The sequence below is a fragment of the Bifidobacterium saguini DSM 23967 genome, assembly GCF_000741715.1.
GTDB classification, from domain to species: Bacteria; Actinomycetota; Actinomycetes; order Actinomycetales; family Bifidobacteriaceae; genus Bifidobacterium; species Bifidobacterium saguini.
On record NZ_JGZN01000013.1, the window covers coordinates 230,686 to 288,356 of the forward strand.

Sequence of the window (57,671 nt, forward strand, 5' to 3'; positions counted from 1 at the left end):
ATGGAGATATCGCCAACAAGTCCACGAGTATGGCGGAATTCAAAGAAACCGTATGCGCCACTGTATGAGGTGTCGCCTTCGTTGTCGAAAGTATTACCTTCCGCAATGGTCGAAATAGTAATCCAGTTGGTTTCTCCAGGCTTTACATAATCGGTGATATCCGCATCATAGGAATTGTATGCGCCACGGTGATCGCGAACAAAGTGCCCATTCACCCATACGCGTGAGTAATTGAACGCTTTGTCTATGCGAAGGAACACTTTTTTGCCCTTGTAATCCGCGGGTACATCAATCTGCCTCTTGTATGGTGTCTCAATATTGTTGCCCGGCCACCACGGCACATGACCATTGCCCCATGCAGTATCATGCTTGTTGGGATCATCCGGGTAATACACCGGGAACCCTTGGGAGTCAAGATCACCTGGCACCTGCGCATCTTTCCATGCGCTAGTGTCCGTAGAATCGCGCCAGAAAGCGTTCTGAGGCGTCAACGTCGCTTTCCAAGTTCCGTTCAACGATAGTACCGGAGTTTTCACACCGGCAACCTGCTCCGGAATCTTGTTGACTACAACGCGATCATATTTTGCCGAATTGCCCTTCATGGTGAGTTCGTTCACACCATCAGTGCTTTTCGCTCCAAAAATCTGCCATTCGTTCAATCCGCGAATAGCACCCGAAGCGGCGCCGAGCACACGTATGCGCATATAGCGAATATGACTTTCAGCTAAAGGAACGCTATCCGTAGCACCAGTGGAAGTCCCCTCGTAATACGTGCGGTAGGCTACATCATTATCGGATACCTCAATTTTGTATAAATACCCACCATTGGCTTGCGGCCATGTCAATGAGATGCCATCGAAATCAAATGGAGCTCCCATGTCCACTTTGATCCACTGGTTATCCTGGTTCTGTTCAACCGGCACCCAACCCGTAGTAGCGTCATCATCGGCTACTTTATCCGCTGCCTGGCCATTCTGGGCACTGGAAGCAGAGAATGTAAGCTTCATATCCGCAGGAAGATTGGTAGTAGAGAATAGCAGCGTATACGCATGTGAGGCTTGATCTCCGACCTTGGCATACGCCTTGATGCTCAGGAATCCATCCACTTTAAACTCGGTACCATCGTAAAGCTTGCCTTGTGTCTTTGGGTCGGAACCGTCGGTGGTGTAATAGATTTTCGCATCGCTCCAGGCAGAACGCAGGCCAATCTTCGTACCTTGCTTGACTCTGCCGGGCGCTACAGACGAATACACTTTTTGCACTGCATACTCGAATTCAGCAATGTTGGAAGACTCTCGCCCATCCTGCACCGCTATAGCGCGTATCTTGACATCACGGTCAATAGTAATGCCATCGCGATATTCGGCAGATTTTTCCGTAGGCTGCGAACCATCCGTAGTGTAATGAATCGCGGCATCTGAATCAGGAGACGCAAGCCGCACCTGTGAACCAGGGCGCAGCTCTGTTCCAGAGGCTACATCAGCCTGAATATCTCGCAGCTTGTCAGTGTTATAAGCTCCAATCTCTGTAATCGCGAACCACGTAGCCGCATCAGTGATTGCAACCTTGAAGGCCTTCACCTTCACCGGTTTGTCGCCTAATGAAGCAATAGCAGTCAAATTCTGCTTCTCATCATCACTTACGGACTGTTCCTCTAAATCTGTCCAATTCTGCCCATCTGACGAATAACTAATTGTGTATTTGTTAATAGGTAACTTGGACTCTTTATTTTTGATGGTGATGGTATTGAGCTCAACTACTTCGTTGAGCGTAATAGTCAGCGCAAACTTTTGACCAGCAGAAGCTTGGGCAATGGTAGTGCTATCACCGTCTACCGCATGGTCAGCCGAATGGTTGTTCGAGGAATCCTGATACTGCGGCTGATCCATGCTGACAGATTGCTTATATGCGTAATTGATGTATCCAGCGAAATCTCCATTGGAAGCCATTGCTAATACACGTTTTTTCGCCGCATCAGTTGTTGCTGCCGTGCCGACATGTGATGTAGTGGCATCCACTTGTTCCGGATTCCACTCGTTGGCATACGCCGGCAATGAAAATGATGTAAGCAGCGCCGCTACTGACACCATTCCGGCAACCCAACGCCGTTGTTGGTTGTTCATAGAGAATAAATCCTTTCGTATGTGTATACAAAAGCACATCTGCTCATACTCGTTGCAGAGGCTTAATCAGAACCCTTACTGTTGCCGTCACAGTCACCGCCGCGTTTTTGGCGCAACCGTACGGCTTCCATATCACCCCCTCTCTTCCCTCTTTTTCAAAATCAGCCTTCCCCCATTGCAATGTTGCCGACAGCCTGTGTGCCGCTGACAACGTATGTATCGTCAAAAAAGGGCACGCCACCGCTGCAATGACGTGCCCCGAATAATCAGTCCGAAGGGAAATCTTCTTCGGCAATCATGCGCATCCAAATATTCAGATGCCAGTCCTGATCGTTGGCCAGCGGATCGGCCTGATGCATAGCGCGACCATCCACATTGGAGGGGAATACATAAGCGCAGGTGGCGGAACCGTCTGTACCATAATTCGCCATATTCGCCTCGAAAATGGCTTTGGCCAGTACGTCGGTTTCCTTGGTGCGATGTGATTGCGGCAACCTGGCCAGTACTTCCGCCGTCAGCGTGGACCAGTAATGCGGGAACACATCACCGAATTGGCGGTTGATGCCGAACCAGTAGCCATCCCAATGCCTGATGGCCACACCATAAAGGCGAGAATCTGGCTGTGGACCGCTGAACGAGAGCAGCCATTGCAGGCGCTCCAACGCTCCATCCAGATATTTTGCGCGGTCAGTGATGCGGTGAGCCTCCAACAGCAAACTCACCAATGGAGCGGTAATGGACTGCTCATAGGAGACTTCATGGTAAGGCAGATCACTACCAAGCTTGAGGAAGTAGTCGGCACTGGCCACCACGCGGGCTCGTAGCCTCTTGGCATCTTCCAATCGACCGGCAACTTCCAGCACATGAGCCAATGTGGCACTGCTCTCTGCAAATTCGATGCTGAGGAAGTGCTCGCCCCCGATTTCAGCCGCGCGGTCGAAGATTTTCAGCGCCATATCGATGTCATGCTCATCATGGGTGGCGTAGTAATGCTCGGTATAGAAGCTCACTATCCACGGGCAGTCATAAAGACGGCCGCCGAATTCGGATTCCGGCAGACCTGAGCCACGGCGGATCGCTCCGGTTTCATCGATGAGCGCAGCTTCCGCGAAATCACGCCAACGATCGGCAGCTTGCTGTGCTGGCCCGCGTAAGGGTTCCTCCAAAAAGCCGAGGTTCAGCGAGCGCTGCAGCAACACTGGCATAGCAATGCGTTCGGAGCCGTCCGACCAATCGTTCCAGCTGGCATCAATGAAATGCACTCCACTGCGCACATCGGTGGCAACTATCGCGCCAGCAAGCACGCCTTCACGTTCATGAGCTACCTGATGCTTCAGAATGTAACGCGCACGATCATTGACCGTGTCTTTGAGCGACTTGTGGAACAGCACTTCCGTGTGAGCGCGTGCATCACCATCCACTAATGCCAGCTGATAGGTCCCAGCATGGTCCGCAGTAAGCACATCGCCGGTATCGGTACGTTGAACTGTGAGCCCGCCGCCAATGGCCTTGACCTCACGCTCGGTGGTCACGATGATGCTTTGTCCAACGGTGGCACTCATCGATGAGAATGTAGCCGGAGCGTCGGTGGCACTCAGGAATGACTGCTCGTCCGCATACCATCCCAGTTCCCAAGACAGTACATAGGATTCGCCGGGTTCAAGAACAATGCTGGGCTGCCCGCCAAAGGAATCCGGATTGATGGCTTGATCGGTGACTTGCAGCACGATATGTCCGCGAACATCCGAATAGGTGACTTGGTTACGCGATTGGATGGAGTACGCGTTAATTGCGCCTTCGCGCACAATCAATCCGAGGCGATTGCCTTGCCCGTTCATTGGCTTGGCCAGCACCCAGCTCCAGTCGCCTCCTGCGAATATGTGCGTGTTCACACATTCACGGAGAGATTTTGAGGCGCCCGGATAGCGATCGTTGAATGGAGCTTGAACGCCGAGGCCAGTGATGGTAACCGTCTGATTGGTAACATTGCGCCACTCATATCGTTCGGTTAACCGTTCTCCGCCAGTGCGAGTCACATCTAGAGCTAATCCGGTACCGGTAATGGCGAAAATCTGATGTTCTTCTCCACCGGAAACTTCATACTGGTGTGGTTTATTCCATTGGGCGCCGCCCAGGGATGTGATAGCGTATCCGCTCCCCCAATATTGATCTGAAGTGTGCCATGAGACGCTGTCGTCAAGAAGGTAGTGACGTTCAGGATTGTCATCATTGATGAACGCCACTGGGGCTCCTGTTTGTTGATCGAGCAGGGCACGTCCGTTACCGAATTTCAGTGCGGAACCAGCATATTCGGTCAAATTGGAGGTAGCCTGAGCTTCTCGCTTTGAACGCTCGATGGCAGCTTGCTGTGCTGCAGTAAGTGTTACAGACATAACAGGCACTTCCCTTTCAGCCCTTAACGGAGCCTGCAACCAGTCCGGATACAATCCACTTCTGGCAGAAGCAGAAGAAGATGAATACCGGGACCAAGGCAAGAACCGTGATGGTCATAAACAGCGGCCAGTTGGTGGAGAATTGCTGCACGGCGTTGTAGACCTGTAGCACCACAGTCTGGTTTTCCGTGGAGCTCAGGAACACACTCGGCAGGAGGAAGTCATTCCACGTACCCATCACCTGGAATACGACCACCGTGGTCAAAATCGGAGTAATGAGCGGCAGCACAATCCGGTAATAAATACGCCACGGGCCAGCCCCATCGATTTTCGCGGCTTCAAACAACTCCTGCGGCAGCGACTTCATGTATCCGACAATGAGGAAGTAGCAGAACACACTGGAGCCCATGTACAGCACAATCAAGCCGAGTAGTGAATCCACGAGTCCGAAGTCGGATTCCATGCGGTACAGCGGCAGCATGGTTGCCTGCGCAGGAATAGCGAAAGTGACCATCAGCACACCGCCGACGATGGCAGTAAACTTCGATTTTTTATAAATCACACCGAAAGCAGCCATAGAACCGATGAGTACCTGCAGAGCCACGGCAACCACCGTGACAATCAGCGTATTGATGAATGCGCGAACAATCGTGCCGTCCGCAAATGCTTCTTTGTAATTGTCGAATGTCCATCGCGCAGGTAATCCAAGCGGATTCTTAATCATATCGATTGAGGTTTTGAACGAGCTAATCAGCACGTAGTACAACGGCACTGCACAAATCAAGGCCAGCGCCAGAACCACAATGGTACGGATGATTTTCTTAACGAGTTCACGCTGAGACGGTGTCATTGGAACCTCTTTTCCACGGCGTTAGCGATGCCGGTCTGCGCGGCGATGACAATAATGCAGGCGAGAGTGAAAAGCACAGAGAGTGCAGAACCCAAGCCATACTGGCTTTGGCCGATGCCCTTAAGGATGATGGCTTGAGACAAGGTGTTCGTGGAGTATCCAGGACCACCGCCAGTCAAGGTGTATGGCAGATCGTAAATCTTCAGGCCACCGGTCATCAGCAGGAACATGGAGACTACGATGCCGGGAATAAGCTGCGGCAGCGTGATGTGGAAGAACTGCTGACGGCTATTGGCACCATCCACGCGAGCTTGCTCATACAAATCAGCTGGAATGGTTTGTAAATAGGCGAGATACAGTGTGGCATGCCAGCCCACTTGCATCCATACGGCTACGAAAATCACACAGAAGCGGGCCCAATTGTCGTCGGCCAGCCAAGGCACATTGGGGATGCCGAATACGGCAAGCACCTTGTTCATTACGCCAGAGCCGAGCGGGGAGAAAATGTACTGCCAAATCAGACCGATGATGGCCTGCGCGGGAACACCCAGAAAGAAGAACAGGGAGCGGGCGAAACTGCGGCCCCACATAGCTTTGTTCAGTGTTACCGCCAGCGGGATGGCGAAGCATGTGACCAGAAGCGTGGTTGCGAAGGCGTATAGCAGGGTGAATCCAAGAGCGGAGAGCAGCGATGGGTCTTTAAAAATCGCCACATAGTTGCTTACGCCAACAAAGTTGAATGTTGTGGAGTAGCCGTCATAATCGGTGAGTGAATAGAAGAACGACTGCACCAGCGGAATAAGCGTCAGGATGGAGAAAACAATGATGATTGGCAGAAGGAACCACAGCGACGAAAGGTTCTCTGCCCAAAGGGATGATGATGCATGCTTGTGTTTCGTGGTTGCAGAAGCATGCCCTATGGTTGCAGCGGTCATGGGGAATCCTTTGAAAGCGAGTCGAATGAATTGAGAAGGCCGTGCCTATCGCCGAATGGGCGATCGGCACGGCCCCGCGGAGGAGAGAGGAAATACAAGAAGAGAATGAGATCTATGAATAATCAGTGATGTATTACTTCAACGTCGCCCACTTTGCGTCCAGAGCCTCGGCTGCATCCTTGGCGGAAATCTGCCCCTGAACCAGCTTCTGCTGTTGAGCGATGTCTTCGGTGGACATCACAGTCGGGGACTTCGGCCAGTTGACCCAGTAGAACTTGTTCGTCTTGAAGTAGTTGTCGACAACATCCTTCAGGGCGTCCGGAGTCTCAGCAGTGTACTTGCTGGAGAGGGAAAGCGTGCCAGCGGCGGTAGTAAAGGCCTTCAAGCCCTCCTCACTGTTGAGGTAAGCGAGGAATTTCTTAGCGGCTGCCTTCTCCTGATCGGAAGCCTTGGCAGCAATGGCGAAGCCTTGATCAGGGCCACCATTAATCCACTGGCCGTCTTCCTTGCTGTAGGCCGGGAAGGGAGCGACACCAAAATCGATGCCGGACTTCTCAAGATCAGGCAGATCCCACGGACCGGAACGCATCACACCAAGGTTGCCGCTGACGAATTCCTGCTTGACCTGGTCAGCGGAAAGACCAACGGACTTCTGCGGAATCACGCCAGCTTTGGCTGCATCCTCCCACTTTTGGAAGACCGGAGTCCAATCCTTGGCGAACGTGGACTTGCCACTCCAGATATCTTCATCTAGGTCGCCGCTCTTGCCCTGCTCGCCGTAGTAGCTGGCCAGCAGACCGGTGAAGGAACCTGCAATCTGGGTATTGAAATCTTCCAGGAATGCGGTGCTGCCGGAATCGTTGATCTTCTTACCCATTTCGATGAATTCGTCCCACGTCTTCGGGAATTCATCGTATCCAGCCTTCTTCAAAATGTCCTTGTTGTAGAAGAAGGCACCAACCCAAGCGGAAACAGGCATGCCGTAGGTCTTGCCGTCCTGCTGGAACAGAGCGAAGTTGGTGTCATCGATGCCGTCAAGGAAATCCTCACCAGTCAGATCCATCGCGGCACCGGACTTCATGACATCAGTACGATTATCCATCGTCAGATTGAAGATGGTCGGCGGCTTGCCACCGGCAAGGCGGGTCTGCAGTGTGGAGACGTACTGGGCGGGGTCTTGACCATATTGGATATCAAGTTTGATATCCGGATTCTTCTTCTCAAAGCCCTTGACAACATCGCCAATCTGAGAATCCTTGAAGTATGAGTAGAACGTAATCTTGGTTTTGCCGGAACCGCCTGCGGTACCGGAACCACATGCTGCCATCGGTACCACCATAGCTGCAGCAGCCGCCAGCGCCACTGCTGTTTTCAGGGCAACCTTCTTTGTGAAACCCTTCATAACCTTTTCCTTTCAATTGGTTATACGCTTCAACATTGATGCGTATAAATAAAGATATCACTGTATTCCACAGCGGCAAGCTCGGCGTGTTGAAGCGCATAAACTCAAAGAAGCATGCCCATTTTGGTTTAATGGAACCAACAAAAAAGCGACGCCAAAGCGCCGCTTCATATAGGGGAGGAATCAAACCATCATCTACGAACGCACCGTAATTCGCGGGGCGATGAATCGAGAACCGGTTACCACATGACCATTGATTTGATCGAATAGCATAGCCACCGCCTGCCGAGATACCAGCTCAGGCACCGGATCAATGTTATCCACCGGTACGCGCAGCGCATCCTCAAAACCATCCACATATACTGCGACCAAATAGAAATCACTGCCGGGCCGAATACCCAATTCAACGCACAACTCAAGCAACGATTCCAGCGCATGAGGAGTACGCACCGCCACGCCACCGTGGCATTTCGCAATATCAAGCAGCATATCCTTCATCGCCCATATGCCACGCCATCCTCGCTCAGGAGGCGTGAACAGTTCATAATCCACACCCAGAACCTGAGCGACCACACGCGCTTCACTGCCGAACAGTTTCGAGAAGGCGAAGCGATCGGAGCTTCTACCCCAATCACCAATCACCGCAATTTTTCGAGCGCCTTCTTCCACCAGACGATTGACCGCCAGCTGGGCCACGCGCCGATAATCCACATCAATGCACGGCAGCCCATAGGAATTCTCCGTGGTGCCAATCAGTACCACCGGTATCTTCAAATCAGCGATGCCCTCCAGACGGCTGTCATGCCATTCGATATCAAATACGAGCACGCCATCAACCAAGCCCTGACGAGCCATGCGCCGAAGCCCTTCGATGCCCTCATCGGCCGGTACCAGCATCACGCTGGAACCGCGCTTACGCGCCTCTTCCATAATCACCACAAGGAATGGTCGAAGTTCGGCAAGATCGGTGTTCTCGTCCATGCGCACCAGCACGCCGATGACTCCAACCTTGCCACCCGCAAGAGAACGAGCGTTGATGTTGGGCACATAGCCCAATTCATCCATTGCTTTACGCACGCGCTTTTTGGTCGCTTCGGAAATAGGGCGGCTACCGCTCATCACATACGAGACCGTGGCTTGAGAAACCCCTGCCTTCTTGGCACATCTTTCGCGGTAACCATGTTCACCTCATTGTTTGCATGTCGACATGTATTGAACAACTCAATAACCAGTGTATTGAAGCGTATAAACAAATAGCTTGAGCAACACGCTTCGTATTCGAACAACATCAGCGCAGAAAACGTACGGCCGAGCCCCAATCAGCGTTGCCCATTCCCGAAGAAAGCCCATTTCTCATGGAAAAAGGCACACCGATTACTCTCGGTGTGCCTTTTCATGAAACGCAGAATCAGCCGAGCTTGGCGAGCTCTTCGGGGCTGAGCTCGAGCTGATCGGCCTTCAGGGAGTCGAGGATGGTTTCGGGGCGGTGGGCACCTGGAATCACAAACATATGATTGCCCTTGGCGAGCTCCCAAGCCAGCACCACCTGCTGGTAGCTCACACCGTGGGCGGCGGCCACTTCGCGGAACGAATCGAACTTGGACTCGTCATACGGATGGCGGTAGCCACCGAGCGGGCTCCAGCACACGAATGCAAGGCCAAGCTTGGCGCAGTAGTCGAGCGTGTCCTGAGTTTCCAGATGGACCGGGGAATACTGGTTCTGCACGGCCACCAGCTTGTCTCCCAGAATGGAACGGGCAATGTCAATCTGCTCGATGGAGGCATTGGAAACACCGGCCACGCGAGCCACGCCCTCATCCACCAGCTGCTTCAACGCTTCAATGGATTCGTTGTACGGCACTTCCGGATCATGGCGGTGCAGGTACAGCAAATCGATGGTGTCCACGCCGAGCGCCATAGCAGACTGCTTGCCGTATTCAATCAGATGCTCCGGCTTGCCATCACGCGGCCATAGCGGCTCTCCATTCTCACCCCACACGCGGCGCAGACCAATCTTGGTGGCCACAGTGACTTCATTGCGCGGGCCCTTCCACGTAGCCAAAGCCTCACGCACCAGCTTTTCGCCGGTTTGCTCCTCTTGGCCGGGCGTGTAGTAAGCCCAAGCGGTATCAATGTGGCGGCATCCGGCATCCAATGAAGCATGCAGGGTTTCCAAACCGACTTCATGACCACGATTGTTTTCAATAGTCAACGGCATTTCGCCGTGACCGATGGCCGTAGTGGAAAACGGACCAAGATTGCGGAACAGTGCCATAGTGGCTCCTTTGCTATATAGGTGCAATGAAGTGCAAAACACTCTACTGGCCACTATAGGCCTTGAATATGAAACTGCCTTGCCATCCCAATGTCATATTGGGATGGCAAGGCAGTTTCATGCGAGGCAGTGCATCGCTCGTACTAGCGAATCATCGCTACTTACGATGCTTACCTCGGGCCGAGGCCACGGTGACCGCCACGGCAGCGACACTTTCGCGCTTGCGGCGAATGGCAACCACCATCAGTCCGCCACCAAGCAGCATCAGGGCAAGTGCTGCAATGGTTGCCGTGTTGGAGCCGGTGTCAGACAGCGGCGGCGTGTACGTGTTCTCGAATGCCGGAGCCTTGTGGTTAAGGCCGAGCAAACCGGAGGAACACGGGGCCGTTTAACTCAGTTAACAAGCGCCCCCGTTTCCTTTATCGCAGTACGAAATTCCTCCATTATGCGAACAGGTTGGGCGTTGTGATGAACTTGACAAAAATTACGTAGTCAGCTACGACACGCAGGCAAACGCACTGTTTGCATATATTTGAAAACTCACTCATAAGAGTGCATTGAACGCATTAACGGCCGCCGAAGGAACCACCACCGGCTCCACCGCCGCCACCGTCGAAACCACCGCCGGAGAAGCCGCCTGAGCCGGAACCGCTGGCATCCACAGGCGCAGCCGCGTGAATCGTGGAACTGATTTCACTGAAGCCGGAGCTCAACTGCGAACCCAAATCGGTAATGCCGCCATAATTACTGGCAATACCTGAGGCGAAGCCGCTTGAATCAAGCCCGCTTGAAACATTCGAGGCACCAAACAGCGAAATGGAGCGATAATCCCAGTACATCAACGAATCAGAGGCATTGCTGTCCAACCACTCAGGATCTTTGACCTGCGGATAGGCTTTGGCAAGTTCATTCAATGCCTGCCGGGAAATGCCCATTGCGGTGGCATAAATCAGATACTCATCCCAGAGCGCCAAATCGAGTGCGCCTCGATCGGTGAAATCACTGAAATCGGTGAGGTACCGGTAGAAGCCAGCCACTTCTTCGCCATATTTTGCGCCGTTCTTGGTGAACATTTCCTTGGGAGCAATCAGGAAGGCAAAGGAGCCCAGCAGCATGCCGGGTGCACCCATAATCAGTGAAAGCGCAAGATTGCCGAGTCCCATGTAAATAACCGCGGCAGTCACGCCATAAAGTACTGTGCCGAGACCGAAGAAAGCGGTCATACCTCCAATAGGCCGTACAATCCTATGCTTGCCCAATTCCTCATTGCAGGCATCGGTGAAACGTTCCAATGCTTTATAGCCGCCTCGCCACCCTTGGCAGCTCTTCTGCATCTGATTCAAATCAAACGTATCCGCGCCACGATCTTTGCCAACGAACTCCAGAATGCGCAGTAGCGCATGCTCCGGCTTAGTCAACGGTTTTGGTTTCCGTTGACTGCGGCGAACCGGATGCAGCACGATGGTGCTGGTACTGTTCATTTCCTTCTCAGTGACCGAGCGTACGCCGCCGCTACTGCCACCTGTCTCCAATGCCTGCAACGCCACATGCGGGGTGAGCGTCATGGATCCGGGAATACTCGCCTCGTCAGTGCCGTACAATCTGGCCGGGCCGGGATACAGTGCAATAACTCCCTTGGATACCAGCGACAGCATCATGGCGGCAAGCCGGCGATGTTCCACGTTGTCTGATTTCGCAATGCCGAGAATATCAGCGATTTTCGCCACAGTGGCCGGTTTGAGGCTCGGTACCTCACGCCGATAGGCCACACGCTTGCTGTGTAGCGGACCATGCGCACGCCATCTGCCAAATATCGCCGTACCAAGCGATATCGCACATAGCAGCAGTTCCAAGCCGAGCACAATAGCCCAGGTTCGCACAGTTTTGCGCTGCTTGGCTTGAGCTTTGGCCAACTTTTCGGATTCAAGCTTTTTCAGCGATTGCAATCCCGGATAGTCGCGCGTGCGAATCCACTCCCCCGCCGGCTGGTACTTGGCGCCGACCATTCCATTCGATGTATCGTGCACCACTGAGGAGTCAAAGGCCGCCAGCAGGTTCAAATAGCGCCCGGCAGCCACATTGGTTGCTTGGAAATGCAACGTACCATCAGCATCGCGGGAGGTAGAGGACGAGCCGGCATAATGCAGCCATGCCCAAGAATTCTTTGCGGTAATACCTTTCGGGAAATGCACGGTGCCGGTCACACGCCCTATCGGCGTCGTATTGCTTTCGGCAATCGGCTCCCATTGGAACCATGCGATATCCGGGTGAAGGCGAGCGGCACCGACGAGCGTCATTGTCACATCGAATTTCATGCTGCGCGCATGCTTGGTGGCAGGAATATTCCAACCGATTTCCACAGTGCGTTGGCGCTTCAGCGCATTGCCTTGAATGAAATCATCGTATTGCGTTTCATCGGAATAGATGGGCATACCGTTGATGCCAGGCTTGTATTCCTTGGGGTTCGCACCTAGCAGGTCTGATATCTGCGCATACCAGTGGCCGGCATACTTATTGTTCCATTCGGCATCACTCGCCACGTCGCTCGGTAGCACGGTTGTGGTGCGCGTGTAGGTTTCGCCAGTGGTCACGTTTTTGACGGAAATGTCGGTGATATCCGCCAAATCAGACTGGTTCAACGTGTACTGCTGGTACAGCTGCTTCCACGGCTTGCCTTTACTTCGCCTTCCCAGTTTCATATCGATGTGCTGGGTGACGGTGATATCCCCGTTGGTTTGCACAGTTACGTCGTAATCAACGCTGCGATACTGCAAATCCGAACGGCTTCCGGTGAACCAGAAGCCAATGAATATCACGGCAAACACCACAGCGGTGAATATCACCGACGAAATAATGGCGCGTGGAATCCTGCAGTTCATACGCCTTAGCGACCTCCGAAGCTACCACCGCCAGACCCACCGGAGGAGCCGCCGAAACCACCACCGGACGAGAAGCTACCGCTGGAGCTGAAGCCGCTATCGCTTGATGAACTAGGTGCTGCGGCATCGATGGTGGAGGTGATGTCCGCGAATCCAGAGGAGAGCTGCGAGCCAAGATCACTGAAGCTCAAGCTCGGCGTATATGAGGAGCCTCCGAACATCGAGTTAGCGCCGAATTGGCCGGCGAGACCACCGCCGACACTCTGCGTGCTGACCCGTGCGCCATAACCATCGTCATCCCAGCTGTGCGAACGGTAGGACCAGTAGAGTGTGGAGTCGGAAGCGTTGTCGTCGAGCCAACGCGGGTCGGTGACTTGCGGATATGCCTTGGCCAGCTCCGCGGCCACCCGCTCACTGATGCCAAATGCGGCGGCGTATACCATGTACCAATCCCACATGGCAAGGTCGGCGGCACCGCGGTCGGTGAAGTTGGAAAAGTCCTGCATGTAATGCTTCAGCCCCAAGCACTTGCCGGCGATTTCCTGGCCCTGTGCAGTGAGTTCCTTTGCCGCACCGCCAAAAGTACAGAACATGCCGATGAAGAACATCGGCATCCCGATAATGATACCGACTACAGCGTAACCAAGAATCGCATTGGCCATCATGGCAGCGAAACCGATGATTCCAGCGAATATGCCGGCTACAATCGCCTGCCAGCCACGCGAACGCGAAGCATTCAAGCGCGCGTATTCGATATCGCAAGCGCCGGTGAACTTGTCGAGTTCCAGATAACCGTCTTCCCAATCCTTGCAGGCTTGCTTCATCTGGCCGAAGTCGAATACCGGGGAGCCAACGCGCTTGGAAATCACAATCAAGAGATTCAACAGTGCGTTTTCGGATTCGCTTAAGCCCAACTGCTCGGCGTTCGGCACACCATCGATAGCAGCCGGCAAAATCACAATGGTGCTGGTGGTGCGAGCAGCAAAACGTCTTCCGGCATCAGCATCGATCATGTGACTTAAGCTCACTGGTGTGGCCTTGCTCATATCGATGCCGCGATACATGTCAGAGGGACCAGGATAGATGGCGATGGCCTTCTTAACGGAAAGCGAGAGCATTGTTGCCGTGAGCTCACGATTCATTGGCCGCGAACGCTTCGGCGGTTCCACCACTTCGATAAGTCGGGCGGCCGAAGCCGGGCTGATGCCGGGCTGGTCGCGCCAGTACTCAATAGGCCCACGATACTTTGAGTTCCTATTGCTCCTGACCACAACCACAATGCCCCACGCGCAGAAGATGAGGCCGAGCACCGTCGTTGCAATCCAAATACCCAAGCGTACACGAGCCAGCGTGCGCTGACTATCACGCCACTGCTGCTCCTGCTGGTATTCGCTCTGCTTCAGCGCATCCAAATGATCGCCGGATTGATGGCGAGCAATGCCGGTTTCGTTCGGGGTTGCCTTAAATGCGGCAACAACGTCCAGATAGTCGCCGGAATGCACATTGTAGGCCTTGAATTTGAGGCTGCCGTCCTGAGCTCGGCGGGTTTCCGACGTGCGCTCGGTATGCAACCAGCCCCACGAGGTGTCTGAGGTGATGCCGTCCGGGAAGTGCACGGTGCCGCTCACGGTGCCGATGGGTACTGGATTGGACTTGCCGAACGGTTCCCACTGCAGACTTGCAATGTCATCCCACTGGGTGGCCACATCGTGCAGGGTGAAAGAAACATCGAATTTCATCGAATCCGCAGACTCGGTGGCGGGAATATTCCAACCGATCTCCACGGTTTTCTGGGTTGTATCAGCACTTCCGGGCGTGGTAACGGCGAGCGCATCCTCACCGGGAGTGTAGGGGTGGGCGTCGCTTTCGCCGGCAGTCACGTCCGCGATATACCAGTGATCGGCGTAATCGGAATTCCATGCGTCATCGCTTGGCACTTCGTCCGGCAGTTTCAGTTCGGTTTGCTGCTGATACGTGGTGCCGTCGGTGACGTTGCGCACGTAAATGTCGCTGATGTCCGTGAGATTGTCGGAACGCAGCGTGTATTGCTGGTAGAGCTGCTTCCACGGCTTAGTGTCGCCATTATCATCTTTGCGTTTCAGCAGCTTCATGTCAATATGCTGCGTGACTTTGAGGTCACCCTCAGTGGTAAAGGTGGCGTCATAGTCAAGCGTGCGATAACTCAGATCGGCACCGCTTCCAGCGACTGCAGCAGTAAATGCGAACAATATGAACATGCCGCTGACCATCAGCGTGATAATCACGCTGAAGATAGCGGCTCGAATCAATCGCTTCTTCATCAGAACTTCACTTGCGGTGCCTGGCGTGCGGTTTCATCAACCTGGAAGTACTGAGCCTGCTCAAAGTGGAACAGTCCAGCGATGATATTGGTTGGCACCGTCTCAATAGCAGTGTTGAGCTTCAGCACCACATCGTTGTAGAACTGACGGGCGTACGCGATCTTATTCTCCAGGTCCTTAAGCTGGCCCTGCAAATCCATGAAGTTCTGATTGGCTTGCAGTTGCGGGTAAGCCTCCGCAGTCGCCTGCAGATTGACCAGTGCGCGCGACAACTGATTTTCTGCAGCGGTACGTTGCGCTATCGTCGCATTCGGATCATTCGCAGCAGCCACAGCACCAGCGCGAGCCTGAGTCACCTGCGTAAATACTTGGGATTCATGCGAAGCATAACCTTTGACCGTCTCCACCAAATTCGGAATCAAATCAGCGCGCTGTTTCAACTGCACATCAATTTGCGCCCAACCGTTCTTCACACGGTTCTTCAGCGTAACCAATCCGTTGTAGGCGCTAATGCCCCAACCGATCACGCCCACGATAATAACGACAATAACAATGCCGATGATTGCACCAGCGCTCATAACTGCCCCCTTGCTGGCCTTGATAGGCCTTGCCGAGTAGTCTTTCCCCTTCTCGGCTACCGGATAGTACCGGATTACTGTTCACGCCTATTCTTTCACGAGTCGGCATAAAAAGCGAGGAGGCACTGACAATCACTTTGAAATCGTGCAAGTCCAGCAAGCATTCAGGAACGTTTCAGTCAAGTGCAACGTAGTTTGTCTGTTGCGCTCAGCCTTGCATAAGCGCGCAATCATCATGGGCCCCGATAGTTAGGGGCAGAAGTTCCGTGCGAGGCGAGCTGCTTAGCGGGGAACTTGCGAAACAACCATAGTTCTGCGGCGCTGGATTGTTCGGTGCCGCGCTCACCCAAGGACCTGTTATGTTTGTGTTGAACAACGCCTGGAAAACCGTGATACGGAACAAAGGCCGCAATATTTTAATTGTGCTCATCGTGGCGATCATTGCCGCGGCAGCCACCATCGGACTCGCCATTCGCAACGCGGCCAGCACCGCGCGTGAAACCGGATTGGCGAATACTTCCGTAACCGCCACTATCAGTGTGGACCGCAGCAAGCTGATGGAGCAGGCGCGCGAATCGCAGTCCAGCTCATCCTCGGATTCGTCTGATTCCTCTAGTTCCGGGGATTCCACGCCCGATTTTGATTCGATGCGCAGCGCTCTGGAAGGCAGCAGCCTGACTCTGGCTGACTATCAGAAGTATGAGAAGGCCTCCAGCGTTTCGGTGAGTTCATATTATTCCGAAAGCACCGGCGTCTCTGGCACGGATTCGTTCCAGCCAGTGGAGACCAGCACGGCGAATGCGGCGAATTCCAGCTCCTCTGATTCATCTTCCGATTCCTCCAATTCTGGCGATGGTCAGCAGGGACCGGGCGGTGATGGCAAGGGTCAAGGCGGCGGCCCTGGCAACATGATGACCTCCGGCGACTTCACCCTGACCGGCTTCTCCTCGGACACCGCCATCGCCAACGCTTCCAACGGTTCGTTCACCATGTCCAGCGGCGAAGTGTTCGGCTACGACGAATCCGATAACGGCAAAGTCATCATCTCCAAAACTTTGGCCGACTTCAACAATCTCTCCGTGGGCGACACCATCACCGTGACCAACCCGAGCGACACTTCGCTCACGTATACGCTGACCATCTGCGGCATCTACGAGAACTCCACCTCCAGCAACACCAACGCAATGGGTCCGATGGGTGGCACCTCGCAGGACGCGGACAATGCGATCTATACCTCGGTTTCTACGCTGAAGTCGCTTGGGCTTGATTCCGACACCACCGCTAACGACGATAACGACGACACCACCACCCAGCTCAACTACACCTACGTGCTCGCCAATGCGGATGACTACGAAACCTTCGCCGCCGACGTGAAGGCCGCTGGCTTGGACGACACCTACACCGTACAGTCCGCGGATGTGGAACAGTATGAGTCCAGTCTTGTGCCGCTCGATAATCTCGCGAAGTTCGCACTGACCTTGCTGATTGTGGTGCTCGTTGTGGGGGCCGTGGTGCTTGTGGTTTTGAATCTGTTCAATATCCGCGAGCGCAAGTATGAGGTCGGCGTGCTGACCGCCATCGGTGTGAAGAAAGCCAAGGTCGCGGCACAGTTTGTGATTGAGCTGCTGATTGTGACGATGTGCGGCATCGCACTTGGTGTAGCCGGCGGTGCGGTGGCTTCCGTGCCGGTATCAAACCAACTGCTGGCATCGCAGGTGTCTGCACAGGAATCCGAGGCATCCAGCCAACAGCAGCAGTTCGGCCGCGCGGCGGATATGGGCGGTGGACCGGGCGGCGAGCAGCAATCCAGCTCTAGCTCTTCGGATTCGAGCAGCTCGTCTTCTTCCTCTGACTCCAGCTCTGCGAACTCGTCCTCCGACTCCGCAGGCTCTACTAAGAGCAACAACACTCAGCAAGGCGGCCCGGGCGGCATGCGTCAGGCGGTGAATTATGTCAGCGAAATCAACGCCACCGTGAATCTGGCGGTGGTCGGCCAGCTGATTCTCATCGGTCTTGGATTGACGCTTATCTCCGCACTGGTCGGCATCGTGTTCGTCATGCGCTACGAACCGCTACAGATTCTCGCCGATCGCTCGTAAATCCGAAGGGAAAAATCATGGATATTGCAACTGCAACCACCGCCGAACCGGCAGTCACCGCCAACACTGACACCCCAGCCTTGGAGCTGGAGCACGTCTCTTACTCGTATTCCAAGGGCGGCAAGCGCGTGCTCATCGACAAGAACTACGTATTCCGCACCGGTCGAGTCATTTCGATTACCGGTCCTTCCGGCGCAGGCAAGACCACACTGCTCTCGCTGCTGTCCGGTCTGACCACACCCACCAAGGGTCGTGTGCTGCATAACGGCGAGGATTTGGCGAAAGCCGACCGCTACCGCTTCCGCAGTCACGATATCGGCGTGATCTTCCAGAGCTTCAATCTTTTGCCGGCGCTAACCGTGGCGGAGAACATCATTCTCTCGATGGACGCTTCCGGCAAGACCTTCGATAAGCCCAAGAAAGAGATTGCGGCCGAGCTCATTGAAAAAGTGCGACTGCAGCCGGAGTATCTGAACGAGCGTATTCTGCATCTTTCCGGTGGCGAGCAGCAGCGCGTGGCCATTGCTCGCGCATTGAGCTACGATCCGCAAATCATTCTGGCTGATGAACCTACCGGCAATCTCGACCTTGCCACTCAGGATGACATTATGACGATTTTCAAGGATCTGGCGCACAACGAGGGCAAATGCGTGATTATTGTGACGCATAGCCCCGAAGTCGCCGCCCAATCCGACGAGGTCTTCCAGCTCGCCCCACTCCGCGAGCGGTGAGGACGTACCCCGCGTGCCACGCCAGCGCAATATCACATCTTTTGTGCTGGCGTGGCGTTGGTTTCAGCCACACAACTGTAATAAGGGCCCAATCCGCACTCGTGTGGCACGATTCATGGGGTAAATCGTGTGATTTCTCTATGAGGCTCCGCCCCACTAGCACAATACTGCTCAATTCGCGCTAGCGTGGCACAGACATATCCGCAGCACATTCATGCAGCAATGTACTTCTACCCTACTTTCGACTCTAATGCAGTCCAATCGACTTTCCTCGGCAACGGAGCCATCAATTCAAGTGGCAATGCTTTGAGACGAAATACAAAATCAGCACCTCGCAGCGTCAACGCACGACCGACATGGAATGCGAACTCCGCTCGCGCATCGTCATCCGCAAGACTTGCCGCTGTCGCAGTAAAAATCAGCCATCCACGCCCCACCAGTTTTCCCCTCTTCTCTCGGTCGCGGCGCCATTGCATTTTGTCGGTGCGATGCTGATCTCCGTCATACTCCACCGCGACTTTATATTCCGGCCATGCAAGATCGAGTGTCATCACTACGCCAGAGTCAAACATTATGTTCGGCACAACGTAATTCAATTTCGGTTGAGGAATACCGTGAGCACACAGTGAAATTCTTTTCTCGGATTCCTTCGGCGATGAAGCCCCCGGCATGATAAGCGATAATGCCCGAATGCAGGAAGGACGGCCAGCAAATCCTGTCACTGATTGCGTAAATCGCACCAATTCACAATAAATCTGCTTCATATCACATTGTCTACGGCGACTCATAACGCTGATAATGGAATCACCAAGCACAATCAATGATTGCAACGAAACATGACTTGCCATCTGCGCCCACACATGAAATATATCAAGCGCATACACTCGAGTATTGATTTTCACTGCATGCGATTGCGGTAAGAACTTCCATACATGCGGACACAACGTCGTGCTATTTGTGCGCAGTCGCTTCTCCTTTGTTTCAAATACCGTGTGCAACTGCGAAGTATCCAAATCACAATCTGCGGGAAGCGGCACACCGTACAATATCAACGCAGTGGTCATACCGAACAGTAGATTACGACCAATTCGGTTAGCTTCCTCAATGCATCGATTGAGCGTCTCCCGCCGGCGGTTATCGAGACTATCTCGCATTGAAGATTCATTGACATAGGTACTCATTCTTTCACCGTAGCTACTGGAAATCTACGGGAAAAGCTGAAATGGGGTATGTGGCACTAGCTCCAGTTATCCACACCACATGCAAAAGAACGGTGGATAACTTGCGATAGAGATAAACGCATAAAACAAAAAGTGCCTTTGTACTGCGAAAATTCAACGCAATACAAAGGCACTTGGCTAGTCAGCGGATCATCTCAGTGAGGGAATCCGCGAGAGGACGTCAGTCTTCGAACGGATCAAAGTCACGACGGACGCGGCGGCGCGGACGCTCGGAACGCTCTTCGCGATCGGCGCGGTAGTCATCGTAGTTGTCGTCGGTGGCGTAACGCGGGTTACGGTCAGAGCCACGGCCGCGGCCACGGCCAGAGGAACGACGGTCATCACGATCAAAATCGCGGTCGGAACGACGGCGACGCGGACGATCATCATCGCGATCATCACGATCAAAATCGCGGTCATCGCGGTCAGAACGGCGGCCACGGGAACCACGACGATCGTCATCGCGATCATCGAAGTCGCGGTCATCGGAACGACGGCGACGCGGACGATCATCGTAATCATCCTCAAAGTCATCGGAACGGCGGCGACGCGGACGATCATCATCGCGATCATCACGATCGAAATCGCGGTCATCGCGATCGGCGGAACGACGGCGACGCGGACGATCATCACGATCGCCACGGGAGCCACGGCCACCACGACGATCATCGCGATCGGAACGCTCGGAGCGAGAACCACCGCGGGAACCGGCATTGTTTTCCTGATCCTCAAAGCCCGGAATAGCCAGGGAAATCTTGCCGCGATCGTCAACGCCCTGCACAACGACCTCAACGTTGTCGCCTTCCTTGAGCACGTCTTCCACAGAGTCGATGCGCTCACCGTTGGCGAGGTTACGAATCTGAGAGATGTGCAGCAGGCCATCAGTGCCCGGGGTGAGGTTCACGAAAGCACCGAAGGAGGTGGTCTTCACAACCTTGCCGTTGTAGGTTTCGCCGGCCTGAGGCACATGCGGATTGGCGATGGAGTCGATAATGGCCTTGGCCTTCTCAGCAGCCTCGCCACCCTCGGAGGAGATGAAGACAGTACCGTCATCCTCGATGGCAATCTCAGCACCAGTGTCTTCCTGAATCTGGTTGATCATCTTGCCCTTCGGGCCGATGACTTCGCCAATCTTCTCAACCGGAACGGTGGTGGTGATGATGCGCGGAGCGAACTCGCTCATCTCAGCCGGGCCATCGATGCACTCGTTGATAACCTCGAGGATGGTGGTGCGGGCTTCGTGAGCCTGCTGCAGAGCAGCGGCCAGAATATCAGCCGGAATACCATCGAGCTTGGTATCAAGCTGCAGAGCGGTGATGAACTCAGAGGTGCCAGCCACCTTGAAGTCCATATCGCCGAAAGCATCCTCCGCACCCAGAATATCGGTCAGGGTCTTGTAGATGTGCTTGCCATCAACGTCGCCGGAGACCAGACCCATAGCGATGCCAGCAACCGGAGCCTTCAGCGGCACGCCAGCAGCAAGCAGGGACAGGGTGGAGGCGCACACGGAGCCCATAGAGGTGGAACCGTTGGAGCCAATGGCCTCGGAGACCTGGCGAATGGCATACGGGAACTCTTCGCGGCTCGGCAGCACCGGCACGAGAGCCTTCTCAGCCAGAGCGCCGTGGCCGATTTCGCGGCGCTTCGGGGAACCAACGCGGCCAGTCTCACCGGTGGAATACGGCGGCATCTCATAGTTGTGCATGTAGCGCTTGGACTGCGGACCGGACAGAGCGTCGATCTGCTGCTCCATCTTGAGCATGTTCAGGGTGGTGACACCCAGAATCTGGGTTTCGCCGCGCTGGAACAGTGCGGAGCCGTGCACGCGAGGCACAATGTCCACTTCGGCGGACAGGGTGCGGATGTCGCGCAGGCCACGACCGTCGATGCGGTAGTCCTCGGTCAGGATACGGCGACGCACGATCTGGCGCTGCAGTTCCTTGAAGGCGTTGCCGAGTTCCTTGTCCTTCTCGGCATCGTCCATGTCTTCGAACTCGTTGGCGAGCACTTCGCGAACGTGTTCCTTGATCTCATGAATGCGATCCTGGCGCGGCAGCTTCTCGGCAATGGAGAGAGCCTCGTCCAGATCCTTGTGAGCGATCTCGTCGATGCGAGCGTACAGTTCGTCGGTGTACTCCGGGAAGAGCTGGAATTCCTTGGTTTCCTTGGCAGCCTTCTCCTTGAGCTCGTTCTGAGCCTCGCAAATCACCTTGATGAACGGCTTGGCAGCCTCAAGGCCCTGAGCCACAACGGTCTCATCCGGCTTGGTCTGGCCCTCGTCGTAAATCAAGTGCCAAGCGTTCTTGCCGGCGCCGGCCTCAATCATAGCGATAGCAACATCGCCGTTCTCGATCACGCGGCCAGCGACCACGATCTCGAACACAGCGCGTTCACGCTCGCTCCAACGCGGGAAAGCAACCCACTGGCCATCAATCAGGGCCAGACGCACACCGGAAACCGGGCCGGAGAACGGCAGACCGGAAATCATGGTGGAAGCGGAAGCAGCGTTCAGCGCGATGACGTCGTAAGCATCATCCGGGTTTACTGCGAGCACAGTCTCGACAACCTGCACTTCGTTGCGCAGAGTGTGCGGGAACAGCGGGCGCAGCGGGCGGTCGATGATACGGCAAGCGAGAATAGCCTCAGAGCTCGGGCGGCCTTCACGGCGGAAGAAAGAGCCCGGAATCTTACCGGCTGCATACATCTTCTCTTCCACGTCCACGGTCAGCGGGAAGAAGTCGTAATTCTCCTTCGGGCTGGAGCCAGCGGTGGTGGTGGACAGAATCATCGAATCGTCGTCAAGGTAGGCGGCCACAGCACCATCAGCCTGCTGTGCAAGGCGGCCAGTCTCGAAGCGCAGCGTGCGCTTACCGAACGATCCATTATCAATTACGGCCTCAACGGCCTTGATTTCGGGACCCTCCATAGGGTTCCTCCTTTTTACTTATCTATTTATTCCTACATGCAAATGCGGTTTCATACCGCATGTCCTCTTCAGCGGACGTCACATACCGTGTTTCGGCTGGCCCCTTGGCCGCCGTTTCCTCGTGTCAACCCATTCATTCAGGTTCTCTTGTCGGCCTTACCTACTTGAACTTCCGCGCCCGTTTCAATGCCACATGGCGCTTGTTGTGCGGCCTATCCTCTAACCCTCTTGTTGTTGTTGCCGTTGGCTGGCATATGTAAAACGCCCGAGCACCATCTTAGGCACTCGGGCGGAAGTCTGTAATTATCGACGCAGACCCAGACGCTCGATGAGGGAGCGGTAACGGTTGATGTCGACGCGCTTGAGGTAATCAAGCAGACGACGACGATCACCAATCATGAGCTGCATACCACGACGGGAGTGGTGGTCGTGCTTGTGCTGCTTCAGGTGCTCGGTCAGGTCGGAGATGCGCTTGGACAGAAGAGCAACCTGAACCTCGGGGGAACCGGTGTCACCTTCGTGCGTTGCGTACTCGTTGATAATCTGGGTCTTCTCTTCAGCCGTCAGTGCCACGGCATCCTCCTTAATTGTGTCGTTGCGCGGTGTTCCGTGCGGGCTCGCTCGGAACGCTCTCTATCCGCGGGCGAAATCACGCCAAATGGATACTGTACGGCAAGGTGCGGACCGCAGCACCGTCGCACCTCACACCGCAGTCAGCAATCCGCCGAACAGAATCACAAACAATGCCAACGCTTCAATCGCAAAGTACAGAATAAAACTGGCCCAGCTTTTAGTCAGCACATTAAGCGGCGAAGTTTTCTTAATAATGACAAGCAACCCTACGAACACTACGGCATACACGGCAATGCCAATCGCCGCTGCCAAAATACCTAAGTTCGCAGCATTAAAAACATTCGCCTGATCGCCGTACACCACATATGTGGAATACCAGAAGTTCAGGTTGAGCATGCTCAGGCCCGCAATGAACTGCTCTGCGGCAAGCCCTATGACGAACACGATGAGCCACGGCCAGGAGGGCGATACGACCACGGCCATTGCAAGGCCAACGTAGGCGATCACCACTACTGCCCAGCCCACCAAGGCGATGCCGCGAGGTTCGATACCGCCCAAAGCTGCGACTACAGCATCCGTATTGTTAACCGCAAGCGTACGACCGAACCAATAAGGAGCGATGATAGCCACCAGAGCTGCAACAATAACGGCAATCCAGCGCGCAGGATGCGAACGCCGGCGTTCAATGTCCGCCAGCGATAATTCGGTGACGGGAATCGAAGCTTCGGGGTGCTTGGACACCTCAACCATTTCGACCTTACCGCCCACGATTTCCGTAGCTTCGTTCGGTTCCTTCTGCATGCACCGCCTCGCCCATTATTCGTTGCAGTTTGATTGCGGTGACTATCTTAGCGTGCCGCCAGTCCAGCTGACGACGGCATCGATCAACTCATTCTGAAGATGAAACAGCATTGTTGCTGGAGTCAGCATGATCCGCAGTATTGTTTGCAACGGATTCATCGGCTTGTCTCTTACTCTGCTCCGTATGCAGCAACGCTTCCAGCATATCTACTTGGCGCTCCAGCTCATCGATGCGACGAACTTGCTGAGAAATCAGCAGATCACGTAGATCACTGTTTGGAATATCACCATCTAGGGTACTGGTTGGCAGAATAATCGCGCGACGCTCAGGGGACACATGAAAATCAGTCTCGCCGCTAGAGCCTTGCGCGGATTGCTTACGCCATGTATTGCCTGGAAAAACTGGCGATGAGGATACCCCCCCCCCCAGGGCCATTTTTAGGGTTTGACTCGTCGGATCCTGACTGCAATATCTCATCTTGCTGTTCGCGCCAACGTGCTATACACCGTTCGATACGCTTATAGCCAATCAGCGCAGGGTCAAGCCCAGCTTCCCGGAACATGCGCACAGGCGACGCACCCTGATTGTAATGAATTATGCAGTACCGCTTGAAGTCATCGGTATAGGTTATGCGTTTCGAGGTGGCTCCCGCTACCGACGGTAAAGACTTCAGATACTTTATTTCCTCGGGGCTAAATACCCCGCCACCACTGGCCATTATCATCCCTTACTTGCACTCGGAAGGCTACGAATAAACAGCACGTGCCACAGTTCGGGATAGTAGTCAGTAGGTTACAGACCGTTGTAACCCCGTAAAGAGGCAGTTTTATCCCCGATTTTCCTTGGTAAGGAGCACTGACGCAGTGTGAATAGTACGGAATAGAGCACGATTAAGGAAATCTAGTGCCACGCAACCGCAAAAACAGTCGAAATGCAGTCGCGGGACACTTTGCACCAGTGAAAATAACCAATTTCCGCCAAAAACCGTGCCACACAAATGCAATTCAAGCGATTTTGCACTCGCGTGACACAAACGAGTGCCCCGCAACCGCAAAATCCCCAATTTTGCAGTTGCGGGGCACGAATTAAGGACTTCTTTACAGGTCAATCCGCCTATGTGCTTTATGCTTAGGCCCACTCCTACGAACCGGCTGAGCGGTAATATCAATCCTGACTTGGCCTGCACCAATAAGATTACGGAAGTCGGCTCTCACTTGAAAATCACCTGACGAATGATGAGGCGCATGAGTGGCTTTTCTTTCACGTTCTTCTATTGCTCTGACATGGTTAACGAAGCCATTTACGAGATTATAAGCGCCGTCAACCGATCCCATAAAATCAATGAAATCCTTACCGGCTTGAAGAATCTGTCCAAAGTCGGTGATGATAACAGAGCCATCTCTGATTTCAACTGCAATCGATCCTGATCTTAAAGGGTAACGAGCACGCATCGTCTTTTGAACTGCTGGTAATTGTTGCTCAACGACAGATTCAGCGAAATGTATCGCAGTATTTCTCAAAGGACGGCTCAATGTGGATGAGTTAAGACCAGGAGCAAATATTTCAATACTGACCTGATAGGCGATAACAGCACGAGGATTGTATTTTAGGCGAGGACGATAGTAATACACCGGAGGAATCCCATCGGTAGTGCTCGTCCGGTTATTAAAGCTTAATCTTCTAGATACAGCTCTGGCCATTTTAATTATTCCTCTTTCTTCTCTTTGCAAATAAGCAAAAAGCCGGCCTGATTTCTCAGGTCGGCTTCGGTATTACTCAATTACGAGCAAGTGTCAAGCTCAGGCTTCGAGAGCGTGCTTGGTGGAACGGGACTTGGCGAACACGGTCACGCCAGCGCCAGCAATCAGAGCAGCGACGACGACGAACAGTGCAGTGCCAGCAGCACCAGTGAGCGGCAGCTGAGTGATGGACTTGACGTTCTTCACCTTGATGTCGGAGGTCTCACCAGTAACCAAACCGAGGTTCAGAGCAGCGCCTTCAGACTCAGCATAAGAAACCGTGCCATCCTTGGCGATGGTGACAGTGAACTTAGCCTTGGCAGTGCTCAAGTAGCCAGTTGGAGCCTTAGTCTCTTCAACGGTGTAAGTACCGGCCTTCAGACCAGAGAGGCTGAAGACACCATTAGTACCAGTGAATACGGTAGTAGCAACCATGCCATTCTTATCAATAGACTGGCCAGCTGCGTTGGTCACCGTAAACTCAGCGCCATCAAGAGCCTTACCGTCGGCATCGGTCTTGGTGAAGCTGAAGCCATAGTTCTTCAGAAGGTTCTGGACCTTTTCAGACTCAGCGCGAGTGCCGGGAGTCACAGAAGCCCAGTTGTACACATTGCCATCCTTAGTAGCAACAACGGTTGCAGCGTAGACCATCTTGATCTTGCGGCCGGCAAAGCCCTTTACGTTTGCGACAGTAGCAGTGAAGGAAGCAGACTGGTTGTCATTGCCGGAAACGAACGTCTCAGGAGCAACGGTAGCCTCAACCGGCTTGGTCTCGTCATAGTTGCCGTTCTCATCGGCAATATAGACTTTAACGTTGGCCGGGTAGTAAGTGTACGGAGGAACGGAAGTGTCTTCTTCAGCACCAAGGTTTACATACAGGCCAGAACCCGGGTAATCAGTGAACTTGTAAGCATAGGTATCGTAAGCATTTGCATCAGCCGGGATAGTGGCTTCAACAGTGTAGGTAACCTTTTCTCCAACGTTCACGGTGCCGTCGCCAACGCCCTTGAGATCATCCTTGTCGGAGGTCTTAGTCGGTGCGGTCGTTGCATAGTTGTTGCCCTTGGAGTTGAAAGCACCAACGGCAGTGATGTCACGCTGACCGTCAGGAGTGTTCAACTTAACGTTAGCTGCGTCGCCAGCCAAGGTGGAGGAAACAACAGCGGTCTTGCCGTCAGAATCGGTCACGAAGTACCAACCTTCAGCCAAGTTTTCAAGCTTCAAATCAGCGCCGTCTTCAGTACCTGCCTGTGCGGCAGCGGAAGTCTTACCGGTAACATTCAGCTTGTCCACGAAGGAACGCAGCTGCGCCGGAGTCAAAGTGGCAACGTAGGCAGCATAATTGTTTGCATACTCAGCACCCGGCTGCAAACCAGCAGCCTCAACAGCAGCCTTCAGAGTGTCATTCCAACCCTCATCAGTGGTGACATCCAAGTACGTGGTGCCATCGACCACATCAGCCTTAGTAAACGTGGCGAACTTATATGCGGTATAGGTGTGATCCTTCTGTGCATTATGCACAGTGATGGATGCGGTAGCAGTCGCATCATCAGCCGCATTAGCGGTGGTGGTGCCGAACGCGATGCCACCGAGCAGGGTGGCCATAGCGGCAACGCCCGCGAAAAGCTTCCTCATCTTCATGAGAAATCCTCTCTTCCTTAATTACTTTTTTTGCTGGTGGAGTGCCCCATCAGCAGGTTTGTTCTTGCAATCGCGGAGGCTCGGGTCCATTCCCATGTACCTTCGCGATCCGCAAATCTTTAATTCGTTGAGGGGAATAAGAACTACCCCTCAAGTCACCTGACAAGCTGACTCCTTACCATCGGGAGCCAGCTTGCAGGATTGAGCGTGCAATCAAATCAGCTGACGCTTGCGCCAAATGGTGTAGCTTGCCGCAGCGAGCAGGGCAAGAACGCCCATGCCACCGCCGTAAACCATCCAGTCGCGAGCCGACTTGCCACCGGTGAGCGGCAGCTGAGAGACTGCAATGTATGTGTTGGTGATTTTGCCGTCATTTCCGGCACTGACCGTGAACTCAGCATCGTCGGAGGAGTCATTAGCCGGCACAACAGAAATGTCATAAGTCTTGTCGGACAACTGATAACCCTTTGGCGCAACGGTTTCCTGCAGCGAGTAGTCGCCCCACTTCAGACCGGACACCTTAATGGTGCCAGCACTATCAGTGGCGGCATCATTCTCGCCGTCATCAACCACATGCTTGGTGAAGGCGGTATCGGTCTTGCCGGTGAGAGACCATTCGGAGCCAGACAGCAGTTGATTTTGCTTCGAAGCATTTACCTTCTGCCATTGGATAGCGCCAGGCTTTGCCGTGTTGATCACCGTGCAGGTGAGATCAACACCCTGCGCCAAATTCACTGTGTTGTTCGCGGAGACGCTAACGTTATTACCGTTTGCGTCCACACATGACCACTCGCCTGCGGTATAGCCGCTAAAGTATTGGTAATTCGTGGACGTATCGGCGACTTCACTCAACGTGTAGGTACCAGGAGCCACCAATGTCTTGGCCACGGACTGCTTGGTCACGTTGCCTTCGGTAGTGGTTTCACCGGAAGGATTCGTAGCTTCAACACCGTACGTGCCACTGTTCTTCAGTGCGGAGAGCTTCCAATCAGAAGGCGTTGCGCCAAGCTTGCCGGCATACGTATTATCAACGCCCTTCGTCAGAGTGATGCTCGGCACATTCACCTGAATAACCGGTCGATCATATGCGGAACTCTGCTGCTCGCCAACAGTTTCCTGACCGTTGACATTAGTGACTACCTTGTAGTACACGTTTGCCTGTGTGGTGCCATCAGCATTATCTGCATTGGAATAGAATCCCGGCTTGCCGGAACTCGTGTTGTTGCCTTCGGCATCGGTTCCTTGATCGCCTGTATTCGGATATTGGCCACTATTTTCGATGAAGTATTGATATGCGGCATCGGAAGGCTTCAGCATGATGGACACCGTATAGGTGACGCTTGGGCTAAGCTTGGTGCCTTCATCAAAGTTCAAAGAAAGCTGCTGTGTTTGCTGATTGTAAACCGCGTGCATCTTGGTGGCCGCGGGATCCGTCTTCGATACATCGTTGCCATCGGCATCACGCGCGGAGGCGGACAGAAGATATCCGGTACCGCCGTTCTGATCGGTGGATACCGCGTAGCCGGATAGCGTGTCCTTGATCAGCACATCCTGGTACGTGGAGTCTGTCTTGATTTGTTCGATGATGGTATCGAATGCTTGGGCAAGCTTGTTGGCATCCGTACCGTCGAAGAAGGTACCGGCAGGATTAATGGTTTGCGCAAATTTCTGCATCTTAGTATTTGCTTCAGTTCCGGTGCTTACCGCATATAGTGTGGCACCATTGCGGCGGTTGGCTTCCGCGACGGCGGCGTTAAAGTTATAATTGCCATCGTCATTTGAACCGTTTCCACCGTTGACTCGGTATGTAGGTTCGCCATCCGACACGAACACAATGTATTTCTTCGCACCTGCGCGAGCAGTATTCAAAGAATTCGCATTTCGTAATGCTGCTTCCCAGTTGGTGCCACCACCATTGTCGTAGCTGGCATCCATGCTCTTAAAGGAATCGGAAACCGCTTGGGCGGATGTGGTCCACTGACCACGGCCCAGAGTCATAATGCGTGAGTCAGTATCAAAGTCAATCACCGACATCTGCACTTGCTGGTCAGCAGGCAATGCAGCATTGTCTGCAGTCAACAACTTCTGAGCCAATGTTTTGGCAGCGGATGTAGCGACCGTCCAACGGCTGTCACCGCGCTCCGCGCAACCCCACCATTCAGATTTAAGGCATTCCTGAGTTGACATACTGCCGGAGGAATCCATCACCAGCACCACGTCAGCTGGCTGATGCTTCTCCTCGGTGCTGGCTCGAGAAGCGCCAGTCACATCGAGGCTTAGCCAATAGGTACCATCATTGTTGTATTTGATGTACTTTCGGTGTGCAGGCGCGCCCAAATCCGTGGCACTATCTGCTTCAGCGCTTTCCGGCTGTAAAGTCGATGCCTCGGCAGTTGCCTGAGCTTTCGCCTTCGCCTCAGATGAAGCTTCCTCCGACTGCTGCGCCTGAGCATCCGAGGCACTAGCAGACTGATCAGCCATAGCGGTTGCGCTTACACCGGCGACGCCACCGAGCATCGCCACGGCAGCAATGATGGCCATAATACGCTTGCCACTCTTGCCCGCCGCATCCCCAACTGCGGCGAACCAGTCTCTCATTCTCTTCATAGCCTTGCCTATCTCTACGATTGCGTACGCCAAAACCCGGCTATACGCCTACAAGGCGTTAGGCTATTCAACAGAAAATGCGGATGCGTACACCCTAGTAGAGGGCAATTTTTCCCCGAAAAATCAAGGTTTCTTGGAATATTCAGGCGATTAGACCCATGCGCTCACCCCCGAATTCGGAAGGCTTTTCTTCATGGCATGGCGAGTCGCGCCCGCAATGCGAGCCACGGCAAGAACAACAAAGGCCGAAAGCCCTTACAATGCTTGGACTTTCGGCCTTTTGAAATGGAGCGGATGACGGGAATCGAACCCGCGTAATCAGTTTGGAAGACTGAGGCTCTACCATTGAGCTACATCCGCGTGTAGGGCGTCGCTTTTGGCGACTTGAGATATTATACACAAATCCCGGAAAGCGGCAAGCCCGTTATACAAAACCGGCTCTCCTCTTGTGCGAGGAGAGCCGGCAGCTCAGGGATGAAGGAAAATCACAGGTGGATGAAGCGGGCCTCGTACGGGGCAAGGTCGGCATCAAGAGGTTCCTTGATTACAGCATCGCCTTGCTCATCGGCACCAGCGTTCAAGTGGACATGCTGCTCAAGTTCGGAGAAGTTGAACAGGCCGACCAGCACAGCGTCATCAACCTTGCGGGCCACGGCGAGCACAGCATCGTTGAAGGTATCCCAAGTGGAAACCCAGGCATCCGGAGCGAAGCAGGGGTCGTGGCGTTCTTCGCGCAGGCCTTCCATGCCCTTGAACAGTCGGTTCTGGAGCGTACCAGCCTTCTTGCGCAGTGCGGCCTTGTCCCAGTCGAACTTGCTGCGATGCAAGTTGCGGCTGTCTTCCACGCGATCGGGATCTTCCTTATAATCCCAGCCGTTGAGCTGGCCGATTTCGTCACCGCAGTTGAGCATCGGGAAGCCGCGCAGGAATGCCATAGTCTGATGCATCAGCAGATCGCGCTTGATGGAGGTCTCATACAGCGGCTTATCATGCGTGATGATGGCCTTCTCGATGCCGGTGAGGGAGGCAGTGGTGCCGCAGCTGCGGGCGTCACGAGTGGCCTCATCGTAGTTGTAGAGCTCGCCCATCGACCAGCTGCCGGGAACCGCACCCTCATAGAAGTGGTACAGGAACTCCTTGTGCTTAAGCGGGTCGATGTCGAGGTAACGTTCCACATCCTCGTCAAGGCCCCAGCCGATGTCGTCGTGGCAGCGCAGGTAGTTGACGAACCAGCAGTTGTCAGGCAGAGCATCGAACTGGTCAATCTGGTTCTTGAGCAGGCGCACGTCGCGGCTGGCGAGCGCACTCCACAGGTTCACCATGATGGAAACGTTGTACAGCATGTGGCACTCGGGAGCTTCCGGGGTACCGAAGTAGGCGGCGAGCTCCTTGGGAGCCATCACCACTTCGCCCTTGAGCACTACAGCCGGGCAGACGCATTCAAGGATGATGCGCAGCATACGTACGATGGTGTGGACCTGCGGCAGATTGCGGCAGTTGGTGCCAAGCTGCTTCCAGATGTATGGCACAGCATCGATGCGGAAGACTTCCACGCCGAGGTTGGCCAGATGCATCACGGAGCCCATCATGGCCACAAGCACCTTGGGGTTGCGGTAGTTCAAGTCCCACTGGAACGGGTAGAACTGGGTCATGACCCACTTGTTCATCTGCTCGTTCCAACTGAAGTTGCCGGGAGCGGTGTTCGGGAAGACCTGCGGCACGTGGGCGTCGTACTCATCCGGGATGGTGCGGTCGTCATAGCAGAAGTAATAGTCCTGGTATTCAGGATCACCGGTCTGCGCGGCCTTGGCCCAGCGGTGGGTGGAGGCAGTGTGGTTCATCACGAAGTCGATGCACAGGCTAATGCCGGCGCGACGCAACTTCTTGGCAAGGGCAGCAAGGTCTTCATTGGTGCCGAGCTTCGGGTCAACGTTGTCGAAGTCTTCGACTGCATAACCGCCGTCGTTGTTCGGGTGCGGCATCTGCAGCAGCGGCATCAGGTGGAGGTAAGTGAGCTTCTGTTCCTTCAAGTACGGAATCTTGTCAGCGAGCTTCTTGAGATCGCCAGCGAAGAGGTCGGTGTACATGGTCATGCCGAACATATCGCCGCGCTTGTACCATTCAGGGTCTTGTTCGCGCGTCTTGTCGAGACGCTTCAAATCGGCCGGACGATCGGCGTAGGCGGTGGCCATAGAATCGAGCAGTGCGTTGAAGTCTTCGGTGGCGGTTGCGCGCTCACCATACAGGCTCATAAAGAGGCTCTCGAGCTCAGCCTTGTGGGATTCGAGGCGGGAGAGGAAAACCGGGCTTGGAGCGTGGCGCTTGGCTGCAGTCGCGCGCTTTGTTGTCGATCGCGTGGTCGTCTTGGCTGATTTTGCAGTCTTGGTCTTGGCTGCGTTGGTTGCTTCTTCTACCGATTGGTTACCCTGAGCCATCGGAAACTCCTTCGTCCCATTCTTTGTGCCCGCGTCAACCGATTGACGTTGATGCCTATAATATCGAACCGGTTCGACAGCATAAAGCGCGACACACCGAGGAATTCCGCTCGTTTCAGCACCACACTCATCAATACTCATCAATCAGAAAGCATGACCACAGCCGAGGCAATCGGGCCGTCGTGACTTAGGGAAATATGGATGACGAGAATCGAACCCGCGTAATCACTTTGGACAACCGAGCTTCCAATATTTTCCGCCGAGGAATCCCCGCTGCCCAGGGAATCACGGAACGCACGCTTCGCTCTACCAGAGAGCATTACATGCGGCACTCCGTGCGAATCATCAAGGATTTCGATTTCATGCCACGGGAAGTTATCGAGCGTGAAAGGATACGGCCTCTCCCCCAGCGCTTCGCACCACGCCTTGAGGAACGCTTCCTTGCCGGCCCATTTAGCGGCCAAATGCACAGCCTCGCCATCGTTCTTCTGCTGCGCGCAGGCATTCGCCTGACGAATCTCTCTCATGGAAAACAATTCGCGCATACGAGTGCCCGGCTCGGCCAGCTGCTCAGCAAATGCCACGACATCGACTATGTCGTGGCCTATCCCATACATACTCATACCACTATTGTCTTATTACTGATATCTTCCACAGGTCTAAGCGACCATCTCACAGCGATACATTGCGTATCTCACTTACGAAGGGTTGGGGACACAAAGTTTTGTGCCCCCAACCCTTTCATGTGCTCTTATTTACCGCTCAGCCGACTGAGTCAGGCTTCGTAGAAGCCGGACTCACCAAGGCGAGCATCAGGCTGAGCCGTCAAGCGGGATGCCCAGCGGGCATCCCGTAGGCGAAGGCTGAGTGAGGCGATAGACGAGCGAAGCAAAACCACGTCTCGCCGGCAGGCGAGTCCACAATTGCAGGGCCGGAGGAGAGCCGTCAAGCGGGATGCCCAGCGGGCATCCCGTAGGCGAAGTGAGCGGGGCACACCACAGGTGCCCCGCGAAGGAATCCTGATGTGAGCCGACTGAGTCAGGCTTCGTAGAAGCCGGATTCACTAAGGCGAGCATCAGGATTCAGCAGCATCGCCTTTTCGACCTCGTGGTGATCGTAGCCACGGTGGTCCTCGTGGAAGCGACGGTTGTCGATCGGCTCGTAGAGCGCGGCGCGACCCATCATGCCTTCCTCGAGGCGACGCTGGCCGGCGGCCAGACGCTCGTTGGCACGTTCACGCCATGCCGCCAGAGCCTCTTCACCATCGGTCTTTGCCACAGCCGCTTCGAAGGCACCGGGGTGAACCAATGCCACGAAGCCGGACACATGGCCGAAGCCGAGCGAAGTAGCAAGACCGGCCTTGACCGGGCGACCTGCGGTTTCGCGGCCGAACTGGTCTTCACCGCCACCGATGCGAAGCGGCTTGCGCAACCAGACCATGTGATCGTCACGCTTCAGCTTCGGGTCGACGCAGTCGAGCGCGGCATTTGCCGGAATCACGCCGGACTTGAACAACTGAGTCAAGCCGTTGACCTGGAAGATGCAGGCACCGCCCTTGGCATGACCGGTGAGCGTCTTCTGGGAAATCACGAACAGCGGGTTGCCGTCCGTGCGGCCGATGGCGTGAGCCAGCGTGTTGTGCAGCTCGGATTCGTTCGGATCGTTGGCGTTGGTGGACGTGTCATGCTTGGAGACCACGGCGATATCGTCTGCGGAAACACCCAGCACAGCCAGATCATGCACCAGCTTAGATTTGCGTCCGCCGAGACCCGCGGCCAAAGCGCCGAGGCCTGGGGCTGGAATCGAGGTGTGCGCACCATCGGCGTAGCTGTGGATGAAGCCAACCACAGCCGCGACCGGCAGGCCGAGCTTTTCCGCGATATCGCCTCGGGTCACCAAGATCGTGCCGCCACCTTGGGATTCCAGGAAGCCGCCGCGGCGACGGTCGTTCGCACGGGAGAAGAAACGCGCGTCAATGCCCTTGCCGTACATTTCGGCGGAGTTGGCGGTGGCGTTCATGTTGCCGAAGCCAATCACGGATTCCACACCGATGTCGTCGATTGCGCCGGTGACCACGAAGTCGGCCTTACCGAGGGCAATCTTGTCAACGCCCTCTTCGAGGGAGACCGCCGCGGTGGCGCAGGCGGAAACCGGCTGAATCATGTTGCCGTAACCGCCGATGTAAGACTGCATCACATGCGCGGCCACCACATTCGGCAGGGCTTCCTGCAGAATGTCGGTCGGAATCTCGTGGTTCAGGAAACGGTCGAGGTAGAGCTTGCGCATTGAGGCCATGCCACCGAAGCCGGTGCCCTGCGTGGATGCCACCAGCGACGGGTGAATCGACTGCAGAATCTCGGCCGGGGTGAAGCCTGCGTTCAGGTAAGCATCCACCGTGGTGACGATGTTCCACAGTGCGATCTTGTCCACGTCGCCGACCATTGAAGCCGGGATGCCCCAGCGGGTCGGGTCGAAGCCCTTCGGGAATTGGCCGCCGACCGTTCGGGTCATGGTGGCGCGGCGAGGCACGCGAATCATCGAACCGGCGTGACGGGTCACATTCCATTCGCCGGATTCGGGGTCCGGAGCGATGGTGGTGTGCTTAGCGTCCAGCTTGACGTATTCGCGCGCAACGTCTTCGGACGGCACGGAGAAGGTAACGTCGTGGTCCAGGAAGACCTCGGCTTCCTCTTCGTCGGCACCGTCCTTGTAGTCGTTGCCCATACCTTCTTCGAACGGACGGATGCCAGAACGAGCCACGACCTCGTCGTGGTAGCGCTCGGCGATATCCTCTTCGGGTATCAGGTTGCCGTCAGCGTCATACCAGCCTGGCTTCGGGCTATCGGCCCAAGTCAGCAGACCCATGTTCCACGCCAGTTCAAGCACCGCGCCGGCGCTCAGATCGACTTCACCGTCCGAGTGGATACCCAGCTCGGCTTCGGCACGCGTGCGGCCGGACCCCCACGGGCCGAGTTCGCCGATGGATACAATGACGATTTCATCTTCAGGCTTCGCAGTGACACCTTGCCAGTCGGCAAGGTTGACTACGGCTTGCTTGGTGACGATGGGCGTGGGCAGAGCCTTGAGAACGGAGCCTGCGACCAAAATATCAGCTCGACTATCGTCTCGCACCTTGCCTACGGAGAGTCCACCGGACTCTCCGCTCAACGGCAAGGTCCCATCAGAGGGGGCCAAGGTTATGGACGTCCAGTCTTTGGCTCCCTCTGACGAGGGAGCTGTCTGCGCAGCAGACTGAGGGAGAGACTCAGAAGATGCAGCGTTGGCGGTAGCCAACTCCTTTTCTGCATCGGCTTGAGCCTCGGCACGCAGGGCCTTGATGTCGATGGGCTCGGAGCCGAGGCCACCGGTCAGGTCCACATCGAGCGGGGCCTTGACGGCTTCCACGCGGGATTCCGCCGTGCACAAGTCAAGCAGCTTGGATGCAATCTGAGCAGTGGAATAGGTGTGGATGCCGTGGCGTTCGACGACTGCGACCAGTGGATCGTTGCCGCCCATCAGGCCGGTGCCGCGCACCCAGCCAATCTTCGGATGGGCGAAGGTCACACGGCCGGCCCAGGCGTCACGCTCAGCGCGCGCACGATTCACCACGGCATCGAAAGCAGACTTAACTTCGCCGTAGGCACCGTCACCGCCGAAGACGCCACGGTTCGGGGAGCCAGGCAGTACCACATGCAGCTTGTGCTGCACGTTGGTGTCAGCACCGATCTTGGAGAAGCCTGCAATTGCGCGTTCCACGCCCCATAGCATGAGTCGTGCCTGGGATTCGAACAGATCGCCGGCATCGGCCAAGGTGCCATGTACAGGCGGTGCTGCGAACGGGAAGAACAGGGTCGGTTCCCACGCAGGCTTCAGAATGGTCGTGGTGGCGCCGGAGGTCTTCTTCTGCTCGTGGCCCACCCAGTCGACCAGCGCATCCACATCGCGGTAGCTGGAGAGGTTGGCCGGAACTAGCCACAGCTTGGCGTTGCCGGTAGCGTGCTCGCGGTAGGCCTGCTTGGCCCATGCCTTGACGGATGGCTTGAAGCTGTGCGAGGTAGCCACCACGGTGGCACCGCCAGCAAGCAGTCCTTCCACCACCTGTGCAGCAATGGAGTTCGGGCTTACGCCGGTCACGATGGCGATGTCGTTCGCGAAGCGGGAGGCTGCAGCGTCGGAAGTGACTGGTTCGAGAGTCTCGGATGCGATGCAGGCGAATGCGGCCTTGAGGCCGGAGTCAGCCGAGAGCTGACCAGCAAACCAAGTAGCTTCGTCGGCGATGGTCTTGCCAAGACCGATGAAGCTGCCGGCGAGCGCGGAAGCGTCGCGGTTGTAGTAGGCACGTGCCAGATCCTCGCGGGCAGAGGCCCAACGGTCGTCGAAGAGAATTGCCTTGTTGGCATCGAAGCGAGGCGCAACCTGCTTCGGCCAATCGGAGCCGAGTTCGGCTTCGACCGCGGCCACCACTGCGGCGTTTTCGTCGTCACCCTCCTCCGGCACCGGAGCGGCCACACCAAGCTCGTTCAGCACAAAGCGGGCAGTGGCGGCGAGCACACCGTTGGAACCGGTGACCTTCTCGGCAAATGCATCGAGGGCAGCGGAATCCACCACGGCTCCGCCGGCTGCACCACCGGCGGACGGCAGCGCCACCGAAACGCCCTTGAGCTGGGCGACGGCCTGCACGGCAGCGTCGATGAGCTTATCGGCTTCGGCCTTGGACTGCACGGCTGCGGTTGGCAGCTTGGCCAGGTCACCGCCACGAGAGCTGGCGCCTTCACGGGTGTCAAGCAGCAGTGCGGCAAGCACGCTGGCCACCCAGCCTTCGCCGAGCTGCCAGACGTTGGTCACACGGTCGCGAATGTACTGCTGCTTGACGCCGGCGGCACCGAACAGCGAACGCAGACGGTCGCGCAGGGCCTCGGAGAGCACGGCACCGAACGGCTTGTAGTTCGGGGTGGCCTTGTTGACGATTTGTGCCAGCTGTACCAGCGTCGCCTCGGCGGCACCGTCCACGCTGGCCACACCCAACTCGGAGCTGATGTCCATCAAAAGCTGATTACGGCGAGAAGAGACGCCGTTGGTCAGAGTGTCGGTAGTGTCGGTACTGCCGATCTGATCGAGGCGCACCTTGGCGGAGTAAGCCATAAGCACACCGATGGCATCGGATGCCTTGAAAGGCAGGTCATCGACGGCGGCGCCACTAGGAGCGCCGACGACAGCAGGCGCAGGAGCCGCAGCGGCAGCATTCTCTTCAACAGTGGGAGCCTTGGCCGGAGCAACGCCAGAACCGAGCTTGGCAGCTGCATCACTGTGGGCGGCGACTACCGACTTAGACTGCGCACTATCGTGCGCAGCTTCGCCTACGGACAGTCCACTGGACTGTCCGCTTAACGGCTCAGTCACGGATTCGTCCTCGCTCACGAGCGAGTCCGAATCCGTCATATAGACGCGGCCTTCATCGCGGCCCACGTTGTAGACCACGGTGTTGGTACCAGCGAATTCGGGCAAGCGCAGCGTCTTGGCACCGAGGTTGGCCAGCGTCGGCGCATTGCCGAGGCCGACTTCCACGTATTCCTCAACGCCGAGACCACCAGCGGCTCGCGAACCGAACAGCAGTGCCTGGGTCTCGATCCAACGCACCGGGGATGCGAACTGCCAGGAGAGCAGTTCGGTCAGCAGCAGTCGGCCAAGCTTCTGATCATCGGCAGCATAGGAATCCCACACAGCAGGGTCATCGAGAGCGGCCTTGATACGCTCGGATGGCACGACTTCGAGAATCTTCGCCGCGAATTCCTTGGTCATTTCGAACGGAGTGGCCACCAAGTTCGGAATGTAGCGGCCGACCAAACGACCGCGGTAGTCGATATATTGCGGCAGCAGTGCATCGAGCTTGTCACGGAATTCCGGCACGCCCTTACGAAGCAGGGTGGAATGGAACGGCACATCGATGCCCGGCACCAGCATGAATGCCGGCTTGCCGCCGTATTCGGCCACGCGACGGGCGGCATCGGCCTTCAGCGCCTTGAGGCCTGCGATCGTACCGGCGATGGCGTACTGCTGGCCGGCGAGGTTGTAGTTCACGATCTGCAGGAATTCGCCGCTCTTCTTGGCCACGGATTCCACGTATTCCTTCACATGGGCATCGTCTACACCGAACTGGTTCGGGCGCAGGGCTCCCATGCGGTAGTTGGAGCGGCCCTGTGCGTCGCGATCAATCAGGTGATGCATCGTGGAGCCGCGGTGGAACACGAGCTCGAGCACGGTTTCCAGCGGGATCACGCCGGCGAATGCGGAGAGTGCGTTGTATTCGCCGAGCGAGTGGCCGGCGAAGTAGGCGGGCCAGATGTCCGCACCGGCTTCGCGCAGACGTGCGGTCTGGGCGAAGGCCACGGTGGCGAGCGCCACCTGGGTGAACTGGGTCAGGTTGAGCAGTCCTTCAGGGTGACGGTAGGTGACGCCGTTGGCGGTCAGTTCCTTCGGGTTATCGCGCACGAGGCCGATGATCGAGAAGCCAAGCTTGGAGCGGGTGAGCTTGTCGGCGCGCTCCCACACATCGCGTGCGGCGGCGGACTTGACGCGCTCGTCCAGAACCATGCCCTGCTTCTGTATACCCTGGCCGGGGTAGACGAAGGCGGCGCGAGGCGCGCGCACCAGTGCGGTACCGCGGGAAACCAACTGGCCGTCGATACGGCAGGTGACTTCGAGGGTCATGCCGCCGTGGCTTACCTTGCCGACGCGTTCCACTGAGATTTCCACTTGATCGTTCAACTGGACCATGCCGTACATGTTGTAGGTCCAGCCGGCAATCTCGTAATGTGCACCCTTCTCATCGATGGCCTGTACTGCGTGCTGGGCGGTGGCGGACAGCCACATACCGTGCACGAGCGGAGCCTTCAGGCCGGAGATGCGAGCACCTCGAGCGGAGGTGTGAATCGGGTTGAAGTCGCCGGAGGTGCGGGCGAATGCGGTCATATCGCCGGGGGCGGTGACCTTGACGCGGCGCAGCAGGCGACGAGGCGTGGGCTCGATCTCATCGTGCTGGGCGTCGCCGAATTCAGGAGCATCTGCCGGCAGTGCATCGGAGTAGACACGGCCTCGAATGGCGAAGCGTTCGGTTTCGCGGGCGAGCAGCGTGCCGTCGGCGGCAGTGTGGGTCACATGGATGGTGACCACGCGGCCGGATGCGGATTCGTAGTAATCCTCAGCCCAGGAAGTCAGGGCGACGGTTTCGCCGACGTGGCGCAGCAGCTCGTCCTCATCAACCTCAAGTTCGATGAGATGGTCGAGATGCACGGCGTTGAGCAGGCCTTCGATCACCGGGTAGCCGTTTACGGATACGGAACCGAGTGCCGCATAGATTGCCGGCCATGCTGGGCCGACCAGCGCATCCGGGGCGATGCGGCTGGGCTGCAGCGAAGTCGGCAGTGCACCACCGGTGGCTGCCTCGTGATCGAAACCAAGGTTGGCGGACAGCGTGTAGGTGGTGTGCGCTTCGCCGAATGGCGCTTCGCCGGCGGAATGCGAAGCAGCCGCCAATTGCGAAGCGTGCGAGGAGTTGGACAGTCCAGTGGACTGTCCAACGACGGAGCCAGCCGATGCTGCACTATTGTGCTTCTCTCCCTCAGTCTGCTGCACAGACAGCTCCCTCGTCAGAGGGAGCCTAGAGCCGGACGGCACAATCTCCGGCATGGCGGTGAGCTTGTCGCCGGTGATGGCGGTGTTGCCGATGCCTGCGGTGGCGGCGAGCATCGCGTAAACGTCCGGGATCAGTCGTTCGCGATCCACGACCGGCACACGGCCCGGCTCTGTACCATTCACGATCAACGGGATGACGATATCGCGCACGGCATGCTTGGAGGTGCCGCCGTCCGGATCGTTGTCCCAGAAAGTGTCGAGGTGAATGTCGAGATCGTATTTGCCTGCTGCGGCATCGAATGCGCGAATCTCATAGTTCTTGTCACCTAAAACGGTGCCGTAGGCGGGATTGTCGGTGATGTGACCGACCCAAGAAATGTTCGGGGACTTGCGGATGAAGTCTTCGGCGGAAGTCGCCTCACCGAGCGCCGCAAAATCAGCTGCCCCAGGCTCAGTCGCATCCTCGGCTTCCTTGGCTCGCTCGATAGCAGCATGCTCAAAGCGGCCGAGAATCGAAGCCACAGGCTCGTCCACAGTGGTGATGCCAGCCACGGAGATCGGACCAGGAATAGCACGCACAGAATCGGCGGAATACCGCGCGTCTTCGGACTGCCAGAGCTGATCCTGACCCCACCAACGCAGCAAATCATTGTCAATAACAGGCACGAACGGCATCGGCTTCGGATATTCGCGCACAAGCACCGGGAACCAAGCCACATCCGCAGGCACCACCTTGAGCTCGGCGGTACGCGGGTAGATTTCGGTGAGCTTGGCGATGGCGGCAGTCGGGTCGGCAGCAACATCCGCGCGAGTCAACAATCCCGCTGCTGCAGCTTCTTCAGCGGAAGCACCGGCTGCGGCGAACAGCTTGGAAACGAATTCGCCGGAATCCGTGTCGTTGACGCGGGCTTCGATGCGCTCGAGCAGGTGTTGGAAGCGATCGGCGTACGTAGGATCGACCCACGGGAAGGCAAGATCGGCGAAACGCTGCGCCCATTCGAGGTAGGTCATAGAGGCGAGATCGCCGAAGTATGGCTTAGCGGTCTTATCGAGCGCTTCAATAATTTCAGCACGGCGAGATTCCAGCTCCTCGGGGTGCTTCATCACGCGCACCAGCAGTCGGCCGCACTCGGCGGAAGCGTTCTCGAGCTCGTAGATATCGGCATGCAGATGGCTCAGGCCAGAAGAAACACCGCCCACAGACTTGCCGGACGGCACCCAGTGCGCGGCCTGTGGCGCAAACACATCAGCAACAACACCATCGGAGTCATCTCCAGCAGCCTCAGCTCCGGAGATGCCCGGGGTCTTGACCAGCAGCTGCTTGACTTCAGGGCTGGTGTGTGCCTCCTTAGCAGTCATCACAGCAGTGCCCACAAGCACACCATCCACCGGCATATCCGGCAGACCATAAGCACGAGCCCACTGGCCGGAAATGTAGTCGGCGGCACGTTCCGGAGTACCGATGCCACCGCCGGCCACGAGCACCAGATTCTCACAAGCGCGCACGTCGGCGTAGGTGGCGGCCAGCAGGTCATCCAACGCCTCCCAGCTGTGGTGGCCGCCGGCTTCGCCACCTTCCACCTGAATCATGATGGTGGCAGGTGCCACAGCCTTGGCAATGGCCACCACTTGGCGAATCTGGTCCACGGTGCCGGGCTTGAAGCTCACGTAGGGCAGCCCATCGGCATGCAGCTGCTTAATCAAGGCAACGGCCTCATCCAACTCAGGAATGCCGGCGGACACCACCACACCATCAATCGGAGCACCAGATGCGCGCTTCTTCGGCACGATGCGGGAGGAGCCGAACTGCAGGTTCCACAGGTAGCGGTCCATGAACATCGCGTTGAATTCCACCGTGCGGCCTTCTTCAAGCTGCTCTTCGAGAGCGACCACATGGCGATCGAATACCTCAGCGGTCACCTGGCCGCCGCCGGCGAGCTCAGCCCAGTAGCCGGCGTTGGCAGCCGCAGCCACAATCTCCGGATCCACGGTGGTTGGCGTCATGCCCGGCAGCAGCACCGGCGGCTTGCCGGTAAGACGGGAGAACTTGGTGACGAGCTTGTCGCCGGCCGGCGTGCTGATCACACGCGGTGCGAACGTTTTCCAGTTCTGCGTGCGCTCCGGCTCGCTCTCCAACGTGGAAAGCGCAGCACGCTCGGCCAGTGTGGTAGCTTCCACCACACCAACGCCAGTGCCCTCAACCACATTGCCGATGAGCTTGCCAAGCGTGTTGCCCGGGCCCAAGTCCACAATCCACAGCTTGGCCGGGTCTTCGGCAGTCTCCAGCAGATGCCTGACGCGGGCGTTCCAGTCCACATGATTGATGAGCACTTCCTCGGCGAGCGAACGGGTGCGGCTCTGATCGAATCCGCAAGCCGCCGCCCATGCCACAGTCTGCTCCACGGCTTCAGCCATCAGCGGCGAGTGGAATGGCAGGGTGACCTCGAGATATTCCAAGGTGGGGTTGAACACCGTGCCACCATGCAGCTTCTGTTCGCGCAGCTTGGCCTGATGCTTATGTTCGCGCTCGGTTTCCACGGCGAATGCGGCCAGATCTTCCGGATATCCGGAGAGCACATAATGATTCGTGGAGTTAGTGACGGCGATGGAAATCGGCCCACGAGCATGGCCAGCAGCATCCACGCGGGCGATCAGCGCCTCAACCTGCGCTTTGTTGGCTCCCTTGACGGAGAGCATTGGGCTGGCGTCACCGTATTTGGCAGCCAAGCCCAGCGCACGCACACGGCGGGTACCGGCAGCGCCAATCAACGCCGCAGCAGCCAAGATTTCGTTCAGCGCATCAGCTGCCGACTCAACGGAACCGGCTTCCTCGATGGCGCGAGCCATGTGCACGGCAAGTACGCCCTGCGAGTGGCCGAGTACAGCAACCGGCTTGGCTGTGGACAGTTCGTAGCCGAGATGCTCGAGGTCGAGCAGCGCGCCCAGCTGGGTCAGTGCGATGCCTTCCACGGATGCGGTGGCATCGGCGGCAGCGCCCAGTCGAGCTGGGTTCGGCGTGAAGCCGAACAAATCAACCGGTCGGCCGGTGGTAGCCAATAGGTCAGCAGCGACTGGGGCGAGCAGTCGGCTGGCGGCTTCGGCATGCGCATGCAGTGCGTCGGCGAGGCTGGGGTCGGTGGTCTGGTCAGCGAGTGCGACCGGCCACGGAGTGGACTGTCCGGCGAAAGCGAGCGCGTGCGGTTCGGCGGCCAGACGATTGAGGAAGAAGGTGGTCATTACTTTCCTTACTTGTGTTGAGTTGGCGTCTAAAAAAGTTGGGGTATATGGATGGCTCTGTCAGTCGGCGACCCACCGGACCGCGACCGGCATGTGGGTCACAACGGTTGGTTGCCGTGGTGTTTGGTGGTGAGCTTGACTCTTCGCTTGGTGGCCAGTGTGGCGAGTGATTCCACAATGACTTCGCGTGTCTGTTCCGGATCAATCATCGCGTCAATCTGACCGATTTCGAGCGAAAGATTCGCGTTGACCGTACTGGTTTCATAATCCTTGATGTACTTGGCTCTCAGCGCTTCCACATCGAGGCCTGCGGCCTTGGCTTTGGCCAGATCATGACGGTGGATGATGTTCACCGCACCGGCTGCACCAAGCACTGCGATCTGCGAGCTCGGCCATGCGAAGTTCAGGTCAGCACCGATGGCTTTGGAGCCCATTACGATGTATGCGCCGCCGAAGGCCTTGCGCAGCACCACGGTGACCAGTGGCACTTGGGCGTTGGCGTAGGCGTAAATCACTTTGGCGCCTCTGCGGATAATGCCGGCGTGCTCCTGATCGGAGCCAGGTTTGTATCCGGGCACGTCCACGAGCGTGATTACCGGCAGATTGAAGGCGTCGCATAAGCGTACGAATCGCGCGACTTTTTCCGAGGAATCCACATCGAGGATGCCGGCTCGCACGTTCGGTTGATTTGCCACGATGCCCACCGGCTTGCCTTCGATGCAGGCGAATCCGACAAGTGCCGAGGCACCAAAGAGTTCCTGTACCTGCACGAATTCGCCATAATCGGTGATGCAGCGAACCACGTCGAGCATGTCGTAAGGCTGGCGTTCGTTGGCGGGCACGATGGTGGCGAGTCGTTTGGCGGTGTCGCGTTCGGCTCGAGTGGCAGCGTACGCGTAGGTCGGCGGCTGGCTTTCCGCATTGGATGGCAGGTAGGCGAGCACCGTGCGCGCATAGTCGATGGCATCGGACTCGTCTTCGCCGAGGTAGTGGGCCACACCGGAGACCTTGTTGTGTACTTCGCCACCGCCGAGGTCGGCCATCGAAATGGTTTCGCCAGTAGCCGCTTTGACCACGTCCGGGCCGGTGACGAACATGTTCGAGTTCTCACGAGTCATGATGATGAGGTCGGTTAATGCCGGGCAGTAGACGGCACCGCCAGCGCAAGGGCCCAGAATCAGGCTCAGCTGCGGTACAAATCCGCTGGCTTCGCAGGTTTTGCGGAAGATGCGGCCGTACTGGGTGAGCGCGGCGACGCCTTCTTGGATGCGAGCGCCACCGGAATCCACAATGGCCACGATGGGCACTTTAAGATCGATGGCCATGTCCATCAGTCGGCAGATTTTCTCACCTTCCGCAGCGCCCAGGGTGCCGCCTTTGACGGAGAAGTCCTGCGCGTAGACGGCGACTTTGCGGCCATAGACGAGACCGAATCCGGTGATGACTGCGGCTCCGGCGTTGCCACCGGCGATGTTGCCGCCTTGGAATCGGCCAATTTCCTCGAAGGAGCCGGTGTCGAAGAGCAAATCGAGTCGTTCGCGCGCGGTTTTCTTGCCTTTGGCGTGCTGCTTGTCGCGGGCGCGATCTTCGGCGGCACGGGCCAGTTCGGCGGCACGCACCACGGCGGCGCGCAGCGGTTGGTGAGTGGACGGCCGAGCAGCTGATGCGCTGGATGCCGCATTAGCTGCAGATACAGCTTCGGCGGCAGAGGCTTGTACGGCTTTGACCGCCGGCGAATCCATGATGTCAGTCATTCTTGCCGCCTTCCTTCACAGAATCGGCTCCCTCTGATGAGGGAGCTGGACGCGTAGCGGACTGAGGGAGAGACTGCGGCGCAGCCGCAGCAACATCGGCGTTAGCTCCGGTCACGTCGAGCGTGACCAAGGTGTCGCCAGCTTCCACACCATCGGCCGGGCTGACGAAGATCTTCTTGACTTCGCCGGCCGCTGGCGCGTACACGTAGTTCTCCATCTTCATGGATTCGAGCACCACCAGAAGGTCGCCTTTGGCTACCTGCTGGCCTTCGGACACGTTGATGCGCGTCACTACGGCTTGCATCGGGGAGGCAATAATGCCGGATTTGGCGCCATCGTTGATGTCGGAAGCACCGGATGCCACGTTGTGCAGTCCAGCGCCACGCAACGGCTGGGTCGGGCGCTTGGCATTGCGGGCGCGAGCGGAACCAGTCAGGTTTTCCACAATGTCGAGCGGCACGGTGAGCTTGACGCGGCGATCGTTCATTTCGATGACGAACGTCTCGGACTTGGCCTTGTCCGCGGCATCAGCGGCCGCCCCTGGAGCGCCGGTACCCAGCGAAGCCGGCTGGCCAGCGCGTGCGGAGTTCGGTTCACGGTTGAGATACGTGCGCTCCAGCCACTTGGTGGTCACGGAGAACGGGTGGCTATGTTCGGCGGTGAAATCGTCATTGCGGAAGATTTCCTTATATAGCGAAATCGGCGTCGGCACACCTTCGATCACCAATTCGTCCAGCACGCGGCGCACGCGGGCCACGGCATCGAGACGGTTCTGCGCGGTGACAATCACTTTGCCCATCATCGAATCGAACTTCGGGGAGATGGTGTCGCCTTGTTCCACACCGGTGTCAATACGCACGCCTGGGCCTGCCGGCCATTGAATCTTCTCTAGTGTGCCGGAGCCTGGAGTCAGGTTGGTGGCTGGATCCTCGCTGGTGATGCGCAGTTCAAAACTGTGACCGCGTGGCTCGGGAGCACGAGTCAGTTCACTACCCGAAGCAATCACCAGTTGTTCGCGGACCAAATCAAGTCCACTGACTTCTTCGGAAACAGTATGTTCCACCTGAAGTCGAGGGTTGACTTCCAGAAAGTAGACCTTGCCGTTCGGCGTCACCATGAATTCGCAAGTGCCGAGGCCTACATAGTCAACAGTGGCGAACAGCCTGCGGGAGTATTCCTCCAGCGTGGAGACCACTGCCTCGGTCAGGAATGGCGCCGGCGCTTCCTCCACAAGTTTTTGGTTACGGCGCTGCAGTGAGCAGTCACGCGTGGAATACACGGTGAAATTGCCGTGCGCATCGCGGCCGGACTGGGTTTCCACATGGCGTGCCTTGTCTACGAATTTCTCAATGAAGTATTCGTTGAGGTCGCCACCCTGCAGTGCATCGTGATTGAGATAGAAACGGCGCAACTCCTCGTCATCATGTACCACAGTGATGCCGTGCCCGCCACCGCCATCTGTACGCTTCATCATGATCGGGTAGCCGTGGGTGTGCGCGAAGTCGAGCAACGTACGCACGTCGGTCACCGGCTCGGAGATGCCGGGCACCGGCGGCACTTTGGCGCGCAATGCCACACGGCGGGCAGTGATCTTATCGCCAAGGTCTACGAGCGCGGTGTGATGTGGCCCTACCCATATCGCACCGGCATCCTCGACTTTCTGCGCAAAACTCGGTACTTCGGAAAGGAAACCGTAGCCTGGGTGTACGGCGTTTGCCCCTGAGCGATGAAGAATATCGATGAGCAAGTCTTCGTTGAGGTACGTGTCCTTGTAGGTGTCGCCGGAAAGCAGGTAGGCTTCATCCGCCATGTCCACATAACGACTGTTTCGATCCTGTTCGGCATACACGGCAACCGTGGAGATCCCCATCTCCTTGGCCGTGCGTACCACGCGAAGGGCTATTTCACCTCGGTTCGCGATAAGTAATTTTTTGACACTTTGAGTCATATCGTCAGATTGTCCTCGTGTCTGCCAGCTTCAGCAATCGACATCCAAACAAAAGCTCTCACTGGATTTTGTAGAGCCCGAACAAACGACTGCGTAAGTTTCGCTTACGTAACCGGCAAGTTATATAGGCTAAAATCGGCAGTATTCCGCCATTTATCAGCAGTTCTTTAGCAGGACATTATGAGTTGACAATAATGCGCTTATTCGTCAACTTGTAATAAAAATGATGATGAATTTTGTATTTTTATACGAAACCGCAAAAAATCGCACACCGTACGATGGCAAGTGTTGGGGGAAGGCTCCCGAGCTGCTGGCTCAATCACACTTATCAACAGCGGCACAGCCCTTCCAAAATCGCCGATGCAAATAACGATTCTTGACGTTTCCTTCCAGAGGAAATTCAAGAATCCAAGCATTTACCATGCAAGGGGTAATCATTATGCAGACTACACACACCACAACATCCGTCGCAGCAACTAGCTCATTGGTCCGCCGCATCATTGCCGCATCATGGAAACCGGTGCTATTCACCGTGCTGCTGTGGCTGTCTGCCGCGGCTGGCGAAATCCCAATCCCGGGCACTCCAGTGCCGATTACGCTACAAACGTTCGTCGTGATGCTCGCCGGATTGATGTTGACTTGGCGCCAGGCCGGCTCAGCTTTGGCGCTGTATATCGCCGCTGGAGCCATTGGACTGCCGGTATTCGCCGGTGGCGCTTCCACGATGGCGTTGGTCGGCCCAAGCGCAGGCTTCATTTTCGGCTTCCTGCCGGGGGTGGTGGCCATCGCGCTGCTGCGAGGCAAGGCCGACACATCTTCATTAGCCGCCACCGCACTAACTGCAGTCCGTTACTTGTTCGCCGCCATCATCGGCGGCGTTATCGTGGTGTACGCGTTCGGTTTCCTTGTGCAGTCCGCACTGACCGGTGTTCCGATGGCCGCTGTGGCTGTGGCTTCTCTGGGATTTGTTGCTGGAGATATCGTTAAGGCCGCCGTGGCCGCTGTGGCCACCACCGGACTGACCAAACTCAGCCACTGAGCGTCCATAATTCCGGAAATCACCCCACCCCTCCCGAAATCCTTGTACTGACGATTACTCAGTGCAAGGATTTCGGGCATATTGCCCATAGTTCCCAAATTTCTTGTACTGAACAACCGTGAGCGCAAGGATTTCGGGAACTATGGGCTGATTTCCCGAATTTCTTGCACTGAGTAATCGTCAGTACAAGAATTTTGGGAGGTTTGGCCTCTCTAGCGAAGGGTAAGAAAAGAGGACGGATTACAGCACGCCGACATCGGCGGTGTGCACGATGTGGTCCACACCATCTGGAGTGCGCAACACCAGAGAGGCATCATCGTCGAGTCCGATGGCTTCGCCCACCAATGAGGAGCCATCAGTAAAGTGCGCCTCGACTTCACGGCCACGAGCCCAACATACAGTTCTCATCTCCGCGCGCAACGCTTCGGCCTGGCCTTGCGGATCAGCCACGAATTCCGCCAGTCGCCGGCCGAGTTCCTTGACTTCACGAACCGCCACGGCATCCTGCATCACATCGAACGACGGCAATCCGGTGGCATGAAGCTGCAATGATGTGGACTTCGCCGTAGGAAGTCGGCTGGGGCCCAACGCCAGATTCAGACCAACACCGAACACCAGTGCCACATCGCCATCGGAAACATCTTCCGAGCCCGGGATCATCACCACTTCAGACAAAAGACCGCCGAGCTTCAACCCGTGGCAGAACACATCATTAGGCCATTTCAGCTCAAGGAAATGCGCCGCATCAATCATCGAGGCACCATATTCCTCAATCATGCCGTTGAGCGCGTCCAGAGTGGCGAGTCCGGCAATCATCTGCAGCCATCCGTTCACGGACGGATCCAATGCAATGGCGCGAGGGAGTCGCACCACATAGGAAATCGTCGAGCAGCAACCGGGCTGACTAATCCAGGAATGGCCGTTGCGTCCTCGCCCGGCCACTTGGCGATCGGCTACCACTAGAGCGACGGGCAGGTCGGCACGATCGGCTCCAGAGCCGGCAACCATAGGGGGCAACACCAACGAGCCGTCCGCAATCATCTGCGCGGCCAGTGCATTAGTGGAATCGGTTTCGGCAACACTGACGATCCGATTCGCAACAGCCTCGGTTCTTGGCAGCCGAGGCGTCGTGGTCTGTAGTGCAAGCATCATGGGCAAAACGTTACCGCATTTCTCACGGTTCCAAACCCAAAAATCCCATGAAAATCGGCTCAATATCAAGCTTTTCTACATACCGCGACCATGTGAACGTTCACAGGTGAGCAAAGTCACAGCCGCTCGCACACACCCTAGAAGGCTCCCACCATCCATATCCATCCACCCGAGAGACAACGCAAAACACACTCTCGGCTCGCGTACAACACGCAACCTCCACACAGCATCCAACCCACGAGCAACACACTCCGACACATACAACACACAACAGCCCGGCGGTTTATACATACGACACACACCCGTGTACAACCAACACACAAACAGCTACAACTAAAAACACAACCACCATCGCCTACTCATCACACGCCCACCACAACCTTATTTATAACTTTATAAATAAGTGCTATGCTGGTGTAGTACCAAAGACGCACAATGCGGCACAGAAAACGACCACAACGCCGCAGCAGCAATGAAGCAGCCGAAAGGAACACCATGCGATACGGTCATTTTGACGACGCAGCCCGCGAGTATGTCATCGAGACTCCCGCAACCCCACTGCCCTGGATCAACTACCTCGGCAATGAAGACTTCTTCTCACTGATTTCCAACACCGCCGGCGGCTACTCCTTCTACAAGGACGCTAAGCTGCGCCGCATCACCCGCTACCGTTACAACGGCGTTCCCGCCGACAACGGCGCCCGCAACTACTACGTGAGCATTATGAGCGGCGAAGACGCCGACGCAACCCCGGTCGAGACCTTCTCCCCCACGTTCCTGCCGGCCAAGACCCCGCTGGATTCCTACCAGTGCCGCCACGGCATCGGCTACACCGTGTTCGAAGCCGCAAAGTCCGGCATCAAGACCACGCTGACCGCATTCGTGCCGCTGCACACCAACGCGGAAATCAACCGATTCGACGTAACCAACACCACCGACTCCGCCAAGACCGTGGATGTGACCGGTGCTGTGGAATGGTGCCTGTGGAACGCCGTGGATGACTCCACGAACTTCCAGCGCAACCTGTCCACCGGCGAGGTGGAAATCGAGCAGCGCGAGGATGCAACCCTGCTCTATCACAAGACCGAGTTCAAGGAGCGCCGCAACCATTACGCATTCTGGTCTGTGAACACTCCGGCCATCGGATTCGACACCGACCGCGCAACCTTCCTGGGCCAGTTCAACGGCTGGGATACCCCGCAGGTCATCGCCGAAGGCCGCGCCCGCAACTCCTATGCACATGGCTGGTCGCCGATTGCCGCAAACCGCGTGCGTCTGACCTTGCAGCCGGGTGAAACCCGCTCGCTGGTGTTCATGCTCGGCTACATCGAAGTTCCCACCGATCAGAAGTGGGAGGATCCGAACGATCCCGCCAAGGTGGGCATCATCAACAAGCAGCCCGCTCACGACCTTTACGAGCGCTTCGCCACTATCGAGCAGGTCGAAGCCGCACTTGCCGAGCTCAAGGATTACTGGAACCAGCTGCTGAGCATCTACACCGTGGAATCCGGCGACGAACGCCTGGATCGCATGGTCAACATCTGGCACCAGTACCAGTGCATGGTCACCTTCAACATGTCTCGCTCCGCCTCCTACTGGGAGTCCGGCACTGGCCGCGGCATGGGCTTCCGCGATTCCAACCAGGATTTGCTGGGCTTCGTCCACCTTGTGCCCGAACGCGCCCGCGAGCGCATCATCGACATCGCCTCCACGCAAATGGAAGACGGTTCCGCCTGGCATCAGTACCAGCCGCTCACCAAGAAGGGCAACGCCGATATCGGCGGCGGCTTCAACGATGATCCGCTGTGGCTCATCGCCGGCACCTACGCCTACCTTGCCGAAACCGGCGACGTCAGCATTCTTACCGAACCGGTGCCGTTCAACAACGTCGAAGGCTCCGAAGCTCCGCTGCTCGAGCATCTGCGCCGCTCCGCCAATTACACGATGACTCATCTCGGCCCGCACAAGCTGCCGCTGATCGGCCGCGCGGACTGGAACGACTGCCTGAACCTGAACTGCTTCTCCGCCACTCCGGGCGAAAGCTTCCAGACCGTGGAGAACAACGACACCGGCATTGCGGAAAGCGTGTTCATCGGCGGCATGTTCGTGCTCTATGGCGGTCAGTACGCCGATATTCTTGAGCATTACGGCACCGACTGCGGCATGTCCTCCAACGAAACCAGCGCTGAGGTTGCCCATGTGCGCGAAGCAATCAAGGATATGACTGAGGCCGTCAAGACTGCTGGCTGGGATGGCGAATGGTTCGTCCGCGCTTACGATGCTTACTCTCGTCCGGTTGGTTCCCACACTGATAATGAGGGTCAGATCTTCATTGAGCCGCAGGGCATGTGCGTTATGGCTGGTATTGGTCTCGACGATGGTAAGGCTCAGGCTGCGCTTACTTCGGTGCGCGACCGCCTGACCTGCGAGTGGGGTACTGCCATCCTCGCTCCTGCCTACTCCACCTATCGCATCGAATTGGGTGAGATTTCCACCTATCCGCGCGGATATAAAGAGAACGGCGGTATCTTCTGCCACAACAATCCGTGGATTTCTATTGCCAATGCTGTTGCCGGCAATGATGACGAAGCATTCGCCGTCTACCGCCGCAACTGCCCGGCTTGGCTGGAGGATAAGTCCGACATTCGCAAGGTTGAGCCGTACGTGTACTGCCAGATGGTGGCTGGCCCTGAGGCTGCTGTACCTGGTGAGGGCAAGAACTCCTGGCTCACCGGTACCGCAGCTTGGACGTTCGTGGATGTGTCCCAGTATCTGCTCGGTATTCGCCCCACTCTGGACGGTCTGACCATCGAGCCGCATCTGCCTGCCGAGTACACGCATCTCGATGTCACCCGCAAGTATCAGGGCAAGACCTATCACATTGCTCTGGAGCGCACCGGCGAGCGCACGCTCACGGTGAACGGACAGCCTGTTGATGGCACTCTGGTGCGAGCAGCCGCACAGGATGCCGATGACGTTGAGGTCACCGTCACCTTCTGATTGATATCCATTTCCCTTCCTATCGTGAGGGTTGGCATCCGCACAGCGTCCACGCGGCGCATGCAAGGGCAAGCCAACCCTCACCCGCTGATAAAGGATCTTCATGCAATACATTGAACGCACCATCGAAGGAATCGATGGCACTCAAGCGCAATTCGTCGGGTATGTTATCGACAATTCTGCGGAAGTCGATCTTCATCGCAAGCGCCCGGCTGTGCTCATCATTCCCGGTGGCGGCTATGAGATGACTTCCGACCGCGAGGCCGAGCCCATCGCACTGAAGTTCGTGGGCGCCGGCTACAACGCGTTCGTGCTGCGTTACTCTTGCAAACCCAGCGTGTATCCGACCGCCTTGTGCGAAGCCGCTGAAGCCATGCGCCTGATTCGCTCTCATGCCAGCGAATGGCATACCGACCCCGACCGTATTGCTGTGGCCGGCTTCTCCGCAGGCGGCCATCTTGCCGCCAATCTCGCCACATCCGCAGGCGATGATGACGAGCAGACTCACGGCTATGATCCGGATGAGGTTCGCCCGAACGCGCTGATTCTTGGCTACCCGGTTATTACTTCCGGCGAATACGCCCATCGCGGCAGCTTCGATGCACTGCTCGGCGACGGCCGCAATACCGATGCCGATTGGCTGAAGAAGCTTTCCATCGAACAGCATATCGACGCTAAGACGCCGCCGGTCTTTCTCTGGCATACCGTCACTGACGATTGCGTGCCGGTGGAGAACAGTCTCGAGCTCATTTCCGCGTGCAAGGCCGCCAAGGTGCCGGTTGAGGCACATCTCTTCCCCGAGGGTGGTCATGGACTTGCGCTCGGCACTATCGAAACCGCATGGGAGGCGAATCCGGCCTGCGTATTCGAATGTGTGCAGGTGTGGCCTGAGCTCGCTATCAGCTGGATGAAACGACTGTTCGCATAGCATTCGATAGCGTAAACTATTGAAGCATTGTGAGCGCACACATTTCCTTGGAGGGAGGTTATCAATGCCCGTTGCAGCATGGGAACAATTCTTGCAGGATCAGAACAGCTGGCCCGCGGCGTCCAGGACCACCCTCCAAGCCGTGGTGCGCGATACCACATCCGGCACTACCTTCGAAAAGCGCAAGCGCATGAGCCCGGAGGAACGGCATCTGCAAATCATGCAGGCCGCCGTCAAAGTCATTGCCTCCAAAGGCTTCTGGGGCATGTCGCTGCAGGATATCGCCGATGAGATCGGCATTACTGAGGCAGCGCTGTACCATTACATTCGTTCAAAGAACGAACTGCTCAACATGGTGCTCGCCGAGGGCTACGATACGCCCGAAGCCGACGAATACAATGCCTCCACTGCTACCGTGACCGATTTCGACGGTCATTTCTGCTACTGTTTCCCGCGTTACTGCGTCAATGTGGTGCTGTACAACCTGCAGCGCCCGGAAATGGTGCAATTGTTCTCAATGATCAACGGCGAGGCTTTGAATCCTGCGCACCCCGCCCACCGATTCTTCATCGGCCGCCATTTGCGCAATTGGGAACAGATTGGTTCGATGAAATGGATTCTGCCGCCCGGATACGATGAGGAGCGGCTCTACCATCTCTATACGCTGTCGATGTCTGCGATGGATGGTCTGCAGTATCGTTGGCTTGCCGATCATTCCGTCAATCTGTTGGAGGAATGGATGGCGTTCTCCGAAGAAATCTTCCCGGAGAGTGTTTGGCAAGGCTTCCGTGACCCGTCCGAATACGATCCTGCAAGCGGCCAATGCTTGCAAGAGTTCACGCTCGCAGCAAGGGAACTGTAACGAAAATAAACTGCCGGTATCAGCCATGTGATTGATACCGGCAGTTTATTTTCGTTACTTCTGCAGCTCGGTTACGAACGCGTAATAGGCTCCAATCAGACCGGCATAGCTCACGTTGCGGCAACGTTTGATGGGGGTGGCGAAATCCTTCCAATATGGGATCGTGTCTAAGGCTTGTTCCACCAGCGGCATGAATGCCGTCTCCTGGCATACCGCTCCGCCCAGCAATACGCATTCAGGGTCGAGCGACACCACCACGTTGTAGATGCCCACGGCGATGTACTGAGCCCACTCCTCCACGATGTTGCGCACTTCCGGATCATTCATACGGCGCAACAGGCTGGAGGGCACCACGATTTCGGCAGGACCACCGAATTTCTCCGCATAGCGTTCACTCAACCGATCCGTGGCCGAGTATTCATGCAGCGATCGCGCGCCTTCCGTCTGATAGTTCGTAATCATCATGCCGAGCTCGCCAGCACGCCAATCACGGCCGCGGCGAATATGTCCATCCAAGAACAGTGCGCCGCCCACACCGGCATCGGTGATGGTGAACACCACAAAATCATCGAGTTTACGGGCGTTGCCGGCGTATCGTTCGGCGATAGCTGCGCAATTCGCATCATTCTCTACCCAAATAGGCAGATCATCACCGAGCCTGCGGCGCAATTCCTTGCCCACATTCTGCTTATACAGGGCATTGACCGCCCCACCGGTGATGGTGCGCTGCTTCTTGACGTCAACGAATCCGGGCAGGCTCAGCGCAATACCATCAATCGACTCCTGCTGTTGGCGCACTACATTGGCAATGCCATCGAATAAATCTTCGGAATCTTCCTTGGGCGTGGCAAAAGCAGCCGGCACATCCTGAATACCGTCAGTCACCACAGCATGGCGAATAAACCTGTACCCCACATCAAATGTCAGCACACGTGTGCTTTCCATATGCCCTCCTCGGCTGTTCCGGCTACTCCTTTCGCCTCGTTGACGCTTTCACACCAGCATGAAACGGAGCAATACCGGTAGTTTAACAGGCCTTGTTATTCGTATTGATGACCGACTTAACAAGGCCTGAGATTTGAGTTATCGTGCCGCCACAATGACCTGATACGGAGCCAATGTGCAGTCAGATTCCAGCACGGCATCGTGAGCCAGCAGGTCGGCGGCACCAGACAGGGCCGGCAATGCAACCTGCTGCTCACGGTCGGTCAGGTTGATGATGAATGTAAACACTCGGCCATCATCCGCATATCGTTCGGCGACTTCGACGCCATCCGGGGTATTCACCGAAGCCAAGCCTGCGGCATCTACTATCGGCTGTACCAACGCATCCATGCCGGGCTCGCTCAGCGGAGTGCCCACATAGTAAGCCTCACCCTTGCCGAACGTGTTCACGGTAACGGCTGGCGTGCCGGCATAGAATTCGCTGCCTCCATAGGTGGCGAGCGTACGGGCGCCTTCCAGATGCATGATGCTGGCCACGATTTCGCCGCTTGCCTCTACTGTGCCCTTGGCTGCAGCAGCCTCCGCGCCGAACGACACTGGGATCGTCTCCCCTGGTGCCATTGCATCAATTTCCTCGGCCCAGACGCCGGCGAGCGCACGGAACGGACCGGGGTAACCGCCCGGAATCACCAGATCATGCTCGTCGTGAATGCCGGACATGTAGCCGGTGATGAATCGTCCGCCATCGCGCACATATGCTTCAACGGCTTCGGCAACGCCGGGCTTAACCATGATCAGCGTCGGTGCCGCCACAATGGCGTAACGGGCGAGCTCGGCTGCCGACGTGGTGCTGGGGATGATGTCCACGGCAAGTCCGCGACGGTTGAATGCACGGTAGAAGCGGTGCACTTCATCCGGGTAGGAGAAGCCTGCGATGGGTCCCACGCAGCCTTCCAGCGACCAGTAGCTTTCCCAGTCGAACATGATGGCCACATGTGCATGCACTTCGGAACCCATAATCTGCGGTGCGATATTCTCGAGTGCTTCGCCAAGCGCCGAAGTCTCACGGAATACGCGGGATTCCTCGGTACCATCATGTGCGATCACGGCGCCGTGGAAGCGTTCGCAACCGCCAATCGACTGCCGCATTTGGAAGAACTGCACGGTATCCGCGCCATGTGCCACGGCCTGCCAGCTCAATGCGGCCACCTCGCCGGGGCGCTTGACCTTGCAGTATGGGAACCAGTTCTGCTGGTTCGGCGTCTGTTCCATCAGCATGAACGGTTTGCCACCGCCCACGCCACGCATCAAGTCGTGGTTCAGGGCCACGCGGCTTGCCGGCATGCCCATGCCCGGGTAGTTGTCCCAGCTGATCACGTCCATTTCTGGACCCCATGTGAAGTAGTCGAGGTCTTTGAACGTACCCATCAGATTCGTGGTGATGGGCGTGATGGCATCGAACCGGCGCACGGCGTCGCGCTCGTTCGTAAAGCATGCCAGCTGGGATTCGTTCTGGAATCGGCGGTAGTCGATGAGCAGCCCGGAGATTACGCACTTCCTCGGATCCCAGTCGGATCCGATGCCGTCGCCGTAGCCGACCGGTGGCACGATATCCGCCCAATCCACAATGGTGTGGCTCCAGAAGTTCGCGCACCATGCTTTGTTGAGCGCCTCGAGAGTGCCGTACTTGGCCTTGAGCCATGTGCGGAATGCTTCAGCGCAGGTTTCGCAGTAGCATAGGCCGCCGCCTCCGCCGTATTCGTTGCCGATATGCCAAGCCTTCAAGCCTTCAGTGCCGGCGTATCGTTCGGCGATCTTGCCGGCGAGTTTGCCGGCAACCGCACGGAAGTAGGCAGAGTTCGGGCAGAAGTTATGGCGGCCGCCGAACACATGGCGCTGCCCTTCGAATGTGGTGCGAATGATTTCAGGATGTTCGCGCACCATCCATGCGGGCAATGCGGCGGTGCCTGTGGCGAACACAATGTTGAAGTGATGCTTGATCAGCAATGCCACGATCTTGTCAAGCATCGTGAAATCGTAGGCCTCCTCGCCCGACTGCAGCAGCGTCCAGGAGAACACGTTGATGGTTGCCTCATTGATGTGCGCGTCCTCGAGCATGTCGAGATCGCGTTCCCATGTTTCCTCGGGCCATTGTTCCGGGTTCCAGTCGCCGCCGAAGAGGAACGTGTCGAATAAAGGTGTCATGCGATGCTCCTTTTGCCGCCGGCTCCCCTTTTGAGGGAGCCGGGCAGAATTGTGTTACTGCTGCACGCTGTAGTGCACGTTGTTGAAGGTGATGTTGCCTTGGCCGTGTGCATAGACGCCGAGCAGGATGCCGGTGAAGCCACCTGCGTTGGTGAAGCTCAGCAGTTTGCCCGGCACATGGCCGAGCAGTTGCTCGCCGCCTGCGAATGCACTGGTGTTGGCCACGGCGAAGTCATATCCGGATTCGTCGCCGCGCACAATCAGGCGCAGTTTGGCGCTTGCCGGCACAGCTACAGTACCGACTATGGTGGCAAGTCCGGCGTTGTGAGCCGTGGCTTTGACGCGAATCAATCCGTTGGCATCGGATGCTCGCACTGCGATGGTCAGGTAGTGGTGACTGTTGGCGTATACGGCAACGCCTGCTTCACCGAGGGACAGTGCGCGGGCGTCCGCCAATGTTG

General features: G+C 56.6%; 34 protein-coding genes, 1 tRNA gene and 1 pseudogene (2 of these 36 only partly in view). 6 read left to right on the forward strand and 30 right to left on the reverse strand.

Annotated elements, in window-relative coordinates:
* From BISA_RS09285 to BISA_RS09335, 11 genes are all read right to left on the reverse strand, one after another.
* On the reverse strand, positions 1-2,123 hold the 5' end (the start) of the coding sequence (locus tag BISA_RS09285; RefSeq protein WP_033891571.1) for a glycoside hydrolase family 2. It extends 3,526 nt beyond the left edge of the window; 2,123 of the gene's 5,649 nt are visible here — the first part of the coding sequence; the start codon lies at positions 2,121-2,123; the stop codon falls past the left edge of the window.
* Between the two features lie 266 nt (positions 2,124-2,389).
* On the reverse strand, positions 2,390-4,516 hold the full coding sequence (locus BISA_RS09290) for a hypothetical protein (RefSeq protein WP_033891572.1): 2,127 nt from the start codon (positions 4,514-4,516) through the stop codon (positions 2,390-2,392).
* 16 nt (positions 4,517-4,532) lie between these two features.
* Complete coding sequence (locus BISA_RS09295; RefSeq protein ID WP_033891573.1) at positions 4,533-5,366, reverse strand: carbohydrate ABC transporter permease; 834 nt, start codon at positions 5,364-5,366, stop codon at positions 4,533-4,535.
* The gene (locus tag BISA_RS09300; protein ID WP_033891574.1) at positions 5,363-6,301 is read right to left on the reverse strand and encodes a carbohydrate ABC transporter permease; all 939 of its coding nucleotides are present in this window, start codon (positions 6,299-6,301) and stop codon (positions 5,363-5,365) included. The genes BISA_RS09295 and BISA_RS09300 overlap by 4 nt, the downstream gene beginning before the upstream one ends.
* A 133-nt stretch (positions 6,302-6,434) precedes the next feature.
* Entirely contained in the window at positions 6,435-7,703 is a 1,269-nt protein-coding gene (locus BISA_RS09305; protein WP_033891576.1) for an ABC transporter substrate-binding protein, read from the reverse strand.
* A gap of 195 nt (positions 7,704-7,898) precedes the next feature.
* On the reverse strand, positions 7,899-8,822 hold the full coding sequence (locus BISA_RS12045; RefSeq protein WP_237746132.1) for a LacI family DNA-binding transcriptional regulator: 924 nt from the start codon (positions 8,820-8,822) through the stop codon (positions 7,899-7,901).
* Between the two features lie 289 nt (positions 8,823-9,111).
* Positions 9,112-9,978: an aldo/keto reductase gene (locus tag BISA_RS09315; RefSeq protein WP_033891577.1), complete on the reverse strand. Its 867-nt coding sequence runs from the start codon at positions 9,976-9,978 to the stop codon at positions 9,112-9,114.
* A 157-nt stretch (positions 9,979-10,135) separates the two neighbouring features.
* The gene (locus BISA_RS09320; RefSeq protein ID WP_033891578.1) at positions 10,136-10,345 is read right to left on the reverse strand and encodes an LPXTG cell wall anchor domain-containing protein; all 210 of its coding nucleotides are present in this window, start codon (positions 10,343-10,345) and stop codon (positions 10,136-10,138) included.
* Positions 10,346-10,544: 199 nt separating this feature from the next.
* A complete protein-coding gene (locus tag BISA_RS09325) occupies positions 10,545-12,857 on the reverse strand; it encodes a DUF2207 domain-containing protein (RefSeq protein WP_033891580.1) in 2,313 nt (770 codons plus the stop codon).
* Positions 12,858-12,862: 5 nt separating this feature from the next.
* Positions 12,863-15,157, reverse strand: a complete 2,295-nt coding sequence (locus BISA_RS09330) for a DUF2207 domain-containing protein (RefSeq protein ID WP_033891581.1) — start codon at positions 15,155-15,157, stop codon at positions 12,863-12,865.
* Positions 15,157-15,735: a LemA family protein gene (locus BISA_RS09335; RefSeq protein WP_033891582.1), complete on the reverse strand. Its 579-nt coding sequence runs from the start codon at positions 15,733-15,735 to the stop codon at positions 15,157-15,159. The genes BISA_RS09330 and BISA_RS09335 overlap by 1 nt, the downstream gene beginning before the upstream one ends.
* Positions 15,736-16,094: 359 nt before the next feature.
* Here BISA_RS09335 and BISA_RS09340 point away from each other — a divergent pair, with 359 nt between their 5' ends.
* Both BISA_RS09340 and BISA_RS09345 read left to right on the forward strand, forming a co-directional pair.
* A complete protein-coding gene (locus BISA_RS09340) occupies positions 16,095-17,834 on the forward strand; it encodes an ABC transporter permease (RefSeq protein WP_033891583.1) in 1,740 nt (579 codons plus the stop codon).
* A gap of 17 nt (positions 17,835-17,851) precedes the next feature.
* Positions 17,852-18,565, forward strand: coding sequence for an ABC transporter ATP-binding protein (locus BISA_RS09345; protein WP_051917463.1), 714 nt, complete (start codon positions 17,852-17,854; stop codon positions 18,563-18,565).
* 230 nt (positions 18,566-18,795) lie between these two features.
* Here BISA_RS09345 and BISA_RS09350 read toward each other — a convergent pair whose 3' ends face one another.
* The 15 genes and pseudogenes from BISA_RS09350 to BISA_RS09415 form a co-directional block, all read right to left on the reverse strand.
* Positions 18,796-19,629 carry a hypothetical protein gene (locus tag BISA_RS09350; protein WP_237746133.1) on the reverse strand — a complete coding sequence of 278 codons (834 nt, stop codon included), beginning with the start codon at positions 19,627-19,629 and terminating at the stop codon, positions 18,796-18,798.
* A 337-nt stretch (positions 19,630-19,966) separates the two neighbouring features.
* Positions 19,967-22,711: a polyribonucleotide nucleotidyltransferase gene (locus tag BISA_RS09355; RefSeq protein ID WP_033891584.1), complete on the reverse strand. Its 2,745-nt coding sequence runs from the start codon at positions 22,709-22,711 to the stop codon at positions 19,967-19,969.
* A 303-nt stretch (positions 22,712-23,014) separates the two neighbouring features.
* On the reverse strand, positions 23,015-23,284 hold the full coding sequence (gene rpsO / locus BISA_RS09360; RefSeq protein ID WP_033891585.1) for a 30S ribosomal protein S15: 270 nt from the start codon (positions 23,282-23,284) through the stop codon (positions 23,015-23,017).
* Positions 23,285-23,413: 129 nt separating this feature from the next.
* Positions 23,414-24,085 carry a membrane protein gene (locus BISA_RS09365; protein WP_033891587.1) on the reverse strand — a complete coding sequence of 224 codons (672 nt, stop codon included), beginning with the start codon at positions 24,083-24,085 and terminating at the stop codon, positions 23,414-23,416.
* Between the two features lie 88 nt (positions 24,086-24,173).
* Positions 24,174-24,422, reverse strand: a complete 249-nt coding sequence (locus BISA_RS13110) for a hypothetical protein (RefSeq protein ID WP_081890089.1) — start codon at positions 24,420-24,422, stop codon at positions 24,174-24,176.
* 82 nt (positions 24,423-24,504) lie between these two features.
* Positions 24,505-24,804, reverse strand: a pseudogene (locus tag BISA_RS13365) (hypothetical protein); the annotation flags it as partial.
* A 379-nt stretch (positions 24,805-25,183) separates the two neighbouring features.
* A complete protein-coding gene (locus BISA_RS12915; RefSeq protein WP_152597242.1) occupies positions 25,184-25,786 on the reverse strand; it encodes a hypothetical protein in 603 nt (200 codons plus the stop codon).
* Between the two features lie 99 nt (positions 25,787-25,885).
* Positions 25,886-27,466 (reverse strand): SpaA isopeptide-forming pilin-related protein, encoded by a 1,581-nt coding sequence (locus tag BISA_RS09380; RefSeq protein ID WP_033891589.1) that lies wholly within the window; start codon positions 27,464-27,466, stop codon positions 25,886-25,888.
* A gap of 213 nt (positions 27,467-27,679) precedes the next feature.
* Positions 27,680-30,073: a VWA domain-containing protein gene (locus BISA_RS09385; protein WP_081890090.1), complete on the reverse strand. Its 2,394-nt coding sequence runs from the start codon at positions 30,071-30,073 to the stop codon at positions 27,680-27,682.
* Positions 30,074-30,359: 286 nt separating this feature from the next.
* Positions 30,360-30,433, reverse strand: a tRNA-Gly gene (locus tag BISA_RS09390).
* Between the two features lie 125 nt (positions 30,434-30,558).
* A complete protein-coding gene (locus tag BISA_RS09395; protein WP_081890091.1) occupies positions 30,559-32,508 on the reverse strand; it encodes an alpha-amylase family protein in 1,950 nt (649 codons plus the stop codon).
* Between the two features lie 140 nt (positions 32,509-32,648).
* Positions 32,649-33,131 (reverse strand): holo-ACP synthase, encoded by a 483-nt coding sequence (locus tag BISA_RS09400; RefSeq protein WP_033891592.1) that lies wholly within the window; start codon positions 33,129-33,131, stop codon positions 32,649-32,651.
* A gap of 415 nt (positions 33,132-33,546) precedes the next feature.
* A complete protein-coding gene (locus tag BISA_RS09405) occupies positions 33,547-43,377 on the reverse strand; it encodes a type I polyketide synthase (protein WP_033891593.1) in 9,831 nt (3,276 codons plus the stop codon).
* Between the two features lie 98 nt (positions 43,378-43,475).
* Positions 43,476-45,131 carry an acyl-CoA carboxylase subunit beta gene (locus BISA_RS09410; protein ID WP_033891594.1) on the reverse strand — a complete coding sequence of 552 codons (1,656 nt, stop codon included), beginning with the start codon at positions 45,129-45,131 and terminating at the stop codon, positions 43,476-43,478.
* Entirely contained in the window at positions 45,124-47,079 is a 1,956-nt protein-coding gene (locus tag BISA_RS09415; RefSeq protein ID WP_033891596.1) for an ATP-binding protein, read from the reverse strand. The genes BISA_RS09410 and BISA_RS09415 overlap by 8 nt, the downstream gene beginning before the upstream one ends.
* Positions 47,080-47,518: 439 nt before the next feature.
* Between BISA_RS09415 and BISA_RS09420 the strand changes: the two genes are divergently transcribed.
* Positions 47,519-48,118: a biotin transporter BioY gene (locus BISA_RS09420; RefSeq protein WP_033891597.1), complete on the forward strand. Its 600-nt coding sequence runs from the start codon at positions 47,519-47,521 to the stop codon at positions 48,116-48,118.
* A gap of 240 nt (positions 48,119-48,358) precedes the next feature.
* On the opposite strand, the gene BISA_RS09425 is transcribed toward BISA_RS09420, so the two are convergent.
* Positions 48,359-49,270, reverse strand: a complete 912-nt coding sequence (locus BISA_RS09425; RefSeq protein ID WP_033891598.1) for a biotin--[acetyl-CoA-carboxylase] ligase — start codon at positions 49,268-49,270, stop codon at positions 48,359-48,361.
* A 495-nt stretch (positions 49,271-49,765) separates the two neighbouring features.
* Between BISA_RS09425 and BISA_RS09430 the strand changes: the two genes are divergently transcribed.
* From BISA_RS09430 to BISA_RS09440, 3 genes are all read left to right on the forward strand, one after another.
* Positions 49,766-52,270, forward strand: a complete 2,505-nt coding sequence (locus BISA_RS09430; protein WP_033891599.1) for a glycoside hydrolase family 94 protein — start codon at positions 49,766-49,768, stop codon at positions 52,268-52,270.
* Between the two features lie 103 nt (positions 52,271-52,373).
* Complete coding sequence (locus BISA_RS09435) at positions 52,374-53,198, forward strand: alpha/beta hydrolase (RefSeq protein ID WP_033891600.1); 825 nt, start codon at positions 52,374-52,376, stop codon at positions 53,196-53,198.
* A 64-nt stretch (positions 53,199-53,262) separates the two neighbouring features.
* Positions 53,263-54,060, forward strand: coding sequence for a TetR/AcrR family transcriptional regulator (locus tag BISA_RS09440; protein WP_033891601.1), 798 nt, complete (start codon positions 53,263-53,265; stop codon positions 54,058-54,060).
* A gap of 54 nt (positions 54,061-54,114) precedes the next feature.
* On the opposite strand, the gene BISA_RS09445 is transcribed toward BISA_RS09440, so the two are convergent.
* From BISA_RS09445 to BISA_RS09455, 3 genes are all read right to left on the reverse strand, one after another.
* A complete protein-coding gene (locus tag BISA_RS09445; RefSeq protein ID WP_033891602.1) occupies positions 54,115-55,005 on the reverse strand; it encodes an ROK family protein in 891 nt (296 codons plus the stop codon).
* Positions 55,006-55,143: 138 nt separating this feature from the next.
* A complete protein-coding gene (locus BISA_RS09450; RefSeq protein ID WP_033891603.1) occupies positions 55,144-57,210 on the reverse strand; it encodes a beta-galactosidase in 2,067 nt (688 codons plus the stop codon).
* A gap of 54 nt (positions 57,211-57,264) precedes the next feature.
* A protein-coding gene (locus BISA_RS09455; protein WP_033891604.1) for a glycoside hydrolase family 43 protein crosses the window boundary here: on the reverse strand, positions 57,265-57,671 show its final stretch. The gene runs 1,132 nt beyond the window's last position; 407 of the gene's 1,539 nt are visible here — the last part of the coding sequence; its start codon lies off the right edge, out of view — the gene reads right to left on this strand; the stop codon is at positions 57,265-57,267.

Coding starts and splice junctions, on each gene's coding strand:
- BISA_RS09335 (WP_033891582.1), bottom strand. CDS start 15,735: ATGAGCGCTGGTGCAATCATCGGCATTGTTATTGTCGTTATTATCGTG.
- BISA_RS09385 (WP_081890090.1), bottom strand. CDS start 30,073: ATGAAGAGAATGAGAGACTGGTTCGCCGCAGTTGGGGATGCGGCGGGC.
- BISA_RS09315 (WP_033891577.1), bottom strand. CDS start 9,978: ATGGCACTGTTCCGCAATCTTGGTCCGTTTTCCACTACGGCCATCGGT.
- BISA_RS09415 (WP_033891596.1), bottom strand. CDS start 47,079: ATGACTCAAAGTGTCAAAAAATTACTTATCGCGAACCGAGGTGAAATA.
- BISA_RS09425 (WP_033891598.1), bottom strand. CDS start 49,270: ATGATGCTTGCACTACAGACCACGACGCCTCGGCTGCCAAGAACCGAG.
- BISA_RS09420 (WP_033891597.1), top strand. CDS start 47,519: ATGCAGACTACACACACCACAACATCCGTCGCAGCAACTAGCTCATTG.
- BISA_RS09295 (WP_033891573.1), bottom strand. CDS start 5,366: ATGACACCGTCTCAGCGTGAACTCGTTAAGAAAATCATCCGTACCATT.
- BISA_RS09290 (WP_033891572.1), bottom strand. CDS start 4,516: ATGTCTGTAACACTTACTGCAGCACAGCAAGCTGCCATCGAGCGTTCA.
- BISA_RS09345 (WP_051917463.1), top strand. CDS start 17,852: ATGGATATTGCAACTGCAACCACCGCCGAACCGGCAGTCACCGCCAAC.
- BISA_RS09330 (WP_033891581.1), bottom strand. CDS start 15,157: ATGAAGAAGCGATTGATTCGAGCCGCTATCTTCAGCGTGATTATCACG.
- BISA_RS09440 (WP_033891601.1), top strand. CDS start 53,263: ATGCCCGTTGCAGCATGGGAACAATTCTTGCAGGATCAGAACAGCTGG.
- BISA_RS09325 (WP_033891580.1), bottom strand. CDS start 12,857: ATGAACTGCAGGATTCCACGCGCCATTATTTCGTCGGTGATATTCACC.
- BISA_RS09435 (WP_033891600.1), top strand. CDS start 52,374: ATGCAATACATTGAACGCACCATCGAAGGAATCGATGGCACTCAAGCG.
- BISA_RS09445 (WP_033891602.1), bottom strand. CDS start 55,005: ATGGAAAGCACACGTGTGCTGACATTTGATGTGGGGTACAGGTTTATT.
- BISA_RS09350 (WP_237746133.1), bottom strand. CDS start 19,629: ATGACCACTGCGTTGATATTGTACGGTGTGCCGCTTCCCGCAGATTGT.
- BISA_RS12045 (WP_237746132.1), bottom strand. CDS start 8,822: ATGAGCGGTAGCCGCCCTATTTCCGAAGCGACCAAAAAGCGCGTGCGT.
- BISA_RS12915 (WP_152597242.1), bottom strand. CDS start 25,786: ATGGCCAGAGCTGTATCTAGAAGATTAAGCTTTAATAACCGGACGAGC.
- BISA_RS09450 (WP_033891603.1), bottom strand. CDS start 57,210: ATGACACCTTTATTCGACACGTTCCTCTTCGGCGGCGACTGGAACCCG.
- BISA_RS09340 (WP_033891583.1), top strand. CDS start 16,095: ATGTTTGTGTTGAACAACGCCTGGAAAACCGTGATACGGAACAAAGGC.
- BISA_RS09365 (WP_033891587.1), bottom strand. CDS start 24,085: ATGCAGAAGGAACCGAACGAAGCTACGGAAATCGTGGGCGGTAAGGTC.
- BISA_RS09405 (WP_033891593.1), bottom strand. CDS start 43,377: ATGACCACCTTCTTCCTCAATCGTCTGGCCGCCGAACCGCACGCGCTC.
- BISA_RS09355 (WP_033891584.1), bottom strand. CDS start 22,711: ATGGAGGGTCCCGAAATCAAGGCCGTTGAGGCCGTAATTGATAATGGA.
- BISA_RS09400 (WP_033891592.1), bottom strand. CDS start 33,131: ATGAGTATGTATGGGATAGGCCACGACATAGTCGATGTCGTGGCATTT.
- BISA_RS09305 (WP_033891576.1), bottom strand. CDS start 7,703: ATGAAGGGTTTCACAAAGAAGGTTGCCCTGAAAACAGCAGTGGCGCTG.
- BISA_RS09380 (WP_033891589.1), bottom strand. CDS start 27,466: ATGAAGATGAGGAAGCTTTTCGCGGGCGTTGCCGCTATGGCCACCCTG.
- BISA_RS09430 (WP_033891599.1), top strand. CDS start 49,766: ATGCGATACGGTCATTTTGACGACGCAGCCCGCGAGTATGTCATCGAG.
- BISA_RS09395 (WP_081890091.1), bottom strand. CDS start 32,508: ATGGCTCAGGGTAACCAATCGGTAGAAGAAGCAACCAACGCAGCCAAG.
- BISA_RS09410 (WP_033891594.1), bottom strand. CDS start 45,131: ATGACTGACATCATGGATTCGCCGGCGGTCAAAGCCGTACAAGCCTCT.
- BISA_RS09300 (WP_033891574.1), bottom strand. CDS start 6,301: ATGACCGCTGCAACCATAGGGCATGCTTCTGCAACCACGAAACACAAG.